The following is a 57,671-nucleotide window of genomic DNA, read 5'->3' as shown; positions in this document are numbered from 1 at the left end:
CTGGTTCTTCCTCGAATACACCCGCTTCGGCCGCATGATGTATGCCGTCGGCAGCAACGAACGCGCCGCCGAACTGGCCGGCGCGCCTGTCAAGGCATACAAGATCTGGGCCTATGTCATTTCGGGAGTTTTTGCCTCGATCGGCGGGATTTTGCTCGCTGCCCGGCTTGGACGCGGCGATATCGCCTCGGGTAATAATTTGCTGCTCGACGCAGTAGCGGCGGCGCTTATCGGCTACGCGGTGCTCGGCGCCGCCAAGCCGAACGCTTTCGGCACGGCCGTCGGCGCGGTGTTCGTCGGCGTCCTGCTGCAGGGCCTGACGATGATGAACGCCCCTTACTACACGCAGGATTTCGTCAAGGGCGCGGTTCTCGTCGTCGCCCTTGTCTTCACCTTCGCCCTTTCCGGCAGGGGCAAGAGATAGTTTCGACCGGGGCATTGAGAACAAAACGGAGGAAGAAGTGAGCATCACAAGGAGACTTTTAGGGAAGGCCGCACTCGGCCTCGCGGGCGCGGCGCTGCTCATGCAGGGCACAGCATTGGCGGCGGACCGTCCGGCGCCATTCGACAAGCCGGGCGTCAAGATCGCGCTGGTGCGCTATCTCTCCACCGGTGACTTCTTCCAGGCCTATCTCTCCGGCGTCGAGGCGCAGGCCAAGGCGCTCGGCGTCGATCTGCGCGTGCTGGACAGCCGCCAGGACGCAGCGCTCCAGGCCGACATGGTCGACCAGGCGATCGCGCTCGGCGTGCAGGGCATCATCATCCAGCACGGCCTGACGGAATCGATGAAGGACGCCGCCCAGCGCGCCGTCGACGCGGGCATCAAGGTCGTCGCCTTCGACGTCAATGTCGAGAACCCGAAGATCCCGCAGATCGAGCAGTCCGACCGCGATCTCGCGCGCCTCGCGCTCGAACAGGCGGTCAAGGACAATGGCGACGCCTGGAAAGCCGGCTATGTCTATGTCGCCGGCATCGCCCCGCTCGACCGCCGCAACGAAACCTGGGTCGACGTGAAGAAGAAACATTCCGGCATCAGCGAGGTCGCCATGTTCGGCACGCTCGACAATCCGATCGCCAATTCCGTCGCCAACCAGGCGCGCTCGGTGCTGCAGGCGCATCCCGATATCAAGGTGATGTTCGCGCCTTACGACGAGTTCGCCAAGGGGGTGAAGATCGCCGTCGACGAAGCCGGCCTCAACAAGGGCATCAAGATCTACTCGGCCGACATATCGACGTCCGACATCGCCGCGATGCGCGAGCCGGACAGCGCCTGGGCCGCCACCGCCGCCACCAACCCGGCAGTCGTCGGCCAGGTCTCGGTGCGCGCGCTGGCGCAACTGCTTGCCGGCGAGGATCCCGGCCACAACGTCATCGTGCCGCCGACGCTGATCACCCAGAAGGAACTTATCGACAAGGACATCAAGAACATGGAAGACCTGTCGGCCAAGCTGCCGCAGTTCGCCCATGCCGATGTCGCCATGCCGGCCTGGATGCCGAACCCCAACGCCAAGTAGGCCACGCGCCTGAAGGCAAAAGAGCGGCTCTCGGGCCGCTCTTTTTATTCCCGGACTCGCTCAGGTAGATCGGGCGGCACGCGCCAGCCCATGCGCCACCAGCCGGTCGATGACTTCCGGGTAGCTGATGTCGCTCGCCGCCATTGCCTTGGCGTACATGCTGATGTCGGTGAAGCCCGGAATGGTGTTGAGCTCGTTGATCAGGAACGTCATGTCCGGTCTCACGAAGAAGTCGACGCGCGCCATCGCGTCGCAACCCAGCGCGCGAAACGCCTTCGCCGCCGTCTCGCGGATCTCGCCTTCGATCGTCTCGGGCAGTTCGGCGGGCACCTTAAGTGCTGCTCCATCCTTATCGATATATTTGGCGTCATAGCTGTAGAAGCCGTGGCTTTCGGACGGCACGATCTCGCCGGGACGGGAGACGAAGAGGCCACCTTCCGTGTCCTCAAGCACGCTGCATTCGATCTCGCGGCCGCGGATGAATTCCTCCGCCAGCAGCTTGCCGTCGTGCCTGAAGCCTTCGGCGAGCGCTGCCTGATAGCCCGTTTCGTCGGAGACCTTGCTGACGCCGACGGAAGAGCCCTGGCGGGCCGGCTTGATGAAGACCGGGAGTCCGAGCGCCTGCTCGATCTCCGCGAAGCCAGGCGCGGCCTCGGGCAGGATGGTGCTGGACCGTGCCGTGGGCAGGCCGGCCGCCTTCAGTAACCGCTTGGCGATATCCTTGTCGAGCGCCGTGGCCGAACCGAGAATGCCGCAGCCGGCAAGCGGCACGCGCGCCACCTCCGCCAGTCCTTGCGCGGCGCCGTCCTCGCCATGGAGACCGTGCAGGACGGGAAACAGAATGTCGATCGCGGACAACTCGTAAGGCGGCCCTTCGGCCGGAACGGCCAGCATTCGGCCATGCCCGCCGGGCACCAGACAGACCTCCGCTCCGTTCGACGGTGTCGCCAGCGCGCCGTCCTCGAAGCGGCTGAGCAGCCATTGCCCTTCGCGGGTGACGAAGATCGGAACGGCATCGTACTTCCCCGGCTCCAGCGCGCCCATGACATTGTTCGCCGAAAGCACCGACACGTCGTGCTCGGCGGACCGCCCGCCAAAGAGCACACCAATACGCAGTCTTTTTTCGGCCATCGACATCTCCACAATGCTCAAGGATCAGAAACCGACGGCGATGCCGCGCCGGGCGAAAAAGCGGTCGAAACTGGCGAGCGGTAGCGTGACGTCCGCCTGGCTCTGCCTGACGTGTCCCGAAGGGTTGTGGAAACGGATTTCGCCTGGCGAGGCGGCCGTCACCAGTACCAGATGCCCGCCTTTCGACGGCGGCTCGCGCTCGGGCCAGCGGATGCCTGGATGAACCGAGGCGATGAAGTAGCGCCACTTGCAAAGCAGACCGGGCACCGTGGCCGCATCGACATTCGTCATCGTCTCGGCGAACAGGCCGAAACGTTCGCGCACGAACCGGACGAAGGGCTCGTAGATCAGCCCCTTGATCGTACCGTCGCCTTCATTGACGACATAGCCGCCATAGGCCGTGCAGGCGCGGGCGAGCTCAGGCGTCGGATGAATTTCGCCGCGCGCGGCAAGGATCATCTTCAGGCAGGCCATGCCGCAGACATTCACGGCCCAGCGTGCATAATCCTCAATCGTTTCGGCGCCGGAATTGCGCCACAGCGGGTCGCGGTGCAGAGCCGATGGTCCCTCCGCCAACAGCGGCAGAGTCATGCCGGGCAATTCCCACTGGCTGAAATAAGGCACTTCCCTGGTTTGCATAGCGGCTCCAGCTTTGTGTCCCGCAAGCGAGGGGCAAGGCACCCCCTTTAAGCTGTTCGAGCAATAAGCAAAAGATTTGCGCGGATTTTGACCGGTTGGAGCAGTTTTCCAGCAGACGTGAAATGGGCTTCAGTCCTGACCTGGGTCGCGACACGGAGAGAGTGGTCCGTCGTTCTGGGAAAGCGACGGGCCGCTCAGGGAGATCTCCTTGTTTCTTCAGCGCAGCGCCGCGGCAATATTGCCGCCGTCCACCGTCGTCACGTCGGCCGTGGTGCGTTCGGCCAGTGCCTGATGCAGGAAGGCTTGCGCCACGTCGTCGGCCGTCACTTCCTGGCCGAGCAGATTGCCGGACATGTATTCCTTTTCCGAGACACCGCGCGCGCCCGAGCGGCTGGCAATCATGGCGTCGGTCAAAAGCCCGGACCGGATGCGGTCGGCGTTGACCGCGTTCGAGCGGATGCCGTAGGCGCCGTAGTCCAGGGCATACTGGCGCGACAAAAACAGCGTCGCCGCCTTGGGAAGGCCGTAGGCGCCGAATTTCGGCCCGGGATTGACCGCCTGCTTGGAGGTGTTGAACAGCAGCACGCCGCCCGTGCCCTGTTCGAGCATGATGCGCACCGCGTTCTGCGCCGCCGACTGGTGGGCGAAGAAGTTGAGCTCGAAGCTCTTGCGCAGCAGCGCGTCATCGATTTCGCCGATCCGGCCTTCCCAGGCCGCGCCTGCATTCGAGACCAGGATGTCGACGCCGCCATAGACCGCGACCGCCTTGTCGAAGGCGGCGCGCACCTCGGCCGGGCTGGTGATGTCGGCGCCGACCCCGATCGAATTGTTACCCGCCGCCTTTGCCGCTTCCGCGGCCTTGGCCGGATCGAGATCGACGATGACCGCATGCGCACCGTTTGCGGCGAACAGCTTCGCCGTCGCGGCGCCGATCGCCCCGGCGCCGCCGGTGATCAACGCCACCTGGCCGGTCAGCGGCTTCGGCTTGTTCGAGGCGAGCTTGGCCTGCTCCAATGACCAGTATTCGAGCGGGAAGAGGTCGGCCTTGGAGAGCGGCTGGAAATTGCCGATGGCTTCCGCGCCGCGCACCGCCTCGATCCACATCTCGCCGACATCGGAGGCGATTTTCGCGTCCTTCAGCGTGCGGCCGTGGCCGAACATGCCGAGGCCCGGCACCAATGTCAGCCGCGGCATCGGGTCGAGCATGGTGCGCTTGACGTCATCCAGCGCGTCGTTGGTCTCGAAATAGGCGCGGTAGTCCTTGGCGAAAGCCTCGACATGGCTGCGGACGGCGGCCTTGTAGTCGCCGAGCTTGTCGGCGTCGGGAGCCGGGACCGCCATCGGTCCGGTCTTGATGCGGATCGAAAGATCGGGCGTCGACACGCCGCGTCCGGCCAGCTCGGCGATCCTGGCCGAATTGATGAAATCGACGATCGCATCCGAGGTGCGGAAATCGCTGATCATTCGGTCGAAGCGGCCTTCGCCGCGCGCCACTGCGACAGCGCCGCGCAGAGTCGGCGCGATGTCGCTCGCCTTGGCGAGCTTTACCGGCAGCGCCGCCTTGGTCGCCTGCGGCTTGCCGTTCTTGGCGATATAGTCCTCGGCGATGGTCACATAGTGGATCATGCGGTCATAGGCCTGCTTGGCATCGTCGCCGAAGGTGAAGATGCCGTGCTTGTCGAGGATCAGGCCTTCGACGCTGGGGTCGGCGTCAAAAACGTCCGCCGCGACCTTGGCGAGCTCGAAGCCCGGTTTGATGTAGGGCACGTAGCCCATTTTGTCGCCGAACACCGTCTTCACCAGCGCCTTGCTGTTCTCCTGGTCGACGATGGCAAGGATCGCGGTTGAATGCGTATGGTCGACGAATTTAAGCGGCAGAAAGGCGTGCAGGAGTGTCTCGACCGATGGATTCGGCGAGGCGGGGTCGATGAGATTGGAACGCTGCAGCGCCACCATGTCCTCGTCGGAGAGCGTGTCCAGCGCGCGCGCCTTGAGCAGCGCGCCCATCTTCACCGCCGGCAAGCCTTGCGGCTCGATGACGGCCATGTCCCAGCCGCTGCCCTTGACGCAAAGCACGTCCCATTCGTCACCGACCAGATCGGTGGCCTTGGTCTTGCAGGAGGTATTGCCGCCGCCATGCAGCACCAGCCGCGGCTCTCCGCCGAGCAGGCGGGTCGTGTAGACGCGCAGCGCAAGGTCGCGGCGGACGCCCTGCTTGGCGTAGTCGGCAACCATCTTTTCCGCGTCAGCGTCGTTCCAAAGGTTCTTCATGTCGTTCCGTCCGATTCCGTATTTTGTCTGCTCATGAACAGGAAGCCGCGACGTCTTGATGACAGACGCGGCGAGGGTGGTTTCCTACGAGGCCTTTTTGCTGACCGCGCCGGCGTGATCGAGGAGGCGCCCCGCCATATGTGCGCCGACCACCAGATGCGTGCAGAGGCCGCCGGCGATTGCGGCCAGCAGCGGCTCGAACTTGCTGTCCTCCTGCACCACCATCAGCCGCTTCCCGATGGCGCGCAGCGAGGCGAGCTCGGCGGAAATGACCCGCCGGTTGTAGCTACAGTCGAGCGCCTCGCCGCTTGCATCGATGATCTGTCCGGCGATGACGCCGGCCGCGCCTTCCTTGCGGAGCGCGGCCATTTCGGCCGGCGTCAGCGCGCCGCATTTGACCAGATGGCTGTCGGCGTCCACGGCGCCGACGGAATAGAGCGCGAGATCGCAGTCGCTGATGCCGGCAAGCTGGTCGCGGATCACCGGCTCGGCGCGCAGGCCCTGTGCCAATTCTTCCGTGGACAGCACCAGCGGCGCGTAAAAGTTCAGACCCTTGGCGTTCAGCCGCCGCGCGATCTCCATCGTGCACTGATCGGGTCGGTAGGAATAGGGCGCGCCGAGATTGCCGCAGAGCTGCACCACGGTGACGTCCTGTAGATCGGCATAGGACATGATGTCGGCGATGGTGTAGACCGTGCGGCCCCAAGCGACGCCGATGCGGTCGCCCTTACTCACCAGTTCCAGGAAGACGCTCGCCGCCAGGACGGCGATGTCGGTCGACGGGTCGGCGACATAGGCGTTTTCCGGCGCGATCCAGACGGCATCGAGCTTGAAGGCGTCCTCCAGCCTGCGCGCAATGACATCGTCGGTGAAAAGCTGCGTCGAGGTCGAGATGTTGACGATGCCGGTCTCGCGCGCCTTGCGAAGATACATGGCGACCGATGCCCGCGAAATCTTGAGCTGGTTCGCCACTTCGTCCTGGCGAAGACCATGCGCATAGTAAAGCCAGGCGGCCTTGTGGATGAGCTGTTCTGCCGGTCGGATCGCCATGCCGCCTCCTCGGCTGACATTAGTCACGGCTCTCGACAAAAGTCAAATCCAGCTGGCTGGGTTATTCGTCTTCCGGCGCGGCATGATCGGGGCAGCCATTCTACCGAGCGCTCATGTCATAGCATTTCCCGGTCGATCAGGGGGATGGCATGATCGCGGGCCTGCGGATAGAAAGCTCGAAAAGACTTTTGGGGAGGATGGGATGGCCAATCCCTACGAACAGGATCTCGACCGGAACGCCGCCAACCATCAGCCGCTGACGCCGCTCACCTACCTTGAGCGGGCGGCCAAGACCTATCCCGACCATGTCGCCATCATCCACGGTAGCCAGCGCATCTCTTATCGCGATTTCTGGCGGCGGTCGCTGAAGCTCGCCTCGGCGCTGTCGAGGCATGGCATCGGCAAGGGGGATACGGTAACGGTGATGCTGTCGAACACGCCGCCGATGCTGGAGGCGCATTTCGGCGTGCCGATGGTGAAGGCGGTGCTGCATTCGCTGAACACCCGCCTCGATGCCGCCGTCATCGCCTTTCAGCTCGACCATGCCGACACCAAGGTGCTGATCGTCGACCGCGAGTTCTCGGGCGTGGTCAGGGCGGCGCTGGCATCGGCCAAGGCCAAGCCATTGGTCATCGACTATGACGACCCCGACTACGCCGCCGATGCGCCCTATCCGAAGGGCGAGCGGATCGGCTCGCTCGACTATGAGGACTTCGTCGCCGGCGGCGACGAGGCTTTTGCATGGTCGATGCCCGACGACGAATGGGACGCCATCTCGCTCAACTATACTTCCGGCACGACCGGCAATCCAAAGGGCGTCGTCTACCACCATCGCGGCGCCGCCCTGATGGCCTACACCAACACCATCCATGCGGGCATGGCCAAGCACGCCGTTTATCTTTGGACGCTGCCGATGTTCCACTGCAACGGCTGGTGCTTTCCCTGGACGCTCGCCGTGCAAGCCGGCACCCATGTCTGCCTGCGCTGGGTACGGGCAAAGCCGATCTATGACGCCATCGCCGACCACCGCGTTACCCATCTTTGCGGCGCGCCGATCGTCATGTCGGTGCTGATCAACGCGAAAGACGAGGATAAGCGCCAGTTCGCCCAGGCCGTCACCTTCAACACGGCCGCCGCGCCGCCGCCCGAGGCGGTGCTTTCCGGCATGGCCGATGCCGGCTTCGCCGTCACCCATCTCTACGGCCTGACCGAGACCTATGGGCCGGCCGTCGTCAACGAATGGCACAATGAGTGGGACGAGCTGGAGAAGGGCCCGAGGACGGCGAAGAAGGCGCGCCAGGGCGTGCGCTACGCTGCGCTGGAAGGGTTGATCGTGATGAACCCCGAGACGATGGTCGAGACGCCGGCCGACGGCCAGACCATCGGCGAGGTCATGTTCCGCGGCAACATCGTCATGAAGGGCTACCTGAAGAACCGCAAGGCCACCGACGAGGCCTTTGCCGGCGGCTGGTTCCACTCCGGCGATCTCGGTGTCATGCACCCGGACGGCTACATCCAGCTCAAGGACCGCTCCAAGGACATCATCATCTCGGGCGGCGAGAACATCTCGTCCATCGAGGTCGAGGACGCGCTCTACAAGCATCCGTCCGTCGCCTCTTGCGGAGTGGTTGCCCGCGCAGACGAGAAATGGGGCGAGGTGCCTGTCGCCTATGTCGAGCTGAAGCCCGGCAAGGTTGCGAGCGAGGCCGAGATCATCGAGCATTGCCGTGTGTTGCTCGCCCGCTTCAAAGTGCCGAAGGCGGTGGTGTTCGCCGAGATTCCGAAGACGTCTACGGGGAAGATCCAGAAGTTCAGGTTGAGGGAAATGGCGAACGGGGCGTAGTTCGCTCCCTCCAACATGGCCTTGATGTCGACAGTTTGCGCCAGCAGCCGCGACGTCTGTGCGCGTCGCTTCGCTCCTTGCTTCGCCCTAGGATGAAGGCGGCATAGGTGTCATTGGCCAACCGCCAACGTCGCTCATTGGCCCCTCGCAACTGTCACCATCTGTCACCATTTTGTACGCGTATATCGATTCCGCGTTGACTCTTCGCTGCTTTCGAATTACGAGTGACGAAAATTGAAATTCGTCACTCGTAAATCGAAAGCACCATGTCAGAAGCCGCCCACATCGTGGCCGACCCCGCCAGACAGGAGAATGTGACGCGCATTCTCGACTGTGCCGAGCGCCTGTTCCGGCATTACGGCTACGGCAAGACCAACGTTGCCGACATTGCCCGCGAGCTCGGCATGTCGCCGGCCAACATCTACCGCTTCTTCGCCTCCAAGGTCGAAATCCACCAGGCCGTCTGCGGCCGCATGCTCGGCGCCAGCTACGCGATGGCCTACGAGATTTCGCGCCTGCCGATCAGCGCGGAGGAGCGGCTGCGCCGTTACGTTCACGCCCAGTACAAGATGACGCTGGAAGTCATGCTCGACGACCAGAAGGTGCATGAGATGGTGATCGTCGCGCTCGAGCGCGACTGGGGCGTCATCGACAAGCATGTCGACCGCATCCACGACCTGCTCGCCGACGTCATCCGCGACGGCATAGAGGCCGGCGAGTTCAGGAAGCAGGACCCGGTGATCGCCTCGCGCTGTTTCGGCGCCTCCACCGTCATCCTGTGCCATCCGCAGATGGTCGCTCAGTGCCTTGCCAAGACCAACCGGGCAATGCCGGACGACCTCATCGACTACGCAATCAGAGCCTTGAAATAGCCGCTGCCCCGCCGGGTGCCGGTCGACGTTTATCTCCAGTTCGGGAGTGCTAAGGTGTCTTTGTCCAGTTCCATCCTCCGCAGGCTGCCGGCCGCGGGCCTCCCAGTCGTCGGCGTCGTTGTCGCGGCGCTCGGGCTTGCCGGCTGCAGCCAAGAGAAGAAAGCGGAAGCCCAGGAAGTCATCCGGCCGGTGAAGGTCGTCGAGATCGGCGAGGCCGAGACCACGCGCCAGCTCGACTACTCCGGTTCAGTGCGCGCCCGCACCGAGATGAATCTCGGCTTCCGCATCGCCGGCAAGGTCACCGAGCGTCTCGTCGACATCGGCCAGCATGTGAACGAGGGCGACGTGCTTGCCCGCGTCGACCCCTCCGACTACGAGCTGTCGGTGAAGAGCGCCGAGGCGAGCCTCGACGCCGCCGAGCGGCAGGTCGAGACCGTCGATCTCGCCAGGAAGCGCGCCGAGCAGCTCTATGCCAAGAACTTCGCGCCTAAGTCGCAGCTCGATCAGGCCGTTCTGAGCTATGATCAGGCCGTGGCGACGCGCGATGCCGCCCGTTCGACCCTGGCCCAGGCGCAGAACCAGGTCCATTACACCGATCTCAAAGCCGGCAAGGCCGGCATCGTCACCGCCATCTCGGCCGATATCGGTCAGGTGGTCGGCGCCGGCACGCCGGTCATGACGGTTGCCGTCGACGGCGAGAAGGAAGTGCTGATCGCGGTGCCGGAAATGGACATCGCCGGCTTCCGGCCGGGCAAGGAGGTCAAGGCGAGCTTCTGGTCGGACGAGGCGCTGACCCTTGACGGCAAGGTCCGCGAGGTGGCCGGCAGCGCCGACCCGCAGTCGCGCACCTTTGCGGTCCGGGTGTCGCTGCCCAACGATCCGCGGGTGCTGCTCGGCATGACCGCCAATGTCGCGGCGACCGTCGGCAGCAAGGCGCAGCTGGTGTCTATCCCGCTGACCGCCATGGCTGAGAAGGACGGCAAGCACATCGTCTGGACGGTCGACCGCGCGTCCGACACGGTGCATCCGCGCCCGATCAAGGTGGCGAACTTCACCGCCGACGGCGTTGCCGTTGCCGAAGGTTTGAAGCAGGGCGACGTGGTGGTGGCCGCCGGCACACAGTTCATGACCGACAATCTGAAAGTGAAGCCTTCCGGCGATGCCGCCCAGCAGTCCGCCTCGGCGGAGGATGACGTCGCCGCCACCAGCAGCCTGCGCTAACCAGGCGAAAGAACGCCTTTCCCGACCTCGCTGCGTGAGCCGCGAGCCGGGCAGGGCATGGGTTCCGGGCGGCGAAATCGCCCGATCGACGAGACGCGGCATTGGTATCCCCCGCACCACGGCCACGTCGAGCGCGATTGCGAGTCTCTCTCCGCTTGAGGTGCTCGCCGCCCGGAAGCCCACCGAGAACTCATGAGCCGCAAGGCATGCTGCCTTGCCGCCAATTGGACTGGACCTGCGCCATGACCACGGACAGCAGCACTGAAAAGCGTCCCTTCAACCTCTCGCGCTGGGCGATCGGGCATCCGAGCATCGCGCGCTTCCTGTTTGGCCTCATTATCCTGGCCGGCGCGCTCGGCCTGATGCGCATGGGCCAGAAGGAAGACCCGGACTTCACCTTCCGCGTCATGGTCGTGCAGGCAGTCTGGCCGGGCGCCTCGATCCAGGACATGGAAGACCAGGTCGTCAACAAGATCGAGCGCAAGCTGCAGGAGACGCCGCATCTCGACTTTGTCCGCTCCTACACCCGCGCCGGCAGCGCCATCATCACGCTCCAGGTAAAGGGCGACACCAACGCCGAGGAGGTGAAGGATGCCTTCTACCAGGTGCGCAAGAAGGTCGGCGATATCGCCAACGAACTGCCGCAGGGCCTGCTCGGCCCCTATTTCAACGACGAGTTCGGCGACACCTTCATCACGCTGCATTCGATCAGCGGCGACGGCTTCACCTATCCCGAGCTGAAGAAATTCGCCGTTCAGGCGCGCGACATGCTGCTGGCGACGCCGGGAGTCGAAAAGGCCGTCATCATCGGCGACCAGCCCGAGAAGATCTATATCGATGTGTCCTCCAAGGCGCTCGCCGAGCGCGGCCTGACGGTGCTTGACCTGCAGAATGCCGTGAAAGGGCAGAACGCCGTCGATCCGGCGGGCTCGGTCGATACCGGCTTGCGCTCGGTTCGCATCTCGGTCGAGGGCGACGTCACCAAGGCCGCCGATATCCGCGAGCTGAGGCTGCGCGCCGGCAATCAGGTGACGCGTCTTGGCGACATCGCCACGGTCTCTTCCGGCCTCGAGGACCCTTATGAGCGCAAGTACCGCTTCAACGGCCACGAAAGCGTCCAGGTCGGCGTCGTCATGGCCAAGGGCTTCAATGTCAGGGACGTCGGTAAGGATGTCGAGGCGACCTACAAGCGCTTCGAGGAAGGTCTGCCCTACGGCGTTGCGGTCGACCAGATCTCCGACCAGCCGGAGGTGGTCAAGGATGCCGTCAACGAATTCATGGAGGCGCTCGGCGAAGCGTTGCTGATCGTTCTCGTCGTCTCGTTCCTGTCGATCGGCTGGCGCTCCGGCCTGGTGATCGCGATCGCCATCCCGCTGGTTTTAGCCGCCACCTTCGCCATCATGTACGAGATCGGCATCGACCTGCAGCGCATCTCGCTCGGCGCGCTGATCATCGCGCTCGGTCTGCTGGTCGACGACGCCATGATCGTCGTCGAGATGATGGAGCGCAAGCTGGAGGAGGGGCTGGTCAAGATCGAGGCGGCGAGCTTCGCCTATTCCTCGACCGCCTTCCCGATGCTGACCGGCACGCTGATCACCACCGCGGGCTTCATCCCGGTCGGCTTCGCGGCCTCCACCGCGGGCGAATATGTGCGCACGCTGTTCTATGTCGTCGGCATCGCACTGGTCGTGTCGTGGTTCGTCGCGGTCTATTTCACGCCCTGGCTGGGCTACATGATCCTGAAGCAGCGCAAGCACGCCGGCACCCACCACGACGTCTTCGACACCGGCTTCTACCGGCGGCTGCGCGCGACGGTCACCTGGGCCGTGCGCCACCGCATCATCGTGCTGGCGATGACGCTGGTCACTTTCGGCACCAGCCTCTGGGCCTTCCAGTTCATCCCGCAGAACTTCTTCCCGCAGTCGTCACGTCCGGAAATTCTGGTCGATCTCTGGCTGCCGGAAGGTACCTCGATCAAGGAAGTCGAGAACCAAGCCAAGGCGCTCGAAGCGAAGATGATGGACGACCAGGACAAGCGCTTCATCGCTACCTATATCGGCGAGGGCGCTCCGCGCTTCTTCCTGCCGCTCGACCAGCAGCTTCGCAATCCGAACTTTGCCCAGCTTCTGGTGATGGCCAAGGACGAGCCGGCGCGCGAGCGGCTGATCGTCAAGATGCGAGGCATCCTCGCCAAGGACTTCCCGTCGATCCGCGCCAAGGTCGATCGTTTGTTCCTCGGGCCGCCGACCGGCTGGCCGGTGCAAATGCGCATCATGGGTCCGGATCGCCAGGAGGTGCGCCGCATCGCCGACGAGGTGAAGGCAAGGTTCGAAGCAAACCCGCTGCTCGGCGCCGTCCATGACGACTGGCTGGAGCCGGTGCCGGCGATGAAGCTGGTGGTCGACCAGGACCGAGCCCGGGCACTAGGCGTCACATCGCAGCGCATTCGCCAGATGCTGCAGGCAACCATGTCCGGTGCGCCGCTCGACGATTTCCGCGACGGCGAAGAGACGGTCTCGATCGTCGCCCGCGAGCCGGAGGCGACCCGTCATCTGCTGTCCTCGGTCGACTCCGTCTACATCCCGACCGACTTCGGCGGTTCCGTGCCCCTGTCCCAGGTGGCGAAAGTGGTGCCCGTGATGGAGCAGGGCATCGAGTGGCGGCGCGACCGTCTGCCGACCATCAGCGTGCGCGCCACGTTGCCGGATGGCGTGCAGTCGAACGACGTCGTCACCAAGATGTACAACGACATGAAGGACCTGCGCGCCGGCCTTGCCCCCGGCTACAAGATCCAGATCCAGGGCGGCGCGGAGGACTCGGCCGAAAGCCAGGCCTCGATCGCCGCCAAGGCACCGATCATGCTGGCCGTCATCGTCATCTTGCTGATGGTCCAACTGCAGCATTTCGGCAAGTCGATGCTGGTGCTGGCCACCGGCCCGCTGGGCATCATCGGCGCCGCGGCAGCCCTTCTGATCAGCGGGGCGCCGTTCGGCTTTGTCGCCATCCTCGGCGTCATAGCGCTGCTCGGCATCATCATGCGAAACTCGATCATCCTGGTCGACCAGATCGACCAGGACATCGCCGCCGGCATGGATCGATCGGAAGCGATCGTTGGCGCTGCGGTGCGCCGCTTCCGCCCGATCATGCTGACGGCGCTGACCGCGGTGCTTGCGCTGATCCCGATCTCGCGCGCCGTCTTCTGGGGGCCTCTGGCCTACGCCATGATGGGCGGCATTCTCGTCGCCACCGTGCTCACCATCCTGGTGCTGCCGGCGGGCTATGCCCTGTTCTTCGGCCGCGAGCCCAAGACGGCCAAGACAGGCGAGCAGGCGCAGGAGCCGGAACAGGTCGAAGGCATCGAAAGACCGCAGCTGGCGCTGGCTGCGGAATAAGAAGATGGCAACCTCGAATCATCCGCCATCGGCGAAAGCCGGTGGCGGATGATGCGCATCGAAAGAACGCCTCTCGCCGCCGCGGCGCGCTCGGCGAGGCGCCTACGCCACTTCCTCGGAATGCGCGATCGTCACGCCATACTCCGCAGCCGAGTCGAGCATCGTATGCCACAGGCTCTCGGCGAAGGTTGCGAATAGCAAGAGGTTGAACACGGCCCGGCCGCCTTGTCGGTTCTTCCCGCGCCAGAGCGTCACGCTGGTATGGTCGATCGAGGTGGCGGCTGCCGTGCCGACCGGGAATATTTCGGGGTGCAGGTCGATCGAGGACAGCTTGGCCAGCATCGTGCGCGCCTTGTCGCCGGAAACGCTGATCAACGCGCGCGCATGTGATTGATCGGAAAGCGAGGCCAAACCGGCAAACACGCGGGCAAGAGTCTCCATCCTTTGCCCGCCGCCTCTCGACAGCACCAGGAACTGGTCCGGTCCTGACCAGATCAGCGTCGCGTCGGCCGTGTCGACCGCCTCGGGTGTTTCCGGCGCGCCGACGCCGAAGCGAGCCTTCGCGGCATTGACCGTCTCGGCCACCTTGCCGCGCCGCGCCATCACCTGAACGAGGTCGAAATTGCGGATCTCGGTCAGCGACACGCCGGCTTCGCCCGGCGCGCCATAACGGCCGGCGACCAGGGCGCGCTCGAGCGGGCTGCGGATGTTCCAGGAAAAATCAGCCACGCTGGCGCGCTCCATCCGGATCGTAGAAGACGGAATTGCAGAGCTCGACATCGTACTCCTCGCCGCGCAGCGGATCATGCGCGCGCACGATCTCGCCGATGCGCTCGCGGCCGCGCTCGACGAGGCCGAGCCCGATCCACTGGTCGAGCACCGGCGAGAAGCAGACCGAGGTGACATAGCCCTGGTCGTTGTCTGGTCCGGGGGTCTCGCCGTTGGGAACGATGTGCGCGCCGGAGCGTAGGCGGCGCGCCTTGTCGGTCGGCTTGATGCCGACGACCACCTGCCGGTTCGGCGCGACGAGTGCTTCACGGCCGGCCATGACGCGGCCGATGAAATCCTTCTTGGTCGACATCATCTTGCCGAGACCGAGATCGGCAGCCGTTGTGGTGCCGTTGAGCTCCGGCCCGGCGACATGGCCCTTTTCGATGCGCATCACGCCGAGCGCCTCGGTGCCGTAAGGCGTCACGCCGAACGGCTTTCCCGCGATCAGCAGGTTGCGCGCCAGAGCCTCGCCGTAGCGCGCCGGCACCGAAATCTCGAACGCCATCTCGCCGGAGAAGGAGATCCGGAACAGCCTCGCCTTGAGGCCGCCGCGCAGCTTGACTTCGCGCGCGCCCATGAACGGAAAGCCTTCGTTCGACAGGTCCTCGGCCGGATCGACGATCTCCTTCAGCAGATCGCGGGTCTTCGGACCGGCGATGGAGAATTGCGCCCACTGGTCGGAGACCGAGGTCAGCTGCACGTCGAGTTCGGGGAATAGGACCTGGCGGCAGAATTCCAGATGCTGCATCACCAGCCCGGCCTTGGCGGTCGTGGTTGTGAGGAAATAATGGTCCTCGGCCAGGCGCGAGGTGGTGCCGTCGTCATAGACGACACCGTCCTCGCGCAGCATCAGTCCATAACGCGCCTTGCCGACTGCGAGGCTGGAGAACGCGTTGATATAGACGCGGTCCAGGAAGGCTCCGGCATCCGGGCCGTGCACGTCGATCTTGCCCAGCGTCGAGACATCGCAGAAGCCGACGCCGCTTCGCACCGCCTTGACCTCGCGGGTGACCGATTCCAGCCAGTCTTTTTCGCCGGGCAACGGATACCATTGCGCGCGTTTCCACAGGCCGGTGTCGACGAACACCGCGCCCTGTTCGGCCGCCCAGTGATGCGACGGCGTCAGCCGCGTCGCATGGAAATTCTCGTCGCGGTGGTGGCCGGCGAAGGCGCCGATGGCGACCGGCACATAAGGCGGCCGGTAGATGGTCGTGCCCGTTTCGGGAATGGATTTGCCGCTCACCGCCGCCATGATCGCGAGGCCGGCCACATTCGAAGTCTTGCCCTGGTCGGTCGCCATGCCGAGCGTCGTGTAGCGCTTCAGATGCTCGACCGACTCGAAACCCTCGCGTTGCGCCAGCGCGACATCGGACGCCGTCACGTCATGCTGCTGGTCGACGAAGGCCTTGCCCTTGCCGGCGACATGCCAGAGCGGCGTCAGCGAAAAGGCCTCGTCGTCGGCGAGGGGCGCCGATCCGGCGTTGCCGCTCCGTCCCGTATCGCGCGCCGCTGCCGCACCTGCCTCGAAACCTTCCCGCAGGCAGGCGCCAAGACCGAAGGCGCCGTTCGCCGCGCCTGCCGCCGCCATGCCGGGCGGCGCGCCGTCCGGCACGAAGGCGGCGATATCGTCGCGCCATCTCGGCCGGCCGCGATGATAGGAGGTGAGGCCGACCGCCGGGTTCCAGCCGCCGGAGACGGCAAGCCCGTCGGCCTCGACTTCGGCGCGCGCGCCGCCGGTCAGCGATACGGAAATCTTGCGCACACCGCTCTTGCCGCCGTCAACGCCGCTGACTGAGCCGTTGAGAATCGGGAAGCCGCCCTTGCCGGCAAGCGAGCGATGGGCCGGCGAAACGTCTGGCCGCCCATCGATCATCGCAGCGACCTGCAGTCCGGCTGCGATCGCCGCCTCCACCGTGCGCCAGCCATCCTCATTGTTGGTGAACAGCGCAATGCGTCGCGCCGGTGCAGCGGCGTAGCGGTTGATGTAGCTGCGCATGGCGGAGGCCATCATCACGCCAGGCGTATCGTTGCCGGCGAAGACGATGGGACGTTCGATCGCGCCCGCCGCGACGACGCAGCGCTTGGCGACGATACGCCAAAGCCGCTGCCGCACCTGATGCTCCGGCGGTGCCGATAGATGGTCGTTGACGCGCTCGATCGCGCCATAGGTACCGCCGTCATACACGCCGAACAGCGTCGTGCGCGTCATGATGCGGACGTCCGGCATCGCCGCGAGTTCGTCCAGGGTACGGGCAATCCACTCGGCCGCCGGCAGCCCGTCGATCGTACCGCCATCGGCCAGCAAGCGCCCGCCGAGGACAAAATCCTCCTCGCACAGGATGACGCGCGCGCCGCAGCGCGCGGCGGCAACGGCGGCGGCGAGGCCGGCCGGACCGGAGCCGGCGATCGCCACGTCGCAATGCGCCCACGCTTTGTCATAGCGATCGGGATCGGGAATGCCCGCCGCGCGGCCGAGGCCGGCGGCGCGACGGATCGCCGGTTCGTAGATCGCTTCCCAGAATTTCGCCGGCCACATGAAGGTCTTGTAGTAGAAGCCGGCGACGAAAATCGGCGCGAAGAGCTGGTTGACCGCCATGACGTCGAAATCGAGCGACGGCCAGCGGTTCTGGCTGGCGGCCTCGAGCCCTTCATAGAGCTCGGCGGTCGTTGCCTTGGTGTTCGGCTCGCGCCTTGCGCCGCTGCGCAGCTCGACCAGCGCGTTGGGCTCTTCCGAACCCGCCGTCAGGATGCCGCGCGGGCGGTGATATTTGAACGAGCGGCCGACCAGCTTGACGCCGTTGGCGACGAGCGCCGAGGCAAGCGTATCGCCCTGGAAGCCGGAGAGTGTCTTACCGTCGAAGCGGAAGGTCAGCGGCGTCGAGCGGTCGATAAGGCCGCCAGTTGAGAGGCGATTGGCATGAGAGGTCACGATGTCACCCTCTCGGTTCGATATCATGGTGAAGGGCAGCGCTGCCCCTCATCGCCCTGCCGGGCACTTCTCCCCGTATAGAGACGGGGAGAAGTGGGCTGGCCCCGATGCCGGCTCTTATCTTGCAACGCTGGCGATTGGCGAAACTGTTGGCGAGAGCGCCCCTCTCCCCGTCACTATACGGGGAGAGGATGCCGGCAGGCAGGTGAGGGGCGGCGCCGACCTGGAGCGTGAGACTCATTTCGCACCCTGCCTCGCTCCAACGCCGGCGGCGGCCTCAACCAAAGAAATCTCATGCGTCAGCGTGTTGCGCGTGACCTTCAGCCAGGCCCGGCAGCCGCCGCCGTGATACCAATGCTCGCTCATCACACCGGCGATGTTGTCGCGCAGGTAGACGTAGTCGTAGACGGCGTCTTCACCGGCATCGGCAGGCGGGCGCTGCGGCTTGGCGTCGCCGAGATAGGTGAACTCGCCGAGTTCGCGTTCGCCGCAGAAGGGACAGACTATGCGCATGGTCGGGTCTTCAATGGAGGTTCGGTTGGGCGCCCTGGCCCTTCTCGTCAATCATGGCGCCGCGCTGGAACCGGTCGAGGCGGAAGCGGGCGGCTTCCTTGTGCGATTGATCGCGGGCGATGAGATGAGCAAAGACGAAGCCGGAGCCAGGCGTCGCCTTGAAGCCGCCATAGCACCAGCCGGCATTGAGATAGAGGCCGTCGACCGGGCTCTTGTCGATGATCGGCGAGCCGTCCATCGACATGTCCATGATGCCGCCCCATTGGCGCAGGAGCCGCACGCGGCCGATCATCGGGATCAGCGCCATGCCGCCTCCGCAGACATCCTCCACGACAGGCAGATTGCCGCGCTGGGCATAGGAGTTGTAGCCGTCGATGTCGCCGCCGAAGACCAGTCCGCCCTTGTCCGACTGGCTGACATAGAAATGCCCGGCGCCGAAGGTCATGACGTTGGGCAGGAGCGGCTTGATCGCTTCGGAGACGAAGGCCTGCAGCACATGGCTCTCGATCGGCAGGCGCAGTCCGGCCATTGCCGCCACGCGCGATGAGGAGCCCGCGACCGCCATGCCGACCTTGCCGGCGCCGATCCGGCCGCGCGAGGTCTCGACGCCGGTCACTTTGCCGTTGGTGTCGCGCATGAAGCCGGTGACTTCGCAGTTCTGGATGATGTCGACGCCGAGCTCGCTCGCCGCGTGCGCGTAGCCCCACACCACGGCATCATGACGCGCCGTGCCGCCGCGCCGCTGTAAGAGCCCGCCCTGCACCGGGAAGCGCGCATTGTCGAAGTTCAGGAACGGCATCATTTTCCTGAGCGCCGCCTGGTCGAGCAGCTCGGCATCGATGCCGTTGAGGCGCATGGTGTTGCCGCGTCGGGCAAAGGCGTCGCGCTGCGCGTCGGAATGGTAGAGGTTGATGACGCCGCGCTGGCTGACCATCGCGTTGTAGTTCAAATCCTGCTCCATCCGCTCCCACAGCTTCATCGACAGTTCATAGAAGCCGGTGTTGCCGGGCAGGCCGTAGTTGGAGCGGATGATGGTGGTGTTGCGGCCGGCACTGCCGGAGCCGATCCAGCCCTTCTCCAGCACGGCGACGTTGCGGATGCCAAACTCGTTGGCGAGGAACCAGGCGGTCGCCAGCCCGTGCCCGCCACCGCCGATGATCACCACGTCGTAGCGATCCTTCGGAGCCGCATCTCGCCAGGTCGGCTTCCAGGTCTTGTGGCCGGAGAGGGCGGCACGGGCGAGCGAGAAGATCGAGTATTTCATGAAATCATTCCGAGGCCGCTCGCCCACGCCGACTCTTCTCTATCGCATCGGATTGCACGGCCGACGGGCTTTAGATGTCCAACGTGTGGTCGCGCTCCCACTGCGTGAAGTGCGAAGCATAGGAATTCCATTCCTGTTGCTTCAGCTTTAGATATGCCGACGAAAATTCCTCACCCAGCGCCGCCTTCAGCGATTTGTCCTTGTCGAACTCACGCAGCGCATCGAGCAGGTTGAGCGGCAGTTTCGGCGCATCCGTCACGGTATGACCGAACTGGTACATGTCGATGTCGTAGCGCTTGCCGGGATCGGCCTTCGAGCGGATGCCGTCGAGGCCGGCAGCGATGATCACTGCCTGCAGCAAATAGGGATTGGCGGCGCCGTCCGGCAGACGCAGCTCGAAGCGGCCCGGTCCCGGCACGCGCACCATGTGGGTACGGTTGTTACCGGTCCAGGTCACCGTGTTTGGCGCCCAGGTGGCGCCCGAAATGGTGCGCGGCGCGTTGATGCGCTTGTAGGAGTTGACCGTCGGATTGGTGATCGCGGCAAGTGCCGAAGCATGCTTCATGATGCCGCCGAGGAAGTTCCTGCCCTTGGCGGACAGGCCGAGCTCCTCCGAATTGTCGGCGAAGACATTGGTCTTGCCGGTCTCGTCCCACACCGAGATGTGCGCATGGCAGCCATTGCCGGTCAGGCCCTGGAAGGGCTTGGGCATGAAAGTCGCGCGCAGCCCATGCTTTTCCGCAACTGACTTGACCATAAACTTGAAGAAAGAGTGCTTGTCGGCGGTCGCCAGCGCGTGATCGAAGGTCCAGTTCATTTCGAACTGGCCGTTGGCGTCCTCATGGTCGTTCTGGTACGGACCCCAGCCCAGCGCCAGCATATGGTCGCAGATCTCGGCGATCACGTCGTAGCGACGCATCACCGCTTGCTGGTCGTAGCAGGGTTTCGACGCCGTGTCGTACTGGTCGGAGATAGCGCTGCCGTCCGGCGAGATCAGGAAGAACTCGGCCTCGATGCCGGTCTTGACATGCATGCCGTCGCGGGCGGCCTCTTCGATCAGCCGCTTCAACGTGTTGCGCGGCGCCTGGTCGACGAGCTTGTCGTCCATCACGCACGTGGCCGCCACCCAGGCTACCTCCGGCTTCCACGGCAGCTGGATCACCGAATCCGGATCCGGCACCGCCAGCATGTCGGGGTGCGCCGGCGTGAGATCGAGCCACGTGGCGAAGCCGGCAAATCCGGCGCCGTCCTTCTGCATGTCGGCGATCGCCTGCGCCGGCACCAGCTTGGCACGCTGCCCGCCGAACAGGTCGGTGTAGGAGATCATGAAGTATTTGACGCCGTTCTCCTTGGCGAATGCGGCGAGATCGTTCCCCATTATAGTTCCTCGCTTATGTGGTCCTGGATGGTGTGTCCTAGAAGCCGTTCTTCCCCGGTATCCAGTTGGTGCCGGCAAGCGGCACGCCGGCCATGGCGGCTGCTTCGATGCTGAGCGCGACCAGGTCCTCGGGCTCGAGATTGTGCAGGCTGTTCTTGCCGCAGGCGCGGGCAATGGTTTGAGCCTCGAGCGTCATCACCTTCAAGTAGTTGGCGAGCCGCCGACCGGCGGCGATCGGATCGACGCGCTTCATCAACTCGGGATCCTGCGTGGTGATGCCGGCCGGGTCCTTGCCTTCGTGCCAGTCGTCATAGGCGCCGGCCGTGGTGCCGAGCGCGTTGTAATCCGTCTCCCAGCGCGGGTCGTTGTCGCCAAGCGCCACGAGTGCGGCGGTGCCGATCGACACCGCGTCGACGCCGAGCGCCAGCGCCTTGGCGACATCGGCGCCGTTGCGGATGCCGCCGGAGACGATCAGCTGCACCTTGCGGTGCATGCCGAGGTCCTGCAGCGCCTGCACCGCCGGCCTGATGCAGGCGAGCGTCGGCTGACCGACGTTCTCGATGAATACTTCCTGGGTCGCGGCGGTGCCGCCCTGCATGCCGTCGACCACGACGACGTCGGCGCCGGCCTTCACCGCAAGCGCGGTGTCGTAATAAGGACGGGCGCCCCCGACCTTGACGTAGATCGGCTTCTCCCAGTCGGTGATCTCGCGCAGCTCCAGGATCTTGATCTCAAGATCGTCCGGGCCGGTCCAGTCGGGATGGCGCGAGGCCGAGCGCTGGTCGATGCCCTTGGGCAGCGTGCGCATCTCGGCGACGCGGTCGGAGATCTTCTGTCCCAGCAGCATGCCGCCGCCGCCGGGCTTGGCGCCCTGTCCGACGACAACTTCGATCGCGTCGGCACGGCGCAGGTCACGCGGGTTCATGCCGTAGCGCGACGGCAGGTATTGGTAGACCAGCGTCTTCGAATGGCCGCGCTCTTCCTCGGTCATGCCGCCGTCGCCGGTAGTGGTCGAGGTGCCGGAAAGCGTCGCGCCTCGGCCGAGCGCTTCCTTGGCCGGACCGGAGAGCGAGCCGAAGCTCATGCCGGCGATGGTGATCGGGATCTTCAGCTCGATCGGCTTTTTGGCGTGGCGCGAGCCCAGCACCACGCTGGTGTCGCAGCGCTCCCTATAGCCTTCAAGCGGATAGCGCGAGATCGAGGCGCCGAGGAACAGGAGGTCGTCGAAATGCGGCAGCTTGCGCTTGGCGCCGGCCCCGCGGATGTCATAGATGCCGGTCGCGGCCGCGCGGCGTATTTCGGAAAGCGTGTAGTCGTCGAAGGTCGCGGACTTGCGTGGCGTCGTCGGCGGGTTGCGGTAGGTCATCTTGCCTCAATACGCGTCGGCGTTGTCGATATTGAAATTGTAGAGCTTCCGGGCCGAGCCGTAGCGCTTGAACTCCGAAGCTTCGACGTCGGTGACGCCGGCCTTGTCGAGCAGGCCCTGCAGCAGTTCGATATGCTCGGGCCGCATCTCCTTGGCGATGCAGTCGGCACCCAGGCTTTCGACCTTGCCGCGCACGAAGAGCCGCGCCTCATAGATGGAATCGCCCAGGGCGTCGCCGGCATCGCCCAGCACCACCAGATTACCGGACTGCGCCATGAAGGCCGACATGTGGCCGATATTGCCGTGCACGACGATATCGATGCCCTTCATCGAGATGCCGCAGCGCGAGGAAGCATTGCCCTCGATGACCAAGAGGCCGCCGCGGCCGGTGGCGCCGGCATACTGGCTGGCATCGCCTTTGACCACGATCGAGCCGGACATCATGTTCTCGCCGACGCCGGGGCCGGCCGAGCCATGCACGGTGATCGCGGCACCATCATTCATGCCGGCGCAGTAATAGCCGACGCTGCCGCGCACATCGATGCTGATCGGCTGGTCGACGCCGACGGCGACCGAATGGCTGCCTTTCGGGTTGAGCACTTCCCAAGCGGTCTCGTTCGAGCCGGGGGTCAGCTGATGAAGCGCCTGGTTCAGCTCGCGCAGCGACTGTTCTGCGAGGTCGAAGACCCTCGCATGGCCTTGCTCGCGCTGCGCCTTCGGCATGGGTGTTGCAGGCATGAACTCAATGCTCCCAGAAATAGACCGTTGCGGGCTCCGGCTCCCAGACCCTCGCATTGTCTATGCCGGGCAATTTTGTGAGCGCGCGATATTCCGAGCCAAACGCGACATACTGGTCGGTCTCGGCCATCACGGCCGGCTTGCAGGCGATCGGATCGCGCACAACGCCGAAGCCGTTCTTGGTCCCGACGACGAAGGTGAAAAAGCCGTCGAGGTCGGAGAGCGTGCCTTCGAGCGCTTCGCCGAGATTCTTGCCATGCGCCATCCTGTTGGAGAGATAGGCGGCCGCCACTTCCGTATCATTCTCCGTCTCGAAGGTCATGCCTTCACGCACCAGCTCGCGGCGGACATTGTTGTGGTTGGAGAGCGAACCGTTGTGCACCAGGCACTGGTCGGCGCCGGTCGAGAAGGGATGCGCGCCCATCGTAGTGACCGCCGACTCCGTCGCCATGCGGGTGTGGCCGATGCCATGCGTGCCGGTCATCGAGCGCACGTCGAAGCGATCGACGACGGCTTCCGGCAGGCCGACTTCCTTGTAGATCTCGACTGCTTCGCCGGCGCCCATGATGCGGATATCGGGCCGAAGCGACTGCAGCGCCTCACGCGCGGCGTCGACCTTGTCGGGCGTGGTGCGGATAACCGCATGCGTCGACTTCACCGCGACGCTCACCGGCGCGCCGACCGCCTTGGCGAGCTCGACGTCGAGGCGGCGGAAATCGCGCTCGGGCTTCGGCGACTGCACGGTGATCTTAGCCTCGTTGCCGGTCGCCGCGCCATAGATGGCGATGCCGGCGCTGTCCGGACCGCGGTCGCTGAGCGAGATAAGCATCTCCGACAGCATCGCGCCGAGCTTCGGCTCCAGCGTCTTGTCCTTGAGGAAAAGTCCGACGATTCCGCACATGTCAGCCTCCGACGTTTGTGGCTTCCAAATGGTGTACCGAATGAAATCCGCGAATTCAATGGCATGAAAGAAATTTTCCTCTGATTATATTTCCGTTCTCGCGCCGCCTGTAGCGTTGTCGCCGTCGGGATGGCCGTGGGCCCATATCGCGTGGCGAACGCGCGCTATCGTGTAGGCATCGAGGATCGACAGCGCATAGATCAGGAACCCGCCGGCATGGCGACCGATGAAGCTGGCATCCGCCGGCGCCACCTTGGTTGTGACCCAGCCGAGGATCACCATGAAGAACAGGAACTGCAGGCCCCGCGCCGGCAAGCCGAGCATGACATGTCCGCTGCCCGGCAGGACGATCGCGGAGGCCAGGACAAAATAAGGGTTCGAAGGCCGGGCGGCGGGTTCGGTGGCGTTGCTCATGCGGCCTGCCTTTCGCACTGGTTGATCGCGTCGCGAATCGAGGATGCGGCTTCGAGCAGTTTTTCGATCAATGTCGGATCGAGCCTCGCGTCGCCGAAAGCGGCTTGCCGGAACACACCGTAGCGCGCCCGATCGGCCTGGGCCAGCAGCCACACGATGCGCACGCCCTTCGGCGTGATCAGCAATTCCTTGGCGCGGCTTTCGCCGAATATCCCGGCATGCGCGGCGATCACCTCCTGCGGGAAGACGATGCCTTTGCGGTCTGTCCGCAGCACCGCCTCGTCGGGGAACGCCGCCGTCTTCGGCAGCGTGTGTTCGAGATGGTCGAAATTGGAGAAGCTCGTCGGCGATCCCGGCCGCATCATCATGTCGAAAACGCCCGGCACCGCCACCGGCTCGGTGATCGACACGCTGAGCCAGCGCGCGGGAAGCTTTCTGGTCGCGAGCGTGTCAACGATGGTACGCACCTGCGCTCGCTCGCCCTTGTGCGAACCCGCCCAGGTAGCGACGCCGGCCGTGCCGTCGGAGACGTCGATCGCGTCGCGAATAACGGCGCGGATGGCGGCCTCGTCGTCGGCGAGCGCCGCCCTGGCCCTGTTGCGGCTGGAGCGCGCAAGCCAGGCAAGGTGAAGGACGACCGCAAATACGATCGCCCCGGCAAACAAGATTGACGTCAACTCAGACATCTCGACACGCCAAGATCCGCCGCCAGGCGGCGGGTCTTTTTCCGTTCAATAGCCCTGCGGCTTCGGCCAGGGCATGGTGAACTGGTCGCCGCGGCGCACGAACTTGTAGCGGTAGAAGTGGAACCACAGCGAGATCAGGAAGTAGAAGGCGATCATCGCGATCAGCTGCGAGCCGAAGCCGAGGAAGATGGCGAAGAAGGTCACCACGCACAGGCAGAACAGCACGATCGCCGGCAGCGGATGGAAGGGATGCGTGTAGCCACGGCGGATCGAGCCGAGCGGCCACTTCTTGCGGAACATCATGATGTTGATGCTCATGAAGGTGTATTGCAGCACGCCCGACAGGATCGAGAAGGTGATCGCCTGGTTGAGATCGGCGATGAAGGCGAAGGCCAGCGCGATCGGCAGCAGGAACAGGATCGACCGATAGGGCGTGCGATACTTCGGATGCACCGCCGAGAACCAGCTCGGCAGGTAGCGGTCGCGGCCGAGCGAGAACCAGGCGCGGGCGGCGTCATTGATGCAGCCATTGGCCGAGGCAAGGGCTGCAAGCAGCGTCGCGATGAAGAGCAGGTTCTCGAGCAGCGGGCTGCCGGTCAGCTTGCCGGCGTCCCAGAGCGGATAATAGGTGATGCCGAGATATTCCCACGGCATCAGCGAGGCGCAGACATACCAGGTCATGGCGGCGGCGATCAGAAGCGTGATCATGCCGGCCATCGTGCCGTAGGGCAGGGAACGCGCCGGCGAGCGCACTTCCTCGGCCGCTTGCGTGGTGCCCTCGATGCCGAGATAGTACCAGATGCCGAACTGGAAGGCGGCGATCACGCCGATCCAGCCATAGGGCAGCGCGTTGCCGGGAGTGACCAGTTCGTTGAGCTTCAGCACCGCCCCTTGCGTCCATGGACTGACCGAAAAGAACAGGATGACGATCGAGATATAGGCGATCGCCGTGATGACGAAGTTGACGTTGAGCGTCATCAGCACGCCGCGATAGTTGAGCCATGCCAGCACGACGATGGTGGCGGCGATGAAGGAATTGTGGGTCAATCCCTCGACACCTGCTTTGGCAACGATGGTGTCGCCGAGCAGGATCGCATCCGAGACTTCGAGCATCGTGTAGGCAAAGACCAGGAACAGCGCGACGTTGAAAGCCATCAGTGGCCCGACGATGTGCTTGGCCTGCGCGTACTGGCCGCCGGCGGCGGCGACCGTCGACGTCACTTCCGAATCGATCATCGCGACCGAGGTGTAGAGCAGTCCGACGACCCAGCAGACGATCAGCGCGGCGAGTGCGCCGCCCTTGTCGGCGGCAAAATTCCAGCCGGTGAACTCGCCGACCAGCACGATGCCGACGCCGAGCGCCCAGACATGGGCGGGGCCGAGCACGCGTAGCAGCGAGACGCGGTCGCCGTGGACCACCGTTTCTCTCGTTTCAACCGCGACTGTCATTGGTGAGGCTCCACTCAGATCCGGTGCTTTTCGGAGACGGCTTCAAGCTCGCCTTCGCGCGAGGAGGTCAGCGTCTCCTCGGAATAGGTCGTGTCGACTTTGAACCAGTCGTAGAGCATCCACAGCGCGAGCAGGATCGAGATGCCCCAGCATGCGTAAGAGACTGTCATCCACATGATCGTGTCCCCGGGTTACTTGCCGTCGAACTTCTCGTTGATCACCTCGCGATATTCGCGATCGGAGGCGCGGAACAGGAAGACGAAATAGGCGATCAGCACCACCGCCATGATGATCAGCGTCGGCCAGTCGATGATGTAGTGGAAGCGGTTCTGGATGATGTCGTGGGCGGTCTCCGGCGTGTAGCCGAGCTTTTCCCAGATCGAGGCCATGGTCGCGTTCTGGCCGAGCGCTTCCCAGGTCTTGGCGTCGAGCACGTCGATCGATTTCGCAGCACCCGCGAGGCCGAGTTTCAGCGGCAACCAAAGCGCCACGAAAATGGCGACGACGACGACGGCGATGTCGAAGACCTGACCGGCCTTGCTCTGCTCCGGCGGAATGTAGCGGGACATGCTTTCTCCCTTCAGGACTGGCGGTTGCGGAACGCATCGGCGTTCTTGATGTCGAGGCCGTAGATGAAATCCTTGTCTTCCTTGTAGTGGTTGAGCATCGCCAGGATGGCGGCGGTGTTGAAGATCAGCACCGCGGCCGCGGCGATCACCACCACGAGCTTGATCCCGCTGTCGGGGATGTAGGCCCAGGTCATCAAGAGGACGAAGAGGATCGTCGCCCAAAGGCAGACGATCAGGAGCACGGATCCGCGCACGTCGGAACGGTACAGCGCTTCGATGCGCTGCTTGAGATCGGACATCGGTTTTTCCCCTTTTCTCGACGTCCGGCCCCGCAATCGACCGGGCGTCCACTCTTTCAACAGAGTGAAATTTTTTTCATAAGTTCTGCCCGAACCGCGAAGTTGTCAAGCCGGTTTTCCGTTCGGTAAACGGTTTGGGGGTCCGCCGCAGGATTGCCTGTGGATAAAACTATTTGCCTGCAGGAAAATTGCCGCGGACGGCACAGCGCCGGCACGAGCTGGTGGAAATGCCACGGAAATGCTTCGCGAGGTCGGACCTTCGACGAATGCGTCACCGAACGATGTCCGGGTTCGGGTTGGTCAGGTCGTGCTGTTCTGCGGATAGCAGATGATGGAGAGATAGCGCATCGGCAGCTGTGTCAGTTCTTCCGGCCCATGCGGCGCATCGGCGTCGAAGAACAGGCTGTCACCTGGCTTCATCGGATAGAGATTGCTGCCGTGCCGGTATACGACCTCGCCCTCGAGCATATAGAGGAACTCCATCCCTGCATGCTGGAAAGTCGGGAACACGTCGGAGTCCTCGGTCAGCGTGATCAGATAGGGCTCGACGACCACGCCGCTGGTGTTGGCGCCGATATGGCCAAGCAGATTGTACTGGTGGCCGGCGCGTGTGCCGCGCCGCTCGACGTCGACGCCTTCGCCGGCCTTGACGAAGACGGCGGCGCGCTCTTCCTCGAAGCGGCGGAAGAAGGCGGTGACCGGCACGCCGAGCGCCCGCGACAGCGCCTGCAGCGTGGTTAGCGACGGCGAGGTGATGCCGTTCTCGATCTTCGACAGCATGCCCAATGAAATGTCGGTGGCGGCCGCGAGATCGGCGACGGTGATGCCGAGCTTCTTGCGGAAGGCGCGCACCTCATGGCCGATCGCCACCTCCAGCACTTTCTCGCGCGTGTCGCGGACGGCGTGCGGATTCTGCGTCAGCGGCGCGCGGATGGTTCGCACGGTTCGCCCGTCCGCCGAGACGCTCTTCGGCAACGGCTTGGCTTGGGCGCTAGCGCTGGAAGGCTTGGTGTCGGTCGTCTTCTTCGCCATGGCGCCCTCAACTTTCCGCCGATTTATTTCACTCGAGGTGAACATATTCGGTGGCGATACAGGAGCGCAATCACGGCGGCAAGCCGTCTTATGTCGCAGAACCGGCGATGAAATCGGCTGTCGCGACCCGGCTGCCTGGGTCGCAGTGAGGCTGGCGCCGCGGTCACTCAACGCATCGCAGGCCTTCTCACGACATGATCAGGCCGCCGTCGACATTGATGGTCTGTCCAGTGATGTAGGCCGCGTCATCGCTGGCGAGAAAGCTGACGAGGCCCGAGACGTCTTCGCCGCTGCCGGCGCGGCCCATCGGGATGTTCTTCACCCATTCCGCCATCAGCTCGCCCGGCTTGTAGTCGCCGAGCAGCTTGCCCCATGCGGTGTCGTTATAGGCCCACATGTCGGTGTTGATGATGCCGGGGCAGATGGCGTTGACGGTGATCTTTTCCTTGGCCACTTCCTTGGCCAGGCTCTGCGTGATGCCGACAACCCCGAACTTCGACGCGGCGTAATGCGGCGTGTAGATGAAACCCTGCCGCGCCTGGCCGGACGCGGTATTGATCAGCCGGCCGCCTTGGCCGTGCTTGCGCATGCGCGCGATCGCTTCCTGGCAGCACAGGAACACGCCTTTCGTGTTCACCGCCATCACCTTGTCCCACTCGGATTCCGTCATCGCCTCGATTTTGGCGATGGTGATGACGCCGGCGTTCTGCACCGAAATGTCGACCCGACCGAATTCATTCTCCGCGAGATCGTAAAGCGCTTCGACCTCGTCCTTCTTCGTCACGTCCATGCGCATCGAGGCGACCTTCGCGCCCGCAGCCTTCAGGCCGGCGGCGACCTCGTCGACGCGCGGATCAATGGCGCTGATCACAACCGCAGCACCTTCCGCCGCGAAACGCTTCGCCATGGCCGCACCGATGCCGCCGCTGGCGCCTGTGACGATTGCCGTCTTTCCTTCGAAACGCTTCTGCACTTTTCCTTTCTCCTACCAGCAGACGAAGCCGCCATCGACGATGAGGTCGATGCCGGTGACGAAACTCGCGGCCCGGCTCGCCAGGAACACGGTCGGCCCGACCATTTCCTCAGGCGTCGCCATGCGGCCCATCGGCGTGTCGCGCTCGAAGATTTTGACCTGCTCGGCGACCTCCGGCCGCTTGTTCATCGGCGTCAGCGTGTAGCCGGGGCTCACCACATTGACGCGCAGGCCGCGATCGGCCCACTCCATGGCGAGGCTCTTCGACATGTGGATCACCGCCGCCTTGGACGAATTATAGTGCGCCTGCGTCAGGCCGCGGTTGACGATCGAGCCGGACATCGAGGCGATGTTGATGATCGAGCCTTTGCGCCGGGGCAGCATGACGCGCGCCTCGGCCTGGCAGGACAGGAACACGCCGCTGACATTGACGTCGTAGAGCTTCTGCCACTTCTCCATCGGCAGCGTCTCGGCGGGTTCGGCACCGGCGACGCCGGCATTGTTGACCGCGATCGTCAGCGCGCCGAGTTCCTTTTCGACGCGTTCGACCGCTGCCGCGAGATCGCTCTGCGATGTGACAGTTCCGGTCAGCACCAGCGCCTTGCGGCCGAGCGCCCTGATCTTGTCGGCCGTGTCTTCCAGCCCGCCCTTCGAGCTGTGGCCGAAACAGGCGACATCGGCGCCGGCTTCCGCCAGACCGATGGCGATCGCTTGACCGATGCCGCTGCCGGCGCCCGTCACCAGCGCCACGTCGCCATCAATATCGAACAGTTTCATCTTTCTCCCTCTCCCTGAAAGAAGGGGCGCCAGCCCTGCTGGCGCCCCGCGCGGTCCGGTGCTTGGGAGGCTATCACCTGCTGCGCTTTATTCCCATCTGCCGTGCCCTCAGCTCGTGGCGAGTTCCATCACGGCGACATTGCTTGCTTCGTCGCGATCGAGGATGCCGCGCTGGCGGCCGCGGCTCAGCACCAGAACCCGGTGCGAAAGCCCCAGCACCTCCTCGAGATCCGAGCTGACCACCACCACGGCCATGCCCGAGCGGGCAAGGTCGGCGATGACATCGTAGATCGCCGCGCGGGCGCCAACGTCGATGCCGCGCGTCGGCTCATCGAGGATGGACACCTTGGGCGGCCGCGACACCCATTTGGCGATGATCACCTTCTGCTGGTTGCCGCCGGAAAGTTTTGAGACTGCCTGGTTCGGCCGACCCTTGACGCCGAGCCTCGAAATGCCGGCCTCGGCGAACCTCTGAACCGCTTTGGGAAACACCCAGCCCTTCGGTGCGACATGATCGAAATTGCCGATGGCGAGGTTCTCGCCGATCGTCTGCTCCAATACGACGCCCTGTTCCTTGCGGTCCTCCGGCACCAGCACGACGCCGGCCCTGATCGCCGCCGCCGGGCCGCTGAGATGAACAGGCTGGCCCGCGACCCGCACCGCGCCGCACGAGATCGGATCGGCGCCGGCGATCGCCCTGACCAGCTCGGTGCGGCCGGCGCCGATCAGCCCGGCGATGCCCAGGATTTCGCCCGCTTTCACCGAAAAGGAAACATTGTTGAAGCTGCGCTCCGGCGAGGACAGGTTCTCGACTTCGAGCACTGTCTCGGTACCCGGCGCCGACAGCTTCGGGAACATGCGTTCGACGCTGCGTCCGACCATCTGCTCGACGACCGTGCGCACGGGGATGTCGGCGCGCTCGTGCCGGGCGACGATGCGGCCGTCGCGCATCACCACCACGCGGTCGGCGATCTGAGCGATCTCGTCCAGCCGATGGCTGATATAGATGAAGGACATGCCTTCGGCCTTGAGCTTGCGGATTTGCTTGAACAGCAGCTCCGTCTCCTCGCCGCCGAGCGCGGCGGTCGGTTCGTCGAGGATCAGAAGCTCGGCATTCAGCGTCAGCGCCTTGGCGATCTCCACCTGCTGCTGTGCCGCGACGCGCAGCGTGCGCACCTTGCGCTCGGGCGAGACGTCGAGGCCGAGGCGCTTCAATTGCGCCGAGGCCTTCGCGTTCATGGTTGCCCGGTCGATGCGGCCGCCCCGCATCGGCAGCCGCCCGACATAGACATTCTCCGCCACTGATAGGTCCGGCAGCAGCTTCAATTCCTGATGGATCATGCCGACGCCGGCCTCGATGGCCGCGGCGGGATTGGCGGGGGAATAGGGCTTCCCCCGCCAGATGATGGTGCCGGCATCAGGCTTGGTCGAACCGGCGATGATGTTGGACACCGTCGACTTCCCGGCACCGTTCTCGCCGAGCAGCGCCACGACCTCGCCCGGCCGCACCTCGAAGCTCGCATCGGCCAGGACCTGCACCGGTCCGTAGCTCTTGCAGAGGCCGTTGACGAAGAGCCCGTTATGCGGGCCTTCGCTATGGCGAGGTTCAGTGGACATCGTGGCGCTCTCTCAACGGTTGCCGCCTTACGGATGCTTCTCGATGAATTGCGAGACATTGTCCTTGGTAGTCAGCGTCGCGTCCTGCAGTTGCTCGGCCGGCAGCTTTTCGCCCGCCACGATCTTGATCGCCGAGTCGACGGCGAGCCGGCCCATACCTTGCGTCTGCTGCGTCGCAGTGACGTCGAACACGCCCTCCTTCAGCGCCTTGAGCGCCGCAACGTCGCCGTCGAAGCCGGCGATCCACACCTTGTGGTCGGGGTTGGCGACCTTGACCGCCTGCGCGGCGCCCAGAGCCAGCGCGTCGGCCTGGCCGAAGATGATCGAGACGTTCGGATGGGCCTGCAGCAGGTCTTGCGCCAGCTTGAAGCCTTCGTCCTGGTGCCACTGATCGCTCCAGAGCTCGCCGACCACCTTGATATCCGGGTAGGCCTTGAGCGCCTCGCCGCAGCCCTTGGAGCGGTCGACTTCCGGCGTCGTGCCCTTCTGGCCATGAATGATCACCATCTCGCCCTTGCCGCCGGCCTGCTTGGCGATGTAGTCGCACACGCCCTTGGCCGAGTTGACGCTGTCAGTGGCGATGAAGGTGTCGCCGGGCGCGCCGTCGGCGTTGCGGTCGACATTGACCACCGGGATGCCGGCGGCCTTCGCGGTCTTGGTCGGCACCGTTGCGGCGGTGGCGCCGGCCGGGATATAGATCAGCGCGTCGATGTTCTGGGTGACGAGGTCCTGCACCTGGCTGACCTGCGTGGCCGAATCGCCCTTGGCGTCGACGGTGATGACCTCGATGCCCTTCTCCTTGGCATAGGCTTCGACCGACTGCTTGATCTGGTTGAAGAAGTCCGCCTGCAGATTGGCGACGGCGAGGCCGAGCTTCTTGGCGTCCTTGGCCGAGGCGGCATCGGACAGGCCGAGCAGCGGGACGATGGCCGCGGCCGCAAGCAGCAGTGAACGTTTGGTCAGCATGTTTTTCCTCCGTTGGTGTTCGATCTGTCCGCCTGCGCATCGCGGCGCCCTCGGCCGGACAGTCCCAGTCTCGGATCGACCGATCCGTTCCGCCCGGACATCCGGGCGAATTCCTATTGGCGGCGCCGCCGCCAGGTATCGGTGGCAACCGCCAGCGCGATCACCACGCCGATCACCACCTGCTGGATGAAGGGTGACACGCCGAGCAGGTTGAGGCCGTTGCGCAGCACGCCGATGATGAGAACGCCGATCGCCGTGCCGCCGATCGAGCCGATGCCGCCGGAAAGGCTGGCGCCGCCGATCACCACCGCGGCGATCGTGTCGAGCTCGTAGCCGACGCCCGAACTCGGCTGCACGGAATCGAGCCGGGCCGCGAGCACGATGCCGGCCAGTCCCGCCAGCAGTGCGCAGATTGCGTAGACCCAGTTGGTCAGCGACTTCACCGGAATGCCGGAGAGGCGGGCAACCTCGGCGCTGCCGCCGATCGCGTAGAGGCTGCGGCCGGTGGCGCGGTAATTGAGGAAGATCGCGAAGACGATCGCCAGCACGATCATCAGCCCGACGGTGACCGACAGGAAGCCGAAGTGGCGCACGATCGAGAGGTTGGTGAACCAGTCGGGAAAGCCGACGATCTGCGAGCCGTCGGTGATCATGTTGGCGAGGCCGCGCGCCACCGACATCATGGCAAGCGTCGCGATGAAGGGCGGCAGTTTCGTCACCGTCACCAGCAGGCCCGACACCAGGCCGCAGAGGGCGGCGACGACGAGCGCCGCGGCGATGCCCGCCGGGATGCCGAGATTGAGATAGTCGGGATAGGCGACATAGCCCATCACCATCGAGGCCAGCGCCAGCACCGAGCCGACGGAAAGGTCGATGCCGCCGATCAGGATGACCAGCGTCATGCCGATCGCCATGATGCCGAGGACGGTCACCTGGTCGAGCACGTTGAGGATATTGCGTACCGTCAGGAAGGTGTCGGTGGTCAGCGCCAGCGCCAGGCACAGCAGCACCAGCCCGATCAGCGGTCCCATCGTTCCGGCAAACAACGCCGAAAGCTTCGCACCGGAAGCGGCCTGCGCGGCGCCGGTGCCAGCCTTCAACTCGCTCGTCTCGTTGCTCACGGCCACTTGGTCTCCTCCGTCAGCGGTTAGGCGTGCCTTGCCTTCCGCTCTTGTTCACCAGGCATCCTCCCTTGTGAACAATTTATCTTTGATCTGCAATTTTGTTCAGCTAAAACGTTCATCAGAAAATTGTCAAGTGCCGCGCAGCCATTCGGCGGCAGTTTGCGTGAACCGACAGTTTGCCATAGGGAAGTCGAGCGCATACGGAGGCATAAAGCATGGCGGTGATCGAGAACGACAAGGTCTCGCGTTTTCCGGATGCCGAGCTCAAGGCCCGAGCCGCCTGGCACTATTATGTCGAAGGGCTGACGCAGGAGCGGATCTCGGAGATCCTCGGCGTCGGCCGTATCAAGGTGCACCGGATTCTGTCGGCCGCGCGCGAGGAGGGCGTGGTCCAGTTCCGCATTCGCGACAGCGTCGTCGAATGCGTGCAGCTGGAGGAAAGCCTGAAGCAGCGCTTCGGCCTCAGCCAGGCGGTGGTCGTGCCGTCGGCCGCCGACCGGAGCAACGCGCCACTGATGATCGGCCATGCCGCCGCCGCCTATCTCGCCGACAACGTCAATCCGGGCGACGTTATCGCACTGGGTTGGGGCAGGACGCTGAAATTCGCCATCAACGAATTGCCCAGGCGGCCGATCGCCAGGACCACCGTGGTCTCGATGCTTGGCGGCCTCACCCATGCGCAGCCGCTCAATCCGACCGAGAGCGCCTGGGAATTCGCCGAGAAGATCGGCGCCGAATGCTATCTGCTGCCCGTGCCCGTCTATGCCGACAGGCCGGAGCAGCGCGATGCCTTCATGAGCCAGCGCAGCGTCCAGGATGTGGTCTTTAGGGCGCGGCGCGCCAACATCGCCGTGCTCAGCGTCGGCTCCTTTTCCAACGACAGCCCGATCGCCAATTACGGTTTCATCAAGCCCAGCGAATTGGAGGAATTGCAGGCGGCGGGCGCGGTCGGCGATATCCTCTGCCACTTCATCGATGCCGAGGGTCGCATCGTTGACCATGAGGTCAACCGCCGCGTCTGCGCCTACCCGCTGCAGGATCTGTCTGACATTCCGACCACCATCCTGGTGTCGGGCGGGCGGGAGAAGATCGCCGTCATGCGCGCCGCACTTGCGAATACGAAGGTCTCGGTGCTGATCACCGACGAAGACGCGGCCAAGGGGCTGCTTAGCCGGTAGTTCAGGTAATCGCGCCGAGCCGCGTGTGGATATCGCGTGTCGCGTGATAGAGATCACGATAGACTTCTTTGCGTGCGCGGTAGGTCGGAACAAGCGCCTCGACAGGATCGACCTGGCGTGCCGGCCGTGCCGCCATCGCCTTTGCCGCTTCTTCCGGTGACGCGAACCAGCCGATTGCCGAGGCCGCGAGCATGGCGGCTCCCAGCGCCGCTGCTTCGTTGACCGGCGAGACGAAGAGCGGGCGCTCGAGCACGCTCGCCATGATTTCCATCAGCAGTGCGCAATTGGTGCCGCCGCCGGCCGCGATCATCGTGTCGGCCTTGCCGGTCTGTTCCTCCATCGCCTCGGTGGCGATCGCCTGCTCCAGCGCTATGCCCTCCAGCACCGCGCGGAAGAGATGCTTTGGCTCGTGATCGAGCGACAGGCCGACGATAGCGCCGCGCGCCGAGCCGTCCCAGTAAGGGCTCATGACGCCAGCCCAATAGGGCATGACGAGCAATCCGTCGCTGCCTGGCGCGACTTCCTTCGCAGCTCTCTCCAGCACCGCGGCCGAAGGCGCGCCGGTGGTGCGCACGATCCAGTCGACCAACTGCATGCCGGAACGCAGCACCGTCTCCAGCATGAAGCCGGAGCAGGTCGGCGAAACCAGCGTGCGGAATGCATCCGACGTCGTGACGGTGCCGGAATAATTTCCGCTGACGACGCCTGAGCCCAACGACAGATAGCTTTTGCCGGGCCCGTAGACTCCCATGCCTAGCCCCATCGCCTGGCCGTCTCCGGCGCCCGCAATAACCGGCGCGCCGGCCTTCAGGCCGATCGCCGCCGCGACGCTTTCCGACAACGTGCCGCAGACCTCCCCAGGGGCTGCGAGCTCCGGCAGTTGCTCCGGCCGCAGCCCCGCCGCCTCGACCAGCCTCGGGTGCCAGACGCCATGCGCGATGTCCAGCAGACCGAGCGGATCGGCGCTCGCCGTGCTGGTGACGAGTCGCCCGGTGAGCCGGTGGACGAAGAACGCGTGCACGTCGACCACCGAGGCCGCTTCCGCCAGCGCCTGCGGCCGGTGCTCCACCAGCCAGGCCAAAGCGTAGAGCGCCGGCGTCGGGTCCGGCGGCTTGCCGCTCCAGTCGCGGATCGCCTCGCGGCCGAGTTCTTCCGAAAGCCGCGCCACCTGGCGGCGGGCGCGTTCGTCGAGCCACAATATGGCGGGAATGAGCGGCTTGCCGGCGTTGTCGATCAGCGTGAAGCTCTCGCGCTGGTGCGCGATTGCGATGGCTTTCACGCGTGAGGCATCGATCGCCTTGGCGACTTGTTGCAGCGCCGACAGCAGCGCCGCCCACCAATGCTCGGCGTCCTGCTCGAAATGGCCGGGCGCCGGGTTGGAAAGCGGATAGGTCTCGCGTGCCTGGAAAAGCTCCGAGCCGTCGCGCGCGAAAGCAATCGCCTTCACGGCGGTCGTCGAGGCGTCGATCCCGATTACCACATCGCCCATCAGGCTGGGATCCGGAGGGTTAGAGCATGTCGCGCAAAAGTGTGCAGCGGTTTTGCGAAAACGAGATGCATAAAAACAAGGACCTAAAGCGCGTCGCCTGGATCCGTTTCCGCGCGACGCGCTTTAGGCCGCGTTGGTTACGAACCGTCCGTCCGACTGGTCGAGACGACGGCGGATCTCGGTTATCACCATCGAATCGTCGGGTACACAGTTTTCATAGGTCAGGAAGTCGCCGGCCTTGACCGGCTTCACCACCTTGGCACGTTCAGCAAGCCCGAGCGGCAGCGCGCCCTTGGCTCGCGCGTCATCCCAAGTCATGGCGAAGCCGCGGTAGTCGTTCTCGCCGATCATGCCGAGCGACTGGCCGGTGCCGAGACTGGTCTTGGCCACCGCCACCGCCTCGGCCACCGGATGATCGAGCGGTTCCATGTCGGCGCGCTTGTAGACCACGGCGCGCGCCGCCGACAGCGGCACTTCCAGGCTGGTGAGGTGATAAGGGCGGAAGATCGTGAAATAGGGGCCCTTGCCGACCTTGAGGTCGATCATGCGCTCCAGCACGCGCGGATGCTTGGTTTCGATGATGCAGAACACGCCGGGCGCGACGCCCTTGCCGATCGAATAGTCGACAACGCCCTTGCGATGAAGCACGCCGCCATCCTCGCGCGGGCAGAGCACGCTAGCTAGTTCTTCTAGCGTCGCGGTAGGGCCGTGCATGCCCGGCACGTCGGGCACCAGTCCCGTCGCGTTGGCGATTGCCACCATCTCGATTGCCGTCTTCGAGCCGTCGACGAACTCGACCAGCATGCGCGCATTCATGTTGCGCTCGGCCGCCTCCTTCTCGTAGTCGGCCGGCACGGCGTCGAACTTCAGCGGATTGTTCTTGCCCTTGCCGGCGGCAACGATATTGAAGCCGAGGCTTTTGGCGAAGCCGATGATCTCCAGCGTGCAGGCAGGCTCGTCGCCGGCCGCACCTGTGTAGACGACGCCGGCCTTGCGCGCCTCTTCCTTCAGGAACCGGCCGATGGTGATGTCGGCCTCGACATTGAGCATGACGATATGCTTGCCGTTCTTCATCACCTCGAGCGCGAACAGCGTGCCGATGTTGGGATTTCCGGTTGCGTCGATGATCACGTCGATGCGGCCGGCGGCGGCGAGCGCATGCAGGTCCTCGGTGATCGCGATCTTTCCGGCCTCGATGGCGCGATCGATGGCCGGGGCATTGGGCGCCTCTACAATGTTGGAACGGTCATGGCCGGCAAGCAGCGCCGCATCGATCGCCGCCTGCGGCCTAACCTCCGAAATGGCGCCGATGCGCATGCCGGGCATAAGTGCGACCTGAACGACGATATCCGTTCCCATCTGTCCGGCGCCGGCGAGACCGATGGTGATCGGTCCTTGTTTCTCAGCGCGCTGCAGGAGTTCCGCTGCGAATTGCGGATGGGACATGTCGCTTCCTCCGGTCCTTGGCGCCGCCCGCGCCGCGATCATTGTTTGAACATTCCTATGACCGTTTGAAAAATATTTCAACCGACATTTCGGCGGTTGTCTCAGGAATGAGCCCCAAACGAGACTCCGAGACAATGCGGGGCGGCGGCAGAAATGTCCGGCAGGATAGAGGGAAGGCGCGATGGACCCTACGCGGCGGTTCGAAACGAGGTTTGCCTGGACGTCGACTAGCGCGATGGTGTCAGCGCGCTTGCCGCCCTGCGCCAACCATCGCGCGCAGCGAATCCAGCAGGCGCGGCCGCTTTCTGGCGGCTATCACGCCGGCTCCACGGCCTTCGGCTTCTGCAGTCTTGCCAACTCCGCGAAAGGAATATGGCATCGAATTGTGTGCCCGGGCTCTGCCTCGGAAAGTTCCGGCTCCTGCGTCTCGCAGATCGCGCCGATCTTGCGCGGGCATCTCGTGTGGAAAACGCAACCCGTGGGTGGGTTGGCCGCGCTAGGGATTTCGCCGTCGAGGCGGATGCGCGAGCTTTCCGTCCGGTCGAGTTTCGGAACGGCCGACAACAGAGCTTCCGTGTAAGGGTGATGCGGGCCGGAAAACACCGCTTCCGACGGTCCGAACTCCATGATGCGGCCGAGATAGAGCACCGCGATCTTGTCGGACAGATAGCGCACCACGCCGAGGTCGTGCGAGATGAAAATGTAGCTCACATCCTGCTTCGACTGCAGGTCGGCCAAGAGGTTGAGGATCGCCGCCTGCACCGACACGTCGAGCGCCGAGGTCGGCTCGTCGCAGACGACGATGCGCGGATCGCCGGCGAAGGCGCGGGCGATCGCCACGCGCTGCTTCAGACCGCCCGAAAGCTGCCGCGGCTTGACGGCGAGATGCCGGTCGGTGAGCCGCACCGAGCGGACGAGCTCTTCGAGGCGCGCTTCCAGCGACTTGCCGGTGAGCCCGCCCAACCGCTTCAAAGCGCGGCTGAGGATATGCCGGATCGAATGCGAACGGTTGAGCGCCGAATCCGGATTCTGGAAGACGATCTGCACCGCCTTGACCTGGTCCTCCGAGCGGCTGGCAAGCCGCGGCGCCAACTGCTTGCCCTCCAGTTCGATGCTGCCGCCCTCGTCCGGCGGCACGAGGCCGAGCAGCAGCCTCGCGAAGGTGGTCTTGCCGCTGCCGGACTCGCCGACCAACCCGAGCGTCTCGCCGGGCCGGAGGCTGACTGAAACGTCCTTCACCGCCCTCAATGCACGACCATGGCTGGCATAGGTCTTGTTCAGCCCCTCGACCTGCAGCACGGGCGGTGCGTGCTTCGGCGCGACGGCGGCAATCTCGGCGGGTGTCGCGCGCGGCAGCGACTGCGCCTTGTCGTGATAGTGGCAGCGCGACAGCCGGCCGCCTCCAAGCTCATAGAGCGGCGGCGGCTCGGTGCGGCAGCGCTCGGTCGCCAGCGCGCAGCGGTCGGCGAAGGCACAGCCGACGATCGTGGCGCCGATGCCGGGCAGGAAGCCGGGGATCGTGTCGAGCCGGCCCTGGTCCTTGCGCTGGCCGCCGCGCGGCAGGCAGCGCAGCAAAGCGACCGTGTAGGGATGGCGCGGATCGTTGAAGACGTCCTTCGTCGAGCCTTCCTCGACCAGCATGCCGGCATAGAGCACGCCGACCCGGTCGCACATGTTGGAGACCACGGCGAGGTTGTGGCTGATGAACAGGATTGAGGCCGAAAGCTCGCGGCGCAGTTGCGCGATGAGGTCGAGCACTTCGGCTTCGACCGTCGCGTCGAGACCCGTCGTCGGCTCGTCGAGGATCAGCATCGAGGGGTCGTTGGCCAAGGCCATGGCGATCGCCACGCGCTGCTGCATGCCGCCGGAAAGCTGGTGAGGGTAGCGCTGCATGACACTGGCCGGATCCGAGATGCGCACAAGATTGAGCATCGCGATCGCCTTGTCGCTCGCCGCCTGTCCCGACATGCCGGCAAGCTCGAAGATCTCGGTGAGCTGGCGGCCGATGCGCAGTGATGGATTCAGCGCCTTGCCGGGATCCTGATAGACCATGGAGACGCTTTCCGCACGGGCGCGTCTGAGCGCCTCGGCATCGAGCTTCATCACATCCCGGCCGTCGAGCGCGATCGAGCCGCCGGTGATCGAGCCGTTGCGCGGCAGGTAGCGGACCACGGACAGCGCCGCGGTGGACTTTCCGCAGCCGGATTCGCCGACCAGCCCATAGGCCTCGCCGCGGCCGATCTTGAAGCTGACATTGCGCAGCACCGCCCGGTTGCGGCGCCCGACGCGATAGGCGACCGAGAGATCGTTGAGCTCGAGCGCGTTCCTGTCAGTCATTGAACGCTCCATGGACGCCGTCGGCCACCAGGTTGACCCCGATCACCAGCGAGGCGATCGCCAGCGCGTCGAACAGCACCGTCCACCAGAACCCGCCGCCGATCATGCCGTAATTGCTGGAGATCGAGAGTCCCCAGTCGGGCGAGGGCGGCTGGATGCCGAAGCCCATGAAGGAAAGCGTGGCGACGGCGAAGATCGCATAGCCCAGACGCACCGTCGTCTCGACCAGGATCGGCGGGATCACGTTGGGCAGGATCTCGACGAACATCGTGTGCAGCGCGCCTTCGTGGCGAAGTTTTGCCGCCGCGACATAATCAAGCTCGCGTTCGGCCAGCACCGCCGAGCGCACCGTGCGGGCGATGATCGGTGCGAAGCTCAAGCCGATGACGACGATCACGGTGATCTTGGAGGTGCCGAGCGCGACGATGGCGAGCAGTGCGATGATCACCACCGGGATCGCCATGAAGGCTTCGAGGATACGGCTGACGATATCGTCGACGATGCCGCGGAAATAGCCGATGACGAGCCCGAGCGCGGTGCCGGCAATGGTCGCCAGAATCGTGGCCAAAGGTGCCACCGTCAGGATATCGCGCGAGCCGACGATGACCCGCGAGAAGACATCGCGGCCGATCTGGTCGGTGCCGAACCAGTGCTCGGCCGACGGTGGCGCCAGCGCGTTGATGATGTCGTCGGCAAGCGGATCGTAGGGGACGAAATGCTCGCCGAACAGCGCGCAGACGATCCAGAACAGGACGATGCCGAGCCCGGTGAGGAAGGTTCCCGATTGCAAGAGCGAATGCAGCACCTCGCCCCAGGGGCTGCGCTGTGTCGCGGCGTCCGGCGTTGGCAGGTTAGCGGGTGTGTCTGTCGCGCTCATTGCTCCGCTCCCAGCCGGATGCGCGGATTGAGCACCGAATAGAGGAAATCGGCGATCAATGTGGCCACCGCATAGACGATGCCGATGGTGAGGATGCCGGCCTCGAGCATCGGAAAATCCTTGCCGCGCGCGGCGGTGAAGATCAGCGAGCCGATGCCTTGGTAGCGGAACAGCGTCTCGATCACGACAAGGCCGCCGATGAGGTAGCCGGTCTGGGTTGCGATGACGGTGATGGTCGGCAATAGCGCGTTGCGCAGCACATGCCGCCAGATCACCGTGCGCCACGGCAGACCTTTAAGCACCGCGGTGCGCGTATAGTCGGAATCGAGCGCCTCGATCATCCCCGACCGCGCCATGCGAGCGATATAGCCGAACAGCACCAGAAACAGCGGCAGCGACGGCAGGATGAGATAATAGAGCTGGGTGAAGACGCCGGCACCCTTCGGCCAAGCCGCCGCGATGGGCAGCCAGCGCAGCCAGACGCCGAAGATCAGGATCAGGATGATGCCGGTGACGAACTCGGGCAGCACCGTCACAGACAGTCCGCCGAGGCTGATGATGCGGTCGAGCGGCCGGTTGAGGTTGAGCGCGGCGATGACACCGCCGAGGATGCCGATCGGCACCACCAGCACGAAGGCGACGAGCGCCAGCTTCATCGAATTGCCCAAAGCGTCGATGACGAAGGGCGCTACCGGCGCGCGGAAAATGTAGGACGTGCCCATATCGCCATGAAGGAAGTTCCAGATCCAGCTTCCGTACTGGACGAGCAGCGGCCGGTCGACGCCGAGCGAGTGATTGAGCGCGTCGACGGCGCGCTGGTCGGCAAACGGCCCCAATATCGCGCGCCCGACATTGCCGGGCAGCACCTGGCCGCCCAGGAACACCATGACGCTGAGCAGGAACAGCGTCACGAGCGACAGAGCCAGGCGCCGGATGAGGAAGCCGAGGATGACGAATACTCCTATTGGAGCCGGCTCTCCGTCGAGAGCCGGCTGTCAGGGATAAGCTTGCTCCCTCGCGTCAGGCTTTCGAAGCCTTTTCGAGGAACAGCTGCGACATCGCGGTGGGCTGCACGCCCGCCACGCCTTTCGCCGTCGCCGTCAGATAGTCGTAGAAATAGCCGAAGATCACCGGCGTTTCCTCGAGCAGCAGCTTCTGGATCTTGCCGGCTGCAGCCTTCTGCGCCTCGAGGTCGAGGGCCGCGATATAGCTGGTCGCCAGCTGGTCATAGTCCTTGTTCTTGAAATGCGCGGCATTCCAGGTGCCCTCGCTCTTCAATGGCGCGGCGAGATAGACGTTCGGCACGCCGCGGTGGCCGTAGTCGGTGATGCCCATCACCGAATCCAGCCAGTTCGATTTGCCGAACACCGCATCGCCGTAATAGGCGCTCTGGTCGAGGATGTTGAGCTCGAGCTCGATGCCGATCTCCTTGACCCAGTTCTGGATCAGCTGCGCGTACTCGGGGATTTCCAGATAGCGCTCGGTGGTCAGCGTTATTTTGAACCCCTTGCCGGCGCCGGCCGCCTCCATCAGCTGCTTGGCCTGCGCGATGTCCTGCTCGCGCTGCGGCACGCTGGTGTCCGTCGACGGATAGACCCCGGCGAACGGGCTGTCATTGCCCTCCTGGGCGCGCCCTTTCATCAGGCCGGCGACCAACTTCTTGCGATCGATGCTGAGCGCGATGGCGCGGCGTACCCGCGGGTCCTTCATCGGACCGTCGTCGCAGCGCAGATGCAGTTGCTGATGCGCCGACGATTTCAGGCTGATGACGTTCACGTTCGGATCGTTGAGGACGGCGACGCCCGCCAGCACCGGCATCTGATTGATGATGTCGATCTGGCCGCCCTGCAGCGCCAGGATCTGAGGCTGGATATCGGTGAAGAAGGTGAATTCGGTGCGCTCCGGCAGGGCCTTTTCGCCCCAGTAGTTCTCATTGCGAACGAAGGAGGCGCCGACTTTGGGCGTGTACTTCTCCAGCTTGAACGGCCCGGTGCCGTCGAAGCTCTTTTCGTAATCGCCCTTGTAGCTCGCCGGGATGATGACGGCGTTGTAGTTGTCGGACGACAGCATATAGGGGAAGTTGCCGTTCGGCGCGTCGAGATGGAATTCCACCGTGTACTCGTCGACCTTCTTGCTGGCGCCCTTCGAGAGGATGCCGCTGAACACCGACAGCGCGTTGGAGGAGTTGGCGGGATCGGCAAGCCGGTCGATGCTGGCCACCACGTCCTCGGCCTTCATCTCGCCGCCTGAGTGGAACTTGACGCCCTTGCGCAGCGTGAACGTCCACACCGAGCCATCGGCATTCGGCTTCCAGCTTTCGGCCAGTGCCGGCTTGAGCACCAGATCGGGGCCGTCGACGCAGAGGAATTCGGCGACCTGCTGCATGACGAGCAGGCCGCCGGCGTCGGCGATGGTGACCGGGTCGATCGCGGCGGCCGGCACGCTGCTGCCGACGCGGATGGTGGCGCCCGGCGCGCCCTGGGCGCGGGCAAGCGAGGGCGCGGCGCCGAAGCCGGCGGCCATGCCGATGCGGCCGAGAAGCGGCAGCGACAGGCCGAGCAGGCTGCCGTGGCGCACGAAATCGCGGCGGCTGACGCGGCCGTCGATGAGGCCGTCGATGAGGTGATTTTCAAGCGGCGTGCGGTTGCGCCGGATGAGATCGAGGACGCGGTAGTTCTTGCTCATGGGTCTAAACCCTTTCCCCAGTTCTTGTGGTTGGCGAGTGCATTCCGGTTGACGACGTTCCGTGGAGTTCTCCGGTCCCGGCCATCGTCAAGAATTCAGTCGAACGAACTGTAACATGCAGTTTGGTCTGGTCCATCCGCTCCTTGAAGCGGAAAGGTCAGATTTTCTTGATGCATGCCTAGCTCCGGCGTGCAGCCCCCGATCGAAATCGTGGCCGCCTCGATTCGGTTTGCCGGTCTCCTTTCCTTTTGGCGATCTCCCAGTTCAGGTCAGCGAAAAGCCTGCTAGCGCGATCGGCGTTGCCGCGCTGCTCCCGATCTTCATCTCAGCCGATCTCGAAGAAGGGCTTGCCGAGCAGGTCCGGCACCACGTCGATGCCGAGTCCGGGGCCGTCGGGAATGCCCATGCGGCTGCCCGCGACCGGCGGCTTGTTGGAGGCGGTGCGCACTGTCACCCATTCGTGGAAGGCGATCGCATGCAGACGGCGCTCTTCCGGCGTCGACAGCGACAGATGCGCCATCGCGGCGGTGTCGATCTCCGCGCCGCCGGTGTCTTCGACGGTGATCATGAAACCGAGATCGACGGCGACGTCGCGGATCAGCCGCGTCTGCGTCACGCCGCCGAGGCGCGAGATCTTCAGCGTCAGCCCATCGGCTGCGCCTAGGCGATGGATTTCCAGCATCTCACCCAGCGATGTGACGGATTCGTCGAGCACCATCGGCTTGTCGAGCATGCGGCGCACCGACATGTTCTCCTCGATCGTCGTGCAGGGCTGTTCGAATGTGTAGTCGATGCCGCGCGTGGCATCGGTGAACTGGCGCGCCTGGTAGGGCGTCCAGCCGGCATTGGCGTCGCAGAAGATCACCGTGCCCTTCGGCACGGCTGATGCGACGGCGCTCACGCGCTCGATGTCGTCACGGACATTGCCGCCGACCTTGACCTGCAGCCGATGGTAGCCTTCGGCAACGATGCGCTTGGCAAGTGCCGCCATCTGGTCGACCGTGCCGTGGGTCACGACCCGGTAAAGTTCCGCCGTCTCGCTCTCGCGGCCGCCGAGCATCGCTACCAACGGCACGTCGGCCGCACGGGCGGCGAGATCCCAGCAAGCCATGTCAAGCGCGGCTTTGACGTAGGGATGGCCCTTGAACACCGTGTCCATCAACCTGCCGATGCCGGCCAGCCCGCGCGGGTCATGGCCGATGAGATGCGGCGCGATCTCCGGCACGCCCGCGCGCGTTCCCGCCGGAAACGCGGCCGAGTAGAAATTGCCGAGTGGCGCCATCTCGCCCCAGCCGGTCACGCCTGTGTCGGAAGTGATGGCGACGATCACCGCATCGAAACAGTCGGCGACCCGGCCCTTGGACATGCGGTAGGGCCCGTCCACGAAGGGCTGCACGACATGGTAGGCTTTTATGCTCTTGATCTTCACGTTTGTATCCGTTTGTCCGCGGGTTTGTCAGGCGCCCTTCGATGCGCGCTTTTCGAGGCTGCGCGCATAGGCAAGAAGCGCTTCGAAATCGTTGTCGATATGCTCGCGGGCATGGCGCTGGGCGGCGCGCATGTCCGTGCCCTTGAGCAGCGCCACATAGGTTTCGTGCAGGTCCTCGGCCGGCACCGGCTCGTTCCGCGCACGCTGGTGCAGGGCGAAATACATTTGCAGCCGGCTGGTCAGCCGCTGCCAGGTTTCGAGCAGCACCGAATTGTCGGCCCACTCATAGACCAGCCCGTGCAGCTGCAGCGCCGTCTCGATCTGGCGCGTGGTGTCGAGCGCCCGGGTCGCCTGCTTCACCGCTTCATGGCGGCGGTCGAGCTCGTCGAAGAAACGCTGGTCGCGCTGCGGCCAGGCGAGCTCGATGGCGAAGTCGTCGAGCACCTTGTTGAGGGAATAGGCGTCGACGATGTCCTTGGCGCTGACGTCGACGACGAAGGTTCCGGCATAGGGAATGCTGGTCAGGATACCTTCCTGCACCAGCTCGCGCATCGCCTCGCGCAGCGGCGCGCGGCTTACCCGCATCTGCTCGGAAATGCGGAGTTCGTTGAGCTTCTGCCCAGGCTCCAGCTGGCCGGTCAGAATGGCGCGCCTGAGCAGCGCGACGATCTCGGCCCTGCGCGTCGTATCCGCGATCGGACTGAAATCCAGCTTTGACATGTGGGCCACTCCGGATGAACCGACTGCAAGACAAGCAGATTGTCGACAATCCAACAAGAGGGTGGCTATCGTTTTTTTCGCGGATGGCAGGCGCGCAAACAAAACGGCGCCCTCGATGTGGGTGTCGAGGGCGCCGTCGGACCGGGACTGATGGGGGATTATCAGCTGGCCGGTTTCGTTTCCGGCAAGGGAGAAACCGGCATTCCGGGTCCGATCTTCTGCAAATTGCCGGTGATCACCTGGTCGGTCTCGGAGATGCCTGAGGTGACGGAAATCAGATCGCCGTCGGTCGGGCCGAGCGACACCAGCTTCTGGTCTACGGTGTTGTCTTTGCCGAGGACGTACAGGTATTTGCCGAGCTGGCTGGAACCCAGCGCCACCTGCGGCACCATCAGCGTATTGGGCTGCTGCTTCACATGCAGCCGCACGCGCACATACTGCCCGGGCAGCAGCGCGAACTTGGCGTTGCCGATCGTTGCCCGCGCCGTGATCGTGCCGGTCGAATGATCGATCGTGTTGTCGATGAAGGTGAGCTGGCCCTTCTGGCTGGGCTCGGTCTCGCCGGGCAACAGCACGTCGACCCCAATCGGACCGTTGGCCTTCGCCTGCTCGATCTGGACGAGGTCGGTCTCGCTCGGATTGAAGGTGACGTAGATCGGGTCGAGCTGCACCAGCGTGTTGAGAACCGTGCCGGCGACGCTCACCAGGGTACCGACCGAGGCTTGGTTGCGGCCGATCCGTCCGGAGAACGGTGCCTTGATCTCGGCATAGCCGAGATTGAGCTCGGCCGTCCGCACCGCCGCCTGGTCGACCGCGAGGGCGGCTTCGGCCGTGCGCAAGTTGCTGGTGCGCTGGTCGAAGCTGTCCTTGGCGAGGTACCCGGCCTTGGCAAGGTCGGTGCCACGGCCGAGGTTGGACCGCGCGTATTCGAGCGCTGCCGCGTCGCGCTGCACCTGCGCCTTCGCCTGGTCGAGCGCTGCCTGGTAGTCCTCGGGCGCGATCCGGTAAAGCAGGTCGCCCTGCCTGACGTCGCTGCCGTCCTGCGCCGTCTGCTCCTGCAGATAGCCCGGCACGCGCGCCTGCAGGGTGATGTTGCGGATCGGCTCGACGCGCGCGGCGTAGTCGAGATAGATCGGCAGCGTCTTCTTGACGACGTTGACCACCGGGACCGGCATGACGAACGCCTTGGGCGCAGGTGCCGCGCCCGCAGTGCTGGCGCTGAGGCTGAGATTGCCCATGTCGAGCAGGTGCACGCTTGCCACCGAGATTGCGCCCAGCGCGACCGCCGTTCCCAAAGCGATTTTCCATTTACGCATGTTGGTCTCCAATCCTATTCGGCCGCCTGGGCGAGCCGGACGGGCTCGGCGGTCGGTTCAATCTCTTGTTGGTGCGGGGCATGTTGAGGCCCCGCGGCAGGTTCGCTCTCGCCGCCGCGCTCGCGCAGCTTCTCGATCACCGCGTAGAAGACCGGCACGAAGACCAGCGACAGGATCGTCGCCGCCACCATGCCGCCGAAGACGGTGGTGCCGATCGACTGCCGGCTGGCGGCGCCCGCGCCGGTCGCGAACATCAGCGGCAGCACGCCGAGGATGAAGGCGAAGGCCGTCATCAGGATCGGCCGCAGCCTCAGCCGCGCGGCTTCCATCGCCGCCTCGACGATGGTCAGGCCTTCCTCGCGGCGCCGTCGGGCGAACTCGACGATCAGGATCGCGTTCTTCGCCGCCAGGCCGATCAGCATGACGAAACCGATCTGCGAGTAGACGTCGATCTGCATGCCGCGCAGCAAGAGCACGACGAAGGCGCCGAACAAGGCGAGCGGCACGGCGAGCAGCACCATGAAGGGCATCGCCCAGCTTTCATACTGCGCCGCCAGGATCAGGAAGACGAACACGATCGCCAGGCCGAACACGATCGAGGCGATCGATCCGGCCTGGAGCTCCTGATAGGTGATGCCGGTCCATTCATAGCCGAAGTCCCGCGGCAGCACGTTTGCCGCCGCCCGCTCCATCGCCGCGACCGCCTGTCCGGACGAGAAGCCTGGCGCCGCGCCGCCGTTGATGAGGGCGGATGCATTGTTGTTGTAATGCGGCACGGTCTCGGGACCGACGATCGGCACCAGCTTGCCCAGTGTGCTCAGCGGCACCATCCCGCCGGACGCATTGCGAACGTAGAGGCGCGAGATGTCGTTCGCGTTTCCGCGCGCGTCCTTGTCGGCCTGGATCGTCACCCGGAACGTGCGGCCGAAAAGGTTGAAGTCGTTGACGTAGAGGGAGCCGAGATAGATCTGCAGCGTGTTGAACACGTCGGGCAGGTTGAGGCCGAGCAGCTTCGCCTTGCTGCGGTCGAGGTCGTAGTTGAACTGCGGCGTCGAGGTCGAGAAGGACGAGAACAGCTGCTGCGGATTGAGCTCCGGCTGCTTGCGTGCTTCCGCGATCAGCGCCTGCGTGACCTCGTTGAGCGCGGCGCTGCCGCGGCCCGAAAGGTCTTCCACCTGGAATTCGAAGCCGCCGGTCGTGCCGAGGCCCGGGATCGAGGGTGGATCGAATGAGAGCGCAAACGCCTCCGGTATCTGCAGCAACTTGTTGCGCACCTCGGCGACCAGCTTCGATGCGTTCTGGTCGGGCCCGCGTTCGTCCCACGGCTTCAGGATGGCGAACTCCACCGCCGCGTTCGATTGCGCGGCGCTGGTGAGGAAGTTCAGGCCGCTGATCGAGCCGACGATGTCGACGCCGGGCGTGTTCTGCAGGATGTCGCGCGCCTTCTGCGCCACCGCGTCGGTGCGCTCCAGCGAAGCGCCGTCCGGCAACTGGATGACGACGAAGAAATAACCCTGGTCCTCCACCGGAAGGAAGGTCGAGGGCAGCTTCTGCCAGACGAAATAGGTGGCGACCAAGCCCGCCGCGAACAGGCCGAGCATGGCCCAGCGCAGCCGGATCAGAATGCGCACGCCATGCGCGTAGGCATGCGACAGCCAGTCGAAGCCGGCATTGAACCAGCGGAACAGCACGAACTGCGTTTCGCCGCGATGGCGCAGGAACGCGGCGCTCAGCGCCGGGCTCAGCGTCAGCGAGTTGAAGGCGGAGATGCCGACCGAGATCGCAACGGTAAGCGCGAACTGGTTGTAGAGCCGTCCCGAAACGCCGGGAATGAAGGCGACCGGGATGAACACCGCCATCAGCACCGCGGTGGTGGCGATGATTGGGCCAGTCACTTCGGCCATCGCCGCGCGCGTCGCGGCGAGCGGCTTGAGGCCGGCCTCCAGCTGTCGCTCGACGTTCTCGACCACGACGATGGCGTCGTCGACGACAAGGCCGATCGCCAGCACCATGCCGAGCAGCGAGAGCATATTGAGCGAGAAGCCCAGCATGTACATCACCGCCAGCGTCGCGATCAACGACACCGGGATGGCGATGGTCGGGATGATGGTGGTGCGCCAGCTCTGCAGGAAGATAAAGACGACAGCCACCACCAGCACCAGCGCTTCGCCGAGCGTGATCAGCACGTCATGCATCGAGGCCGAGACGAAGCGCGTCGTATCGTAGTGCATGGCGTAGTGGACGCCCTTCGGGAAGCGCGCCGACAATTCCTGCATCTTGTCCTTGACCCGCTGCTGCAGGTCAAGCGCGTTGGAGCCGGGCATCTGGTAGACGGCGAGCACCACGGTCGGGTCCTTGCCGAAGAAGGCCGATGACGAATATTGCAGCGCGCCGAGCTCGATGCGGGCGACGTCGCGCAGACGCACGAGCGAGCCGTTCTGCGAGTTGGCGCGCACGACGATGTCGCCGAATTCCTTCGGGTCGCTCAAACGGCCGACCGCATTGACCTGCATCTCGAAGGCGGTGCCGGCCGGCGCCGGCGATTGGCCGATCTTGCCCGCCGCCACCTGCACGTTCTGCTCGGAAATGGCGTTCTGCACATCGACGGCGGTGATGCCGAGATTGGCCAGTTTGTCCGGATCGAGCCAGACGCGCATCGAATAGCGCCGTTCACCGAAGATCTGCACGTCGCCGACGCCAGGCAGCCGCTTCAGCGGATCGACGACCTGGAGATAGGCGAGGTTGCTCAGCGCCACCGGATCGACCGAGCCGTCGGGCGAGGTGAGGTCGACGATCAGAACGAAGTTCGGGTTCTGCTTCTTGATCGTGACGCCGCCCTGGTTGACGATGGCCGGCAGGGAGGATGCGGCCTGCGAGACGCGGTTCTGGACGTCGACGGCCGCGGTGCTCAGCGGATAGCCGACGTCGAATGTGATGGTGATGGTCGAGGAGCCGTCATTCGAGCTCGTCGACGACATATAGGTCATGCCTTGCACGCCGTTGATCTGCTGCTCCAGCGGCGTGGTGACCGTATCGGCCACCACCTGCGCGCTGGCGCCTGGATAATGGGCGCTGACCACGACCTGCGGGGGCGTGATGTCAGGGAACTGCGAGACCGGCAGCAGGAAATAGGCGATCGCACCGGCGAGCACCATGATGATGGCGATCGCCGATGCGAAGATCGGGCGGTGGATGAAGAAGTTCACCATGACGCGGATGCCTCGCCGAACGGTTTTGCAAAATGGCGCAGGCGCCGGGCCCGGACGGAGCCGGAATCCTCCAAAAAGGATGGCAGGACATCGTCCGGCGCCTGTTCCGCGGCGCGCGAGCGCAGCATCCGTTCGAAGGCGTTGGGATCGACCCCATCAGCCTTCATCACCAGCCGGATCATCGGATCCCGGATGGCTTCGTCGATCGTCAGGTCTTTGCGCTTTTGCATAGGAGCGGCTCCTTGCTGCGGCCCGCATCGGATGATCACGGACCGCTTTTTCTCGTTTTCACCGGCCGAAGCCGCATGACAGGCAGGTTTTTCGTCCTATCTCACTCTGGCAGGGCTCTATCGGGGGGGCTTGTCGTTTGACGGGGAGCGATATAGGTGTTACCAGTAAGTAACATCTGAAAGTTACAGACCGGTAACACCCTAGTCAAGAGGTGACCTCGGTTTTTTTGGAAACGACGAAAGGAGAGCATGATGACTGACGGCGTTGCGGAACGTTCCCGCCCCCGGGATCGCATCCTGGAAACGGCGCAGGACATGTTCCACAAGCACGGGATCAAGGGCGTCGGCGTCGACGCCATCACGGAGGCTGCCGGCACCAACAAGATGACGCTCTATCGTCACTTCGAATCCAAGGACGATCTGATCATCGAATGCCTGCGCGCCACGGCGGCGAAGGCTTCAAGGATATGGGACGAGTTCGAGGCCGAGCATCCCGGCGACAAGCTCGCGCAGTTGCATGCCTGGGTCCGCAAGGCTTCGGAGCTGCTCAGCGCCGACAGTCGCGGCTGCGACATGGCCAATGCCGCCGTCGAGCTCACCGAGACCGATCACCCGGCACGGCGCGTCATCAAGGAACTGAAGGAAGCCCAGCGCGAAAAGCTGGTTGCGCTCTGCCGCGATGCCGGCATCGGCCAGGCCGAGTTGCTCGCCGATACGCTGTCGCTGTTGCTCGAAGGCGCGCGCGTCTCGATGCAGAGCGTTGGCGCCGAGGGCCCGAGCGCGCAGTTCGTGCGCATGGCCGAGAGCCTGATCGCCTCGTTCCGGGCACGCTGAAGGCGGCTTCCCCTGATGCGGCCGCTTCGCGGCCAGGCTAGCGCCGGCGCTGACCCGTCTCCTCTCTCCCCAGGAGAGTTCGGATTGCTCGAATTGCAAGGCAATTCGACTCGGCAATATCCGGGTGAGGGGCGCTCCGCCTAAGTGCAGGCAAAGAAAAAGCCCGCTGCCGGGAGGAGGAGGCAGCGGGCTTCGATTTCGAATACGGCGCGGGAGGAGGAGCACCGCATTCAGCGCCGGTGTCTGGGAGGAGGAAGACATCCGACGCCGCAATAATTACGATTTGCCCAACCATTCGGCAACTACGAAACGTGCATAGCTGGTGTGCAGATTTGCCGGATCAATCGTCTGACAAATCAGTGAGGCGACGGCATGATGCCATTCGCGCCTACTGCACCGGCACGTTTTCCTTCATGATCAGCCGGGGCTCGATGAATTTCTTGGTCAGGTACGGCGCCGACGAGGCGATCGAGCCGAGCAGGCGGATCACTGCTTGCTCGGCAATCAGCCGGGCGTTCTGGTCGATGACCACGTCGGCGAGATCGTCGACGAGGTAGCGGCGCGTTTCCCTGGTCAGGTCATGGCAGATGAAGACGGGCTTTCTGCGCGGCTTGGCCTCGAGCAACGCCTTGGCCACGCCGGAGCGTCCGGCGCCGACGCAGTAGATGCCGAGCAGTTCCGGTTCGTTGTGCAAGGCCTTCATGGTCGCGCTGTAGCTGGCGTCGGGCTCGTCGTTGATCTCGACGGCGCTGGAGACGGTGAGATTGGGGAACTCTTCTGCGAGCACCGAGCGGAAACCCATTTCGCGCTCCTCGTGGCCGCGGTAGGAGCGCGAGCCAACGACCATCGCGAGGTGCCCGATCCGGCCGCCAAGGAAGCGGCCCATCAGCAGCGCCGCCGTGCGTCCGGCAACCCGGTTGTCGATGCCGACATACGCCGAGCGAGGGGCCGCCGGCACATCGGAAACCAGCGTGACCAGCCGGATGCCGGCCTCGACCAGCTCGCGCAAAATGTTGCGCGTGCGTGGATGGTCGACGGCGATGACGCCGACGCCATTGGCCTTGAGCGAGAGGTTCTCGATCGCGCCTTGCAGCGCGCCCGGCGATATGCCGGCGAGGTTGTGGATGCGGCAGGAGGCGACCAGCGGCAGGCGCGCGGCATAGTCCTCGATATGATGGGCAAGGTCGGCCATGAAGGCGTTGCTCCCGATCGGCAGGAAGAATTCGAGATGCGCCGGCTTCGACGGCAGCACGACTTGATCGAGCGTCGGCAGATAGCCGAGCTGCTTTGCCGCCTCCAAGACGCGCTGCCGGTTGGCCGCGCTTGCGCCCGGCCTGTTGTTGAGCACTCGGTCGACCGTCGCGGTCGACAGGGCGCAGCTTCTGGCGATGTCGGCTACGGTCGCTTTCATGGGTCCGGTCATGGGATAGGATCGAGCCCCAGTTAAAAATCAAGGTCAGGCCAAATCAGCCATGCGGCTGCGGGCCGTCGGAAATCGCATCGCGGATCTCCTTGTCCGACATGCCGGTGATGACGCGTTCGACATCCGCTACTGTGGTCTTCTTCGGATCGATATCATCGGCCACCACCTTGCCGCGGCGCATCACCACGATGCGGTCGACGACCTGGAACACGTGGTGGATGTTGTGGGCGATGAAGATGCAGGAGTGGCCGGAATCGCGGGCGCCGCGCACGAAGCTCAACACCCCTTGCGTCTCGGCGACGCCGAGATTGTTGGTCGGCTCGTCGAGGATGATGAGGTCGCTGTCGAAATGCATGGCGCGCGCGATCGCCACTGCTTGCCGCTCGCCGCCTGATAGCGAGCCGATCGGCGTCGTCGGCGGGATGTTTTTGGAGATGCCGACCTGCTTGAGCAGGTCGCGCGCCACCGTGTTCATCGCCTCCTGGTCCATGCGGTTGAGGAAACGCGGCGGTTTGATCGGCTCGCGCCCCAGGAACAGGTTGCGGGCGATCGACAGCTGCGTGACAAGCGCGGAGTCCTGATAGATCGTCTCGATGCCTTCAGCGATCGCGTCGCTGGTGCTGCGGAAATTCACCTTCTTGCCGCGCACGAAAATGTCGCCGCTGGTCAGCGGCACCGCGCCCGACAGCACCTTGATCAGCGTCGATTTGCCGGCGCCGTTGTCGCCGAGCAGGCCGACGATCTCCTTTTCGTTGACGTGGAAGTTGGCGTCCACCAGCGCCTGTACGCGCCCATAGGACTTGCGGATGTTCGTCATGCGGATCAGAGGCTCGGCCATCGTCTTCAAGTCCCTGCCTGGTGCCGGCGTTCGAGCCATGAGTGCAGCGCCATCATCCCGAGGATGATCGCGCCAATGAAGATGTTGTAGGCAAGTCCCGGAACGCCGATCAGCACGATGCCGTTGCGCATGACGCGCAGGATCAGGATGCCGAGCACCGTGCCGATAATGGTGCCGCGGCCGCCGGTCAGCGCCGTGCCGCCGATGACCACCATGGCGATGACCTCGAGCTCGTAGCCGGTGCCGCTGTTCGGATTGGCGGCCGAGGTGCGCAGCGACGAGATCACGCCGGCGAGCGAGGCCATCACCGCCGACAGGATGAACAGGCCGATCTTGACCCGGCTGACATTGACGCCGCGGGCGCGCGCCGCGTTGGGATTGCCGCCGGCCGCCTGGATCCAGTTGCCGGTGCGGCTTTGCGTCAGCACATAACCGAGCGCGATCGCGGCGCCGATGAACCAGAACAGCGAGGCATAGATGCGGAACGGGCCGACGTAGAAGTCGCCGACCAGGATGTCCGCAAGCCAGCTGCCTTCGGCGCTCCAGGTGCGCTGCGGAAAGCCGTCGGTGACGAAAAGCGCGGTGCCGCGCACGACGAGCAGCATCCCGAGCGTGACCAGGAAGGACGGGATCTTGAGCTGCGTGACGAACCAGCCATTGACAAGCCCGATCAAGGCCGCGACCACCAGCGCGATGGCTAAGCCCATCTCCAGCGAGGTGACCCCGCCGTTGAACAGCGTCCACATCAGCACCGGCGAGAAGCCGAACAACGAGCCGACCGACAGGTCGAATTCGCCCGACGTCATCAGCAAGGTCATCGCCAGCGCGATCAGCCCAAGCTCGACGGTGAAGGCAAGGATGTTCGAGATGTTCTGCGGCGACAGGAAATCCGGATTGATGCCCCAGAAGATGACGAGTTCGACGATCAGCAGCACCAACGGCCCGAATTCCGGCCGCGCGATGAAACTTTGGATGAAGGAACGGTTTTCCATTGGGCCCGCGATGTGAATGATTGGCGAGCCCGCTGCGATCAGTCAGGACTCGACGGTCCAGGAAGCGATCGCGGCCCGAAAGCCGCGACCGTTAATGTCAGCAATTACTTGCCGGACAGGATCTTGTCATAAACGCCGGCAGTATCCTTTTCATAGAGCGCGCCGGTGATGACGTTGAAGCCCGGAGGAATGCCGGCAGACGCCATCGCCGCCATCGAAAGCGCGATGTAGCTGGTCGCCTGCGGGTCCTGCCACTGCGCGGCGTTGACATAGCCGTTCAGCACTTCCTGGGTGGTGTCGAGCGAGTTGCCCCAGCCGACAACGGGGATCTCGCCCGGCTTGACGCCGACTTGGTCGAAGACGCGCTTGACCGAGCCTGTGACGAGGTCGCCGAGGCCGATGATTGCCTTCACCTTGCCCTTGTGGGCGGTGAGATAGTCGACCATGCGGTTGATCACTTCGGCCTGGTCGAGCGTCGCCTCGGTCACCTCATAGGTGATGCCGAGCGGCTCGAACACGCTCTTGATGCCTTCCTCTTCCTGCACGCCATAGGTGGCGCCGGGCACCTCCACCGGCATCCATACGAAGTCGCCCTTCTTCACCAGGCCCTTGTCGACCAGATACTGCGCCCAGTGCTTGCCGAAGGTGACGTTGTCGCCGCCGACATAGGCGTTGAAGTTGGCCTTCGGGTCGGGCGTGTTGAAGTTGATGATCGGAATGTTGGCCGCACGGGCCTCCTTGACGATCTCGACGAGGCTGCCCGGATCGGGGCTGGTGGTGACGATGCCGTCGGCCTTGGCCGAGATGGCGGCGCGAACAGCCTCCTGCTGCGAGGCAACGTCGCCATTGTGGAACGAGGTGTTCACCTTGTTGCCGGTGTCGGTCGCCCATTGCTTGGCACCGGCCAGGAAGTAGGTCCAGACCGGATCGGCCGGCCCGCCATGCGAAATCCAGTAGAAGGTCTTGGCCTCGGCCATCGCCGGAATGGCGATTGCCGCGATCAAGCCAAGCACGAACAGTCTCAGCCTCGAAAGCATCGATTTCCTCCCATGTTGAAAACCACCTCCACATCAGGCGCGATGCGGTCCTCAAGGATCGCATCTTCCTGCCCGCGCCGACCGGACGCCTCTAGAGCATTCCCTTTTTCGGCCGCTGGCAAGCCTCGATCGTCAATGGATGTTGGCACAGCTCCGCACGCCATCAGCAATCCCATCAGATTGCATCAGTTACCGTGATATTTTCCCGGCAAACGCCGCTGCGCTCATCAGCCTCCAGTGATGAGCAAGCGTATGCCGTTGTGATCCGCTGCTAGATCAGACCGGCTCTGGCGAGGTCGCGCATCAGGTGGCTGGCGCCGTAGGTCCAGGGCGGGCAGTCGGGCGACAGGCGCACCCGGTTGGTCAGCGCGCCCAACTTTTCCGACGAGATGGTGACGGTGTCGCCGACCTTGTGGGTGAAGCCCTTGCCCTTTTCGCCGCGATCCTTCGACGGCACGAACATGGTGCCGAGATAGAGCGCCAGCCCGTCCGGGTACTGGTGATGCGGTCCCATCGCGGCTTTGACCAGCTCTTCCGGCGAGCGGCTGATCTCGGCCATCGAGCTTGCGCCCTCCAGCGAAAATCCGTCCTCGCCCTCGACGCTGAGCCGCACCGTGGCGCGCTTCACGTCGGCGATGGAAAAGGTCTCGTCGAAGAGCCGGATGAAAGGTCCAAGCGAGGCGGAAGCATTGTTGTCCTTGGCCTTGCCGAGCAGCAGCGCCGAGCGTCCTTCGACATCGCGCAGATTGACATCGTTGCCGAGCGTGGCGCCGACGATGCGGCCCGAGCTGTCGGCGATCATGGCGATCTCCGGCTCCGGATTGTTCCAGGTGGAGACCGGATGCAGCCCGACATCGGCGCCGAAGCCGACGGAGGCCATCGGCTGGCATTTGGTGAAGATCTCGGCATCGGGGCCGATGCCCACTTCCAGATATTGCGACCAGGCGCCGCGCTGGATCAGCTTGGCCTTGATCTCCATCGCTTCCGGCGAGCCTGGCTTGAGCTTGGAGAGATCATGGCCGATCAGCCCGGCGATGTCGGCGCGGATGGCGTCGGCCTTTTCCGCCGAGCCGCGCGCCTGCTCCTCGATGACGCGCTCGAGCAGGCTGACGACGAAGGTGACGCCGGAAGCCTTCACCGCCTGCAGGTCGACGGGGGAGAGCAGGATCGGCTTCTTGGCATCGCGCGGAGATTCGAGACTGTTGGCTGCGATGTCTTCCAGTGTGCCGATCGCCTTGCCCCGGGCCGAGCGCACGTAGGCGGCCGGGTCCTTCAGCTCGCAGAGGTCGCGCACGGTAGGCGCCGCGCTCGACGTGATGTCGATGACCTCGCCTGCGCGCACGGTGACCACCAGCGGATGGGAGGCTTCGCTGGTCCTGGCGCGGCCGACGAAAAGGCCGTCGCCAGGGAGGCGGGTTAAATCGGTCATGGTCTTCTGTCCTCTCGATTGTCGCGCGGCACTTTCCCCGCATTTAATGCAAACGTCTATCCCATCGATGGCGAGGTTATGAGCCAATGGCATGCTGTCACATAGCCAAGCGCGGACTGGCCCATCGGGTCCCCTTTCAAGTTCATGAAATCAGCAATAGGACTTTCACGAGCCTCCAGCGCCTCAGGTGACCAATTGCCCACCTTTTCCGATCCGGTCTGGCAAAAGCCCCAAACAGCTCCGGCGTTCCAGTCCGAGCTGTCGAGCGATGGCACGCTCGACGCGGTGATCGTCGGCGGCGGCATCATGGGTCTGTCGACCGCATTGCACGCGGCCCGCGCCGGTCTTTCCGTCCAGGTGCTGGATGCCGGCGCGATCGGGCAGGGCGCGTCGGGCTTGAACGGCGGCCAGGTCATTCCCGGCCTCAAATATGATCCCGAATGGCTGATCGAGCACTTTGGCAAGGAGCGCGGCGAGGCCCTGGTCGACTTCGCCGCCTCGAC

The 57,671-nt window shown here is 64.5% G+C and carries 49 protein-coding genes (2 of these 49 cut by a window edge); 9 read left to right on the top strand and 40 right to left on the bottom strand.

The window, feature by feature from the left end; genetic code table 11:
- Together P9254_RS23530 and P9254_RS23525 are read left to right on the top strand one after the other, a co-directional pair.
- Positions 1-424, top strand: partial view of an ABC transporter permease gene (locus P9254_RS23530; protein ID WP_067327737.1) — the final stretch only. 572 nt of this gene lie to the left of the window's left edge; 424 of the gene's 996 nt are visible here — the last part of the coding sequence; its start codon lies beyond the left edge, outside the window; it ends in the stop codon at positions 422-424.
- Between the two features lie 37 nt (positions 425-461).
- The gene (locus P9254_RS23525; protein WP_066988974.1) at positions 462-1,514 is read left to right on the top strand and encodes a substrate-binding domain-containing protein; all 1,053 of its coding nucleotides are present in this window, start codon (positions 462-464) and stop codon (positions 1,512-1,514) included.
- A gap of 60 nt (positions 1,515-1,574) precedes the next feature.
- Here the strand turns inward: P9254_RS23525 and P9254_RS23520 are convergent, their stop codons facing one another.
- The 4 genes from P9254_RS23520 to P9254_RS23505 all read right to left on the bottom strand — a co-directional run bounded on the left by P9254_RS23520 (position 1,575) and on the right by P9254_RS23505 (position 6,605).
- Positions 1,575-2,645: a D-alanine--D-alanine ligase family protein gene (locus P9254_RS23520; RefSeq protein WP_442920341.1), complete on the bottom strand. Its 1,071-nt coding sequence runs from the start codon at positions 2,643-2,645 to the stop codon at positions 1,575-1,577.
- Positions 2,646-2,669: 24 nt separating this feature from the next.
- Positions 2,670-3,284 (bottom strand): hypothetical protein, encoded by a 615-nt coding sequence (locus P9254_RS23515; protein ID WP_278057189.1) that lies wholly within the window; start codon positions 3,282-3,284, stop codon positions 2,670-2,672.
- A 216-nt stretch (positions 3,285-3,500) separates the two neighbouring features.
- Complete coding sequence (locus tag P9254_RS23510) at positions 3,501-5,555, bottom strand: bifunctional aldolase/short-chain dehydrogenase (RefSeq protein ID WP_127216824.1); 2,055 nt, start codon at positions 5,553-5,555, stop codon at positions 3,501-3,503.
- An 84-nt stretch (positions 5,556-5,639) separates the two neighbouring features.
- A complete protein-coding gene (locus P9254_RS23505) occupies positions 5,640-6,605 on the bottom strand; it encodes a sugar-binding transcriptional regulator (RefSeq protein ID WP_278057188.1) in 966 nt (321 codons plus the stop codon).
- Between the two features lie 202 nt (positions 6,606-6,807).
- On the opposite strand from P9254_RS23505, the gene P9254_RS23500 reads away from it, so the two are divergent.
- The 4 genes from P9254_RS23500 (at position 6,808) to P9254_RS23485 (ending at position 13,933) form a co-directional block, all read left to right on the top strand.
- Positions 6,808-8,448: an acyl-CoA synthetase gene (locus P9254_RS23500; RefSeq protein ID WP_278057187.1), complete on the top strand. Its 1,641-nt coding sequence runs from the start codon at positions 6,808-6,810 to the stop codon at positions 8,446-8,448.
- A 266-nt stretch (positions 8,449-8,714) separates the two neighbouring features.
- Positions 8,715-9,320: a TetR family transcriptional regulator gene (locus P9254_RS23495; protein WP_278057186.1), complete on the top strand. Its 606-nt coding sequence runs from the start codon at positions 8,715-8,717 to the stop codon at positions 9,318-9,320.
- 54 nt (positions 9,321-9,374) lie between these two features.
- Positions 9,375-10,541 (top strand): efflux RND transporter periplasmic adaptor subunit, encoded by a 1,167-nt coding sequence (locus tag P9254_RS23490; RefSeq protein ID WP_095800958.1) that lies wholly within the window; start codon positions 9,375-9,377, stop codon positions 10,539-10,541.
- A 242-nt stretch (positions 10,542-10,783) separates the two neighbouring features.
- The gene (locus P9254_RS23485) at positions 10,784-13,933 is read left to right on the top strand and encodes an efflux RND transporter permease subunit (RefSeq protein WP_127246478.1); all 3,150 of its coding nucleotides are present in this window, start codon (positions 10,784-10,786) and stop codon (positions 13,931-13,933) included.
- Between the two features lie 102 nt (positions 13,934-14,035).
- Here the strand turns inward: P9254_RS23485 and P9254_RS23480 are convergent, their stop codons facing one another.
- The 20 genes from P9254_RS23480 to P9254_RS23385 form a co-directional block, all read right to left on the bottom strand.
- Positions 14,036-14,662: a sarcosine oxidase subunit gamma gene (locus P9254_RS23480; RefSeq protein WP_127246477.1), complete on the bottom strand. Its 627-nt coding sequence runs from the start codon at positions 14,660-14,662 to the stop codon at positions 14,036-14,038.
- Complete coding sequence (locus tag P9254_RS23475) at positions 14,655-17,660, bottom strand: sarcosine oxidase subunit alpha (protein WP_278057185.1); 3,006 nt, start codon at positions 17,658-17,660, stop codon at positions 14,655-14,657. The genes P9254_RS23480 and P9254_RS23475 overlap by 8 nt, the downstream gene beginning before the upstream one ends.
- Before the next feature lie 210 nt (positions 17,661-17,870).
- Positions 17,871-18,146, bottom strand: coding sequence for a sarcosine oxidase subunit delta (locus P9254_RS23470; RefSeq protein WP_127246475.1), 276 nt, complete (start codon positions 18,144-18,146; stop codon positions 17,871-17,873).
- A 10-nt stretch (positions 18,147-18,156) separates the two neighbouring features.
- The gene (locus P9254_RS23465) at positions 18,157-19,410 is read right to left on the bottom strand and encodes a sarcosine oxidase subunit beta family protein (RefSeq protein ID WP_278057184.1); all 1,254 of its coding nucleotides are present in this window, start codon (positions 19,408-19,410) and stop codon (positions 18,157-18,159) included.
- A gap of 70 nt (positions 19,411-19,480) precedes the next feature.
- Entirely contained in the window at positions 19,481-20,788 is a 1,308-nt protein-coding gene (gene glnT / locus P9254_RS23460; RefSeq protein ID WP_066988949.1) for a type III glutamate--ammonia ligase, read from the bottom strand.
- A 37-nt stretch (positions 20,789-20,825) separates the two neighbouring features.
- Complete coding sequence (locus P9254_RS23455) at positions 20,826-22,154, bottom strand: FMN-binding glutamate synthase family protein (RefSeq protein ID WP_066988947.1); 1,329 nt, start codon at positions 22,152-22,154, stop codon at positions 20,826-20,828.
- Between the two features lie 6 nt (positions 22,155-22,160).
- A complete protein-coding gene (locus P9254_RS23450) occupies positions 22,161-22,892 on the bottom strand; it encodes a GXGXG domain-containing protein (protein WP_067327760.1) in 732 nt (243 codons plus the stop codon).
- 4 nt (positions 22,893-22,896) lie between these two features.
- The gene (locus P9254_RS23445; protein WP_278057183.1) at positions 22,897-23,793 is read right to left on the bottom strand and encodes a class II glutamine amidotransferase; all 897 of its coding nucleotides are present in this window, start codon (positions 23,791-23,793) and stop codon (positions 22,897-22,899) included.
- A gap of 84 nt (positions 23,794-23,877) precedes the next feature.
- Positions 23,878-24,207 carry a hypothetical protein gene (locus P9254_RS23440; protein WP_127214936.1) on the bottom strand — a complete coding sequence of 110 codons (330 nt, stop codon included), beginning with the start codon at positions 24,205-24,207 and terminating at the stop codon, positions 23,878-23,880.
- A complete protein-coding gene (locus tag P9254_RS23435; RefSeq protein ID WP_278057182.1) occupies positions 24,204-24,893 on the bottom strand; it encodes a hypothetical protein in 690 nt (229 codons plus the stop codon). The genes P9254_RS23440 and P9254_RS23435 overlap by 4 nt, the downstream gene beginning before the upstream one ends.
- A gap of 45 nt (positions 24,894-24,938) precedes the next feature.
- Positions 24,939-26,342: an APC family permease gene (locus P9254_RS23430; RefSeq protein WP_066988937.1), complete on the bottom strand. Its 1,404-nt coding sequence runs from the start codon at positions 26,340-26,342 to the stop codon at positions 24,939-24,941.
- A gap of 14 nt (positions 26,343-26,356) precedes the next feature.
- On the bottom strand, positions 26,357-26,518 hold the full coding sequence (locus P9254_RS23425) for a hypothetical protein (RefSeq protein WP_082953998.1): 162 nt from the start codon (positions 26,516-26,518) through the stop codon (positions 26,357-26,359).
- Between the two features lie 15 nt (positions 26,519-26,533).
- Positions 26,534-26,911 (bottom strand): hypothetical protein, encoded by a 378-nt coding sequence (locus P9254_RS23420; RefSeq protein WP_067327765.1) that lies wholly within the window; start codon positions 26,909-26,911, stop codon positions 26,534-26,536.
- Between the two features lie 11 nt (positions 26,912-26,922).
- Positions 26,923-27,210 (bottom strand): hypothetical protein, encoded by a 288-nt coding sequence (locus tag P9254_RS23415; protein ID WP_066988933.1) that lies wholly within the window; start codon positions 27,208-27,210, stop codon positions 26,923-26,925.
- Positions 27,211-27,510: 300 nt separating this feature from the next.
- Entirely contained in the window at positions 27,511-28,242 is a 732-nt protein-coding gene (locus P9254_RS23410; RefSeq protein WP_067327766.1) for a helix-turn-helix domain-containing protein, read from the bottom strand.
- A gap of 187 nt (positions 28,243-28,429) precedes the next feature.
- Entirely contained in the window at positions 28,430-29,215 is a 786-nt protein-coding gene (locus P9254_RS23405) for a glucose 1-dehydrogenase (protein WP_278057181.1), read from the bottom strand.
- Between the two features lie 12 nt (positions 29,216-29,227).
- Positions 29,228-29,992, bottom strand: coding sequence for an SDR family oxidoreductase (locus P9254_RS23400; protein ID WP_278055424.1), 765 nt, complete (start codon positions 29,990-29,992; stop codon positions 29,228-29,230).
- A 108-nt stretch (positions 29,993-30,100) separates the two neighbouring features.
- Positions 30,101-31,609 (bottom strand): sugar ABC transporter ATP-binding protein, encoded by a 1,509-nt coding sequence (locus P9254_RS23395; RefSeq protein WP_278057180.1) that lies wholly within the window; start codon positions 31,607-31,609, stop codon positions 30,101-30,103.
- Positions 31,610-31,636: 27 nt separating this feature from the next.
- A complete protein-coding gene (locus tag P9254_RS23390) occupies positions 31,637-32,575 on the bottom strand; it encodes a sugar ABC transporter substrate-binding protein (protein ID WP_127246469.1) in 939 nt (312 codons plus the stop codon).
- A gap of 113 nt (positions 32,576-32,688) precedes the next feature.
- Complete coding sequence (locus P9254_RS23385) at positions 32,689-33,675, bottom strand: ABC transporter permease (protein ID WP_278086951.1); 987 nt, start codon at positions 33,673-33,675, stop codon at positions 32,689-32,691.
- Between the two features lie 239 nt (positions 33,676-33,914).
- On the opposite strand from P9254_RS23385, the gene P9254_RS23380 reads away from it, so the two are divergent.
- Positions 33,915-34,877 (top strand): sugar-binding transcriptional regulator, encoded by a 963-nt coding sequence (locus tag P9254_RS23380; RefSeq protein ID WP_066988921.1) that lies wholly within the window; start codon positions 33,915-33,917, stop codon positions 34,875-34,877.
- A gap of 1 nt (position 34,878) precedes the next feature.
- Here P9254_RS23380 and P9254_RS23375 read toward each other — a convergent pair whose 3' ends face one another.
- The 11 genes from P9254_RS23375 to P9254_RS23325 all read right to left on the bottom strand — a co-directional run bounded on the left by P9254_RS23375 (position 34,879) and on the right by P9254_RS23325 (position 50,654).
- Positions 34,879-36,366, bottom strand: a complete 1,488-nt coding sequence (locus P9254_RS23375; RefSeq protein ID WP_278057178.1) for a xylulokinase — start codon at positions 36,364-36,366, stop codon at positions 34,879-34,881.
- A gap of 123 nt (positions 36,367-36,489) precedes the next feature.
- Positions 36,490-37,812 carry an NAD(P)H-dependent oxidoreductase gene (locus P9254_RS23370; RefSeq protein WP_278057177.1) on the bottom strand — a complete coding sequence of 441 codons (1,323 nt, stop codon included), beginning with the start codon at positions 37,810-37,812 and terminating at the stop codon, positions 36,490-36,492.
- A gap of 315 nt (positions 37,813-38,127) precedes the next feature.
- Positions 38,128-40,149 carry an ABC transporter ATP-binding protein gene (locus P9254_RS23365; RefSeq protein WP_245457125.1) on the bottom strand — a complete coding sequence of 674 codons (2,022 nt, stop codon included), beginning with the start codon at positions 40,147-40,149 and terminating at the stop codon, positions 38,128-38,130.
- The gene (locus P9254_RS23360; protein ID WP_278057176.1) at positions 40,142-41,026 is read right to left on the bottom strand and encodes an ABC transporter permease; all 885 of its coding nucleotides are present in this window, start codon (positions 41,024-41,026) and stop codon (positions 40,142-40,144) included. The genes P9254_RS23365 and P9254_RS23360 overlap by 8 nt, the downstream gene beginning before the upstream one ends.
- Complete coding sequence (locus P9254_RS23355; RefSeq protein ID WP_082954000.1) at positions 41,023-41,976, bottom strand: ABC transporter permease; 954 nt, start codon at positions 41,974-41,976, stop codon at positions 41,023-41,025. Before P9254_RS23355 ends, P9254_RS23360 begins: the two co-directional genes overlap by 4 nt.
- A 70-nt stretch (positions 41,977-42,046) precedes the next feature.
- Positions 42,047-43,711: an ABC transporter substrate-binding protein gene (locus P9254_RS23350; RefSeq protein WP_278057175.1), complete on the bottom strand. Its 1,665-nt coding sequence runs from the start codon at positions 43,709-43,711 to the stop codon at positions 42,047-42,049.
- A gap of 325 nt (positions 43,712-44,036) precedes the next feature.
- Positions 44,037-45,140: a mandelate racemase/muconate lactonizing enzyme family protein gene (locus P9254_RS23345; protein WP_127246463.1), complete on the bottom strand. Its 1,104-nt coding sequence runs from the start codon at positions 45,138-45,140 to the stop codon at positions 44,037-44,039.
- 27 nt (positions 45,141-45,167) lie between these two features.
- On the bottom strand, positions 45,168-45,860 hold the full coding sequence (locus P9254_RS23340; protein ID WP_127246462.1) for a GntR family transcriptional regulator: 693 nt from the start codon (positions 45,858-45,860) through the stop codon (positions 45,168-45,170).
- A 161-nt stretch (positions 45,861-46,021) separates the two neighbouring features.
- Positions 46,022-47,176 carry an efflux RND transporter periplasmic adaptor subunit gene (locus tag P9254_RS23335; protein ID WP_278057174.1) on the bottom strand — a complete coding sequence of 385 codons (1,155 nt, stop codon included), beginning with the start codon at positions 47,174-47,176 and terminating at the stop codon, positions 46,022-46,024.
- Between the two features lie 14 nt (positions 47,177-47,190).
- Positions 47,191-50,385 carry an efflux RND transporter permease subunit gene (locus P9254_RS23330; RefSeq protein ID WP_278057173.1) on the bottom strand — a complete coding sequence of 1,065 codons (3,195 nt, stop codon included), beginning with the start codon at positions 50,383-50,385 and terminating at the stop codon, positions 47,191-47,193.
- Positions 50,379-50,654, bottom strand: a complete 276-nt coding sequence (locus P9254_RS23325; RefSeq protein WP_278103906.1) for a hypothetical protein — start codon at positions 50,652-50,654, stop codon at positions 50,379-50,381. The genes P9254_RS23330 and P9254_RS23325 overlap by 7 nt, the downstream gene beginning before the upstream one ends.
- Before the next feature lie 213 nt (positions 50,655-50,867).
- Here P9254_RS23325 and P9254_RS23320 point away from each other — a divergent pair, with 213 nt between their 5' ends.
- Positions 50,868-51,449, top strand: coding sequence for a TetR/AcrR family transcriptional regulator (locus tag P9254_RS23320; RefSeq protein ID WP_066989382.1), 582 nt, complete (start codon positions 50,868-50,870; stop codon positions 51,447-51,449).
- 388 nt (positions 51,450-51,837) lie between these two features.
- Here the strand turns inward: P9254_RS23320 and P9254_RS23315 are convergent, their stop codons facing one another.
- The 5 genes from P9254_RS23315 to P9254_RS23295 form a co-directional block, all read right to left on the bottom strand.
- Entirely contained in the window at positions 51,838-52,860 is a 1,023-nt protein-coding gene (locus P9254_RS23315) for a LacI family DNA-binding transcriptional regulator (RefSeq protein WP_127324339.1), read from the bottom strand.
- A gap of 55 nt (positions 52,861-52,915) precedes the next feature.
- Entirely contained in the window at positions 52,916-53,710 is a 795-nt protein-coding gene (locus P9254_RS23310) for an ATP-binding cassette domain-containing protein (RefSeq protein ID WP_127246460.1), read from the bottom strand.
- Between the two features lie 5 nt (positions 53,711-53,715).
- A complete protein-coding gene (locus P9254_RS23305) occupies positions 53,716-54,702 on the bottom strand; it encodes an ABC transporter permease (protein WP_066988902.1) in 987 nt (328 codons plus the stop codon).
- Positions 54,703-54,806: 104 nt separating this feature from the next.
- The gene (locus P9254_RS23300) at positions 54,807-55,739 is read right to left on the bottom strand and encodes a substrate-binding domain-containing protein (protein ID WP_066988900.1); all 933 of its coding nucleotides are present in this window, start codon (positions 55,737-55,739) and stop codon (positions 54,807-54,809) included.
- 271 nt (positions 55,740-56,010) lie between these two features.
- On the bottom strand, positions 56,011-57,168 hold the full coding sequence (locus tag P9254_RS23295; protein WP_278057172.1) for a fumarylacetoacetate hydrolase family protein: 1,158 nt from the start codon (positions 57,166-57,168) through the stop codon (positions 56,011-56,013).
- A 144-nt stretch (positions 57,169-57,312) separates the two neighbouring features.
- Between P9254_RS23295 and P9254_RS23290 the strand changes: the two genes are divergently transcribed.
- Positions 57,313-57,671, top strand: partial view of an NAD(P)/FAD-dependent oxidoreductase gene (locus P9254_RS23290; RefSeq protein WP_442920340.1) — the 5' end (the start) only. 973 nt of this gene lie beyond the right edge of the window; only the first 359 of its 1,332 coding nucleotides appear in the window; the start codon lies at positions 57,313-57,315; its stop codon lies beyond the right edge, outside the window.

The sequence above is a fragment of the Mesorhizobium sp. WSM4983 genome (assembly GCF_029625765.1).
In the GTDB taxonomy this organism is placed as follows: domain Bacteria; phylum Pseudomonadota; class Alphaproteobacteria; order Rhizobiales; family Rhizobiaceae; genus Mesorhizobium.
The sequence above is the reverse complement of the archived record's forward strand: the minus strand, read 5'-3'. Positions and strand labels throughout refer to the sequence as shown.

Bases quoted from the DNA above. Each gene is read 5' to 3' on its own strand.
- P9254_RS23520 (WP_442920341.1), bottom strand. From the start codon at position 2,645: ATGGCCGAAAAAAGACTGCGTATTGGTGTGCTCTTTGGCGGGCGGTCC.
- P9254_RS23515 (WP_278057189.1), bottom strand. From the start codon at position 3,284: ATGCAAACCAGGGAAGTGCCTTATTTCAGCCAGTGGGAATTGCCCGGC.
- P9254_RS23510 (WP_127216824.1), bottom strand. From the start codon at position 5,555: ATGAAGAACCTTTGGAACGACGCTGACGCGGAAAAGATGGTTGCCGAC.
- P9254_RS23505 (WP_278057188.1), bottom strand. From the start codon at position 6,605: ATGGCGATCCGACCGGCAGAACAGCTCATCCACAAGGCCGCCTGGCTT.
- P9254_RS23500 (WP_278057187.1), top strand. From the start codon at position 6,808: ATGGCCAATCCCTACGAACAGGATCTCGACCGGAACGCCGCCAACCAT.
- P9254_RS23495 (WP_278057186.1), top strand. From the start codon at position 8,715: ATGTCAGAAGCCGCCCACATCGTGGCCGACCCCGCCAGACAGGAGAAT.
- P9254_RS23485 (WP_127246478.1), top strand. From the start codon at position 10,784: ATGACCACGGACAGCAGCACTGAAAAGCGTCCCTTCAACCTCTCGCGC.
- P9254_RS23475 (WP_278057185.1), bottom strand. From the start codon at position 17,660: ATGATATCGAACCGAGAGGGTGACATCGTGACCTCTCATGCCAATCGC.
- P9254_RS23470 (WP_127246475.1), bottom strand. From the start codon at position 18,146: ATGCGCATAGTCTGTCCCTTCTGCGGCGAACGCGAACTCGGCGAGTTC.
- P9254_RS23465 (WP_278057184.1), bottom strand. From the start codon at position 19,410: ATGAAATACTCGATCTTCTCGCTCGCCCGTGCCGCCCTCTCCGGCCAC.
- glnT (WP_066988949.1), bottom strand. From the start codon at position 20,788: ATGGGGAACGATCTCGCCGCATTCGCCAAGGAGAACGGCGTCAAATAC.
- P9254_RS23455 (WP_066988947.1), bottom strand. From the start codon at position 22,154: ATGACCTACCGCAACCCGCCGACGACGCCACGCAAGTCCGCGACCTTC.
- P9254_RS23450 (WP_067327760.1), bottom strand. From the start codon at position 22,892: ATGCCTGCAACACCCATGCCGAAGGCGCAGCGCGAGCAAGGCCATGCG.
- P9254_RS23445 (WP_278057183.1), bottom strand. From the start codon at position 23,793: ATGTGCGGAATCGTCGGACTTTTCCTCAAGGACAAGACGCTGGAGCCG.
- P9254_RS23440 (WP_127214936.1), bottom strand. From the start codon at position 24,207: ATGAGCAACGCCACCGAACCCGCCGCCCGGCCTTCGAACCCTTATTTT.
- P9254_RS23435 (WP_278057182.1), bottom strand. From the start codon at position 24,893: ATGTCTGAGTTGACGTCAATCTTGTTTGCCGGGGCGATCGTATTTGCG.
- P9254_RS23430 (WP_066988937.1), bottom strand. From the start codon at position 26,342: ATGACAGTCGCGGTTGAAACGAGAGAAACGGTGGTCCACGGCGACCGC.
- P9254_RS23425 (WP_082953998.1), bottom strand. From the start codon at position 26,518: ATGTGGATGACAGTCTCTTACGCATGCTGGGGCATCTCGATCCTGCTC.
- P9254_RS23420 (WP_067327765.1), bottom strand. From the start codon at position 26,911: ATGTCCCGCTACATTCCGCCGGAGCAGAGCAAGGCCGGTCAGGTCTTC.
- P9254_RS23415 (WP_066988933.1), bottom strand. From the start codon at position 27,210: ATGTCCGATCTCAAGCAGCGCATCGAAGCGCTGTACCGTTCCGACGTG.
- P9254_RS23410 (WP_067327766.1), bottom strand. From the start codon at position 28,242: ATGGCGAAGAAGACGACCGACACCAAGCCTTCCAGCGCTAGCGCCCAA.
- P9254_RS23400 (WP_278055424.1), bottom strand. From the start codon at position 29,992: ATGAAACTGTTCGATATTGATGGCGACGTGGCGCTGGTGACGGGCGCC.
- P9254_RS23395 (WP_278057180.1), bottom strand. From the start codon at position 31,609: ATGTCCACTGAACCTCGCCATAGCGAAGGCCCGCATAACGGGCTCTTC.
- P9254_RS23390 (WP_127246469.1), bottom strand. From the start codon at position 32,575: ATGCTGACCAAACGTTCACTGCTGCTTGCGGCCGCGGCCATCGTCCCG.
- P9254_RS23380 (WP_066988921.1), top strand. From the start codon at position 33,915: ATGGCGGTGATCGAGAACGACAAGGTCTCGCGTTTTCCGGATGCCGAG.
- P9254_RS23375 (WP_278057178.1), bottom strand. From the start codon at position 36,366: ATGGGCGATGTGGTAATCGGGATCGACGCCTCGACGACCGCCGTGAAG.
- P9254_RS23370 (WP_278057177.1), bottom strand. From the start codon at position 37,812: ATGTCCCATCCGCAATTCGCAGCGGAACTCCTGCAGCGCGCTGAGAAA.
- P9254_RS23365 (WP_245457125.1), bottom strand. From the start codon at position 40,149: ATGACTGACAGGAACGCGCTCGAGCTCAACGATCTCTCGGTCGCCTAT.
- P9254_RS23360 (WP_278057176.1), bottom strand. From the start codon at position 41,026: ATGAGCGCGACAGACACACCCGCTAACCTGCCAACGCCGGACGCCGCG.
- P9254_RS23350 (WP_278057175.1), bottom strand. From the start codon at position 43,711: ATGAGCAAGAACTACCGCGTCCTCGATCTCATCCGGCGCAACCGCACG.
- P9254_RS23340 (WP_127246462.1), bottom strand. From the start codon at position 45,860: ATGTCAAAGCTGGATTTCAGTCCGATCGCGGATACGACGCGCAGGGCC.
- P9254_RS23335 (WP_278057174.1), bottom strand. From the start codon at position 47,176: ATGCGTAAATGGAAAATCGCTTTGGGAACGGCGGTCGCGCTGGGCGCA.
- P9254_RS23330 (WP_278057173.1), bottom strand. From the start codon at position 50,385: ATGGTGAACTTCTTCATCCACCGCCCGATCTTCGCATCGGCGATCGCC.
- P9254_RS23320 (WP_066989382.1), top strand. From the start codon at position 50,868: ATGACTGACGGCGTTGCGGAACGTTCCCGCCCCCGGGATCGCATCCTG.
- P9254_RS23315 (WP_127324339.1), bottom strand. From the start codon at position 52,860: ATGAAAGCGACCGTAGCCGACATCGCCAGAAGCTGCGCCCTGTCGACC.
- P9254_RS23310 (WP_127246460.1), bottom strand. From the start codon at position 53,710: ATGGCCGAGCCTCTGATCCGCATGACGAACATCCGCAAGTCCTATGGG.
- P9254_RS23305 (WP_066988902.1), bottom strand. From the start codon at position 54,702: ATGGAAAACCGTTCCTTCATCCAAAGTTTCATCGCGCGGCCGGAATTC.
- P9254_RS23300 (WP_066988900.1), bottom strand. From the start codon at position 55,739: ATGCTTTCGAGGCTGAGACTGTTCGTGCTTGGCTTGATCGCGGCAATC.
- P9254_RS23295 (WP_278057172.1), bottom strand. From the start codon at position 57,168: ATGACCGATTTAACCCGCCTCCCTGGCGACGGCCTTTTCGTCGGCCGC.